The following is a 57671-nucleotide window of genomic DNA, read 5'->3' as shown; positions in this document are numbered from 1 at the left end:
CGAGTGGGTCGTGCGGGCCTTCATGGACCGGCCGTGGCTGAGCCGGCTGCACACGCACACCGGATCGCAGGGCATCCCGCTGTCGCTGATGGCACGCGGCGTGGCGGAGGTCCACGCGCTCGCCGAGGAGATCAACCGGCGGATCGGGCGGCCGCAGATCGACACGATCGACATCGGCGGCGGACTGCCGGTGAACTTCGGCTCCGACGTGACGACCCCGACGTACGCGCAGTACGCGCGGCTGCTGCGCGAGACGGTGCCGGGGCTGTTCGACGGGCGGTACGGGCTGGTGACCGAGTTCGGGCGGTCGCTGCTGGCCAAGCACGGGACGGTGGTGGCGCGGGTGGAGTACGCCAAGAGCGCCGGCGGGCGCCGGGTCGCGGTCACCCACGCGGGGGTGCAGGTGGCGACCCGGACGGTGTACGCGCCGGAGTCCTGGCCGCTGCGGATCGCCGGGTACGACGCGAAGGGACGGCCCAAGCAGGGCCCCGAGGTCGTGCAGGACGTGGCAGGACCGGCCTGCTTCGCGGGCGACCTGCTGGCCCGGGGCCAGGCGCTGCCGCAACTGGAGCAGGGGGACCACGCGGCGGCGCTGGACACGGGCGCGTACTGTTTCGCGCACCACTACGCCTACAACTCGCTCGCCCGGCCGGGCATCTACGGCTTCGCCCCGGACGACCGCGGCCGGACGGCCTTCGCGACGGTGCGCGAGCCGCAGACGGTCGAGGAGATCGTCGCCGAGTCGGGAGGGGCGCACGCGTCGGCGCTCACCACCCTGCGCACCCCCGGACCCACTCACCCGTACGAGTGAATCTCCTACCGACCCCGACACCCGCACGGACAGCCGCGGAGCCGGGGCGGGCGCAGGCGTGGACCCGGCGCGGGCGCCCGACGGCGGCGTACAGACGGATACACAGGTGAGCATGCAGGTCATCCCGTAGGAAAACCTGCACAGCCGACCCACCCTAGCCACCCTCAGCATGTTCCACCGGGAAATGCCATATCCCCACCGGTCACCCGCGACGGTGCGTAGTTTCATGGTCACTCAGCCGGACCCCAAGGTGGGAGGGGAGCGACGGTGCCCGGAATCGACGAGTGCCTACTGGAAGCGATGCGGCTGCCCGGCGCCCGGGGCGCGGCACTGGTCGACTGGACCAGCGGGCTGGCCCTGGGTGTCGTCGGGGAGTCACCGGGCGGCGACCACGAGGCGGCCGCCGTCGAGGCCGCGGAGCTGGCCCGGCTGGCCGCCGAACACCGGGCGTTCGCGCCGGGCGACGGCGGCGCCGGGGCACCGGGCGGCGCCACGGCGTTGCCGGTCGAGGATCTGATCCTCAGCAACCGCGACAGCTACCACCTGCTGCGGTTCGTGCCCACGCCGTTCGACAGCAGCGTGTTCCTGCACGTGTGGCTGGCCCGCGCGGAGGGCAACCTCGCGCTGGCCCGCATCCGGCTGGGCGAGATGGCCGGACGGCTGGTGCTCGGATGACCGTGATCGGCACCACTCCGCCGCCCCGGCTGCCGGTGCGGGACCGGTCCGCGGCGCACGAGGGGGCGGGCGGCCTCTCGCCGATGCTCACCCGGCTCGCCGCCGAGCGGGCCACCGGCGTCCTCGTCCGCGAGCACGGCACGCTCCACCTCACCGAGGGCGAGGTGGTGCACGCCGAGAGCCCGCACGCGCCCGGCTTCGACGTGCTCCTGACCACCCACGGCCCGCTCGACGCCACGGCCTGGCAGGAGGCGCTGGCCCAGACCGGCAGCAGACCCGACGCGGTCCGGCTGGTGGCCGACCGCGGCCGGCTCACCGAGGGCGCGCTGGAACTGTGTCACCTGGGGGCGCTGTTCGACGCCGCCTACTTCGCCCTCGCGCCGAGCAGTACCCCGGGCCGCTTCCGTTACGGGGGTGGGCACCAGCCAGGGGCCGTGCGCCCGGTCACCGTGGACGTCGTGGAGCGCGAGACGCTCCGCAGGCGCGAGCTGCTGCGGCGCGTGTGGCCGGATCCGCTGGCCGACAGCGCACCGCTGGTCCGGGTCGCCCCGGCGGCGGCGCCCGCGGTCACCGCCCGCCAGACGGCCGTGCTCACCCTGGTGAACGGTGTGCGCACCGCGACCGACATCGCCCGTGAGCTGGGCAGACAGGCGTTCCACACGCTGGTGGACGTACGGCGGCTGGCGGCGGCCGGGCTGGTGACGCCCCAGCCGCCGCCCGTCCGGGTGCCCCCGCCCGTCCCCTCGGTCCTTTCCGTGTCCGATCCCGACATCACGCTGCTGAAGAGGCTCAGGGATGCGCTGGAGGCCCTTTGAGCGGCAGAGCCCGCGACAGCGACCCCGTGCCGAAAGGAGAGAGCTGATGGCGGCCGAGCCCGACATACGAGAGGAGCTGTGCCGGCTGAGGGCCCGGGTGCCCCAGCTGACCGGCGCCCTCGTGGCGAGCGCGGACGGTCACGTCCTCGCCCAGGACACCCCCGGTGTGGCGCCGGAGACGGTGGCCGCGCTCACCGCCACGGCACTCGGCGTCGTGGCGCGGCTGTCGGACGCGACCGGCCAGGGCGAGTTCCGTGAGCTGCTCGTGCGCGGGGTGTACGGCTATGTCGCCGCGTACCCGGCTGGCCGCGGCGCCGTACTGACGCTGCTCGCCCAGGACCGTGTCAACGTCGGCCGGCTGCATCTGGAGGGCCGCCGGTCGGGGATCCGGATCGGCGAGCTCGTCGACGCGGAGACGGCGTCCGCCACCGCGCCCCGGACCGTGCCCGCCCTGCCGCCCGCCGCCTCGGCCCCGGCCGCTCCCCCGCCCCCCGACAGGCCTCCGGTGGTACAGCCCATCGGAGCGCCCACCGGACCCACCGGGCCTCCGGCCGAACCGTCGACCGGGCCTCCGGCCGAAACACGGCCCGAGTCGGCGCCCAGGACACCGGCCAAGACGCCGGCCAAGACGCCGGCCAAGTCCGCCGCCCGGACCAGAACCCCTCGCGCGCCACGCACCACCAGCAACGCGCGTACCACCACCGATAGTTGAGAGAACGAGGAGACTCAGTCATGGCCAACACCGAGACCACGCTCAAAGAGGCGCTCTCGTCCATCGAGGGCGCGACCGGAGTCGCGCTCGTCGACTACACCAGCGGGATGGCGCTGGGCACGATGGGCGGCAGCAAGGGCTTCGACCTGAACGTCGCGGCCGCGGGCAACACCGACGTCGTACGCGCCAAGATGCGCACGATGGAACATCTGGGCCTCAAGGCCCAGATCGAGGACATCCTGATCACCCTGTCCGACCAGTACCACCTGATCCGGCTGATCAGCGGACGTGGGGGCAACGGTCTGTTCATGTACCTGGTGCTGGACGCCAAGCGCGCCAACCTGGCGATGGCCCGCCACCAGTTGAAGAAGATCGAGGAGGACCTCGAGGTCTGATCCCGGGCGTCCGGGACCGGACCTCCCGAGTCCGGTCCTCCCGACCCGGACGTCCGGGCCCTTGTGAACGACCGGCTACACCGGCACCGCGGTGTGGCGCCGTGCCCCGCCCGGGGCCGCGTCGCCCGCCGCGATGCCGGTGCCGCGGTAGCCCTTGACGGCCGGGCCCGCCGGGCGTCCTCCCCGCGCGTCGAGCCAGTCGACCCGTACCCACAGCAGCATGTCCTCGGCCCGTTCGCGCCGCCCGAGCCAGGCGGCCTTCAGCCGCAGCCCGACACCTGCGCCGACCAGCAGCAGCCCGCCGGCGGCGGGCACCGCGAGGGAGCTGCCCAGCGCGGCCACGAAGGCCAGCAGCAGCCACCAGCGGTGGGCGCGGCGCCAGTTCCGCACGGTCACCGCACGGTCCTGGAGCACGTCGTGCCGGCCGGCCCGGGCGGCACCGCGGGCGAGAGCTCCGTAACGCCCGCGCCGAGCGTACGAGACCACGGCGGCCGCGACGAGGAACAGCGCCGCCCCCGCCATCACCCCGATCCGGCGGCCGGTGAAGCCCGGCACCAGAACACCGACCCCCGCCGCGAACACTCCGGCGCCGCACAGCGGCGCCGCTCCGGCCCGCACCACGACGGCCACCCGGGCCAGCCCCTGGCCTCCGCGCCCCTGACTTCCGCGTGCCACGTCAACGCCTCCTCGCCACCGGCACAGTTCTGCAAGTGCGGACACGCTAGCGAGCGAACGTGAGACGAGTCTGAGAGCACCGGCCGGCGGCCCCGGGCCGTGGCTCACTCGACGAACAGCCCCCGTGCCGCCGCCCGCGCGTCGAACTCCTCCAGGCGGGTCTGCGCGTCGGGCAGGTCGTCGCACATGGCCTCCAGCAGCACCCGGCCGAGCAGCATCGGCGCGCACGCGGTGTCGAAGGCCAGCCCGGTGCCGACCGCGGCGGGCAGCAGCAGGTCGGAGACCTTGGCCACGGGTGCGAACGCGGAGTCGGCGACGGTCACGACGGTCAGCCCGGCCTCCCTCGCATAGGCGAGGGTGTCCAGGACCTCACGGGGGTGCCGCGGCAGCGCGAAGCAGAGCAGGGTCGTGGCCCCGGCCCGTACGGCGGCGTCGATCCGGTCGTGGATCATCGTGCCGCCCTCGTGGACCAGCCGTACGTCCGGGTGGACCTTGGCGGCGAAGTACGCGAAGCCGTAGGCCTGGGACGCGGCGGCCCGCAGCCCGAGCACCGGCAGCGGGCGGCTGGCGGCGAGCAGCCGGCCCGCCTTCTGCACCGGCCGCGGGTCCGCGAGCACCTCCGCGAGGTGCCGCAGGTTCTCGATCTCCGCCTCGACGGCCTGCTGGTACTCGTTGTACGCCCGGGAGCCCGCCGGCTGTTCCGCCGGCGCGACCTCGCGCAGATGGCGGCGCAGGGCGGGGTAGCCGTCGAAGCCGAGGGCGACGGCGAAGCGGGTGACGGAGGGCTGGCTGACCCCGGCCAGCTCGGCGAGCTCCACGCTGGACAGGAACGGCACGTCGGCGGCCCGCCGCACCATGCTGTGCGCGATGCGCCGCTGGGTCGGCGTCAGCCGGTGCCCCTCGAAGAGCGCCTGCAGCCGTGCGGCGGGGCTGTCGGGTCCGCCGGTGTCCCTGTCCGCGCTCGTGTCCGCAGTCATCGCTCGCTCTCCCTCCAGATCTGCGTGAACCGGTCGAGCAGCCGGGCCGCGACCGTCACGTCCCGGGTGAGCGGCCGGTCGGCCATGTCCTCGTCGAGCACCGACTCGGCGATCGCCAGCGCCCGGCCCACCGGGAGCCCCGGTTCGGGCCGCAGGTCGCGCAGCCGCAACGCCCGTACGGCGGCGACGAGTTCGCAGCCCACGACGAGACGGTACGCGTCGCAGGCACGCAGTGTCTGGCGGGCGGCGAGCGAGGCGAAGCTCGCCTGCTCCTCGACGCCCCGGGAGAGCACGGCGTGGCCGAGCGAGGCGGGCGCCGAGCAGGCGCGCAGCTCACCGAGGGCGGCCCCGGCCGCGTACTCCAGGATCATCACCCCGGACGAGGCGGGTTCCTGGTCGGCGAGGAAGGGCTTGAGCCGGGTGAAGGCGGGCTCGTTGAGGCTGGACAGCCGGGACGTCGACAGCCGGGCCACCTGGGTCACCGCCAGCCGGAAGTGGTCGAGCGCGAGGACGAGCTGGGCCATGTAGAAGCCGCCGTGGTGGTAGGCGGCCATGCCGTCGGGGGAGACGAGGGGGTTCTCCGCGGCCGCGTTGAGCTCGATCGCGAGCACCTCCTCCAGCGCGTCCGCCGCGTCCTGCGCGGGGCCGTGGATCTGCGGCAGGCAGCGGAAGCCGTACGGGTCCTGGATCCGGCCGAGCGGAGGCGCCGGCCGGTCCGCGGCGCCGATCAGCTCCCGCATCCGGCGGGCGACCTCGCCCGAACCCCGGTGCGGGCGGGCCGCGTGCACGGGGGCGGCGTACGCCTCGTGGGAGCCGTCGACCGCGAGCAGGGACAGCCCGGCGACCACCTGGGTGGCCTCGATCAGCCCGCGCAGCTCGTGCAGGGCGAGCGCCGACTGGCCGAGGGTGAGGGCGTTGCTGCTGATCAGAGCCAGCGCGTCGTTGTTGTCGAGGGGCAGGGGGGCGGGCGCGCCCGTCCCGCGCCAGGGGTGTTCCCCGGCGAGGGCGAGGCCGAGCTGGGCCAGCGGCGCGATGTCACCGGTGCCGACCGAGCCGAACTCGTTGACGACCGGGTGGGCGCCGCTCTCCAGCGCCTCGCACAGCGCCGTGACGACGCCGGGGCGCAGTCCGGCGCCGCCCGCCAGCAGCTGGTTGGCCCGTACGGCGAGCATCGCCCGTACCTGCCGGGCCGGCAGTTCCTCGCCTATGGCGCCGGCGTGGCTGCGCAGCAGGCGCATGCCGTGACCGGCGGCGGCCTCGGTGGGCACCGTCTCGTTCCGGTTCGCGCCGACGCCGGTGGAGCGGCCGTACACCCGGCCGGTCGCCGCGAGCTGCCGGGCGGCGGTCCAGGACTCCTCGGCCCGCCGCATCGCCGCGCCCGCCGGGACCGGCCGCGCGCTCCCGTCGGCGAGGCGGACGACGTCGTCGACGCCGAGGCCGGTCCCGTCGAGGACCACGAGGTCCGGGGACCCGGGGTGCACCGCATGCGCGTCCGGCACGTCCGGCACGTCCGGCGCCTCCACGGTCCGAGACGACATAAGGACCCGAGCTCCCCTCAACCCTCGATCCGGACTTCAACCTATTCAGACACCATGAACTCTGCATGACGATATACAGCCGGGCAAGGCGCGTCTCATGATCCGGCTCGCCGGGCCGCCGCGGACCCGGATCCGGGCGCGGCTCCCGGCCCCGGACCCGGGTGCGGACCCGGCCCAGGCTCCGGGTGCGGACCCGGGCGGAAGACGGGGGCTACCCCCAGTGCGCAGGGGCCGCCCGCTGCCTAGCGTGAATCCCATGACGGGAATGGAGACGATCATGGACGCGCGGGACGCCGACCTCAAGAAGGAACTCGACGCCACCCTGCACGCCCGCAGGGAACTGGGCGAGGAGTACGAGTCCGCACTGGTCGACTCCTTCCTGGAGAAGGTGGACCAGCGCATCGACGGCGCGGTCGAACGGCGGGTGCGCCGTCATCTGGCCGAGGCGCAGATGACCATGGCCCGCAACTCCCGTTCCCCGAGGCCCACGGACTCGTGGGGCGAGCGCTTCGGCTTCGGCATCGTCTCGCTGGTGTTGGCGGTCCCGCTGTCCGCGATCGGCGCGGGCACCGCGCATCTGCCCGGCCTGATCGTGTCCTGGGTCGGCATCGTCGGCGTCAACGCGGTCCAGGCCGTCCGCTCCAACCCGGGCCTCTTCGGCCGCCGCCGGCCGTCCGGGGACAGCGACTGGGAGGACTGACCGGACCGCGAGCGCCCCACGGAAGGACGGCATCGGCCGGAAAAGGCTGTGCGCGGGGACCGCCGCACCCCCGTTGCCGGGGGGCGGGACGACGGCGGTCCCCGCGAGGGACGCGTGCCGGGTCAGGCCGGGATCGCGTCCTGGGCGTCGGTGGAGGTCCGGGAGCCGCTCCGAAAATCCGTGACGCCGTTTTGGTGCCGGCCGGGGCGGGGAGCCGCTCCCGCCCTGCCGACACCCCCTAATGTGCCGGACTCGTGTTAAGCGTGTGCTGCGTGTACGTGACACGCTCGTACCACTTCCGCGAAGTCCGTCTTCTCGGCGAGCGGCCGAAGGTCCGCCGCGCATCCCGCCTGTTCACCGCAGGTCCGCTAGTTTCCGCCCTTGGCGAGGAAGGACAGCAGGTCCTGACGGCTGACCACACCGGTCGGCTTGCCCTCGACGAGGACGATCGCCGCGTCCGCGCCGCCCAGGACGGACATCAGGTCGCCGACCGGCTCGCCGGAGCCGACCTGCGGCAGCGGGGCGGACATGTGCTTCTCCAGCGGGTCCTCCAGCGAGGCGCGCTGGGTGAACAGCGCGTCGAGCAGTTCCCGCTCCACCACGGACCCCACGACCTCGGCGGCCATGACGTCCGGGTGACCGGCGCCCGGCTTCACGATCGGCATCTGCGAGACGCCGTACTCGCGCAGCACTTCGATGGCCTCGCCCACGGTCTCGTCGGGGTGCATGTGGACGAGGGAGGGGATGGTGCCGCCCGCCTTGTGGCTGAGCACGTCGGCGACCCGGGCGCTCGGGCCGGTGTCCTCCAGGAAGCCGTAGTCGGCCATCCACTCGTCGTTGAAGATCTTGCTGAGGTAGCCGCGCCCGCTGTCGGGGAGCAGGACGACCACGACGTCGTCCGGGCCGAGCCGCTCGGCGACGCGCAGCGCGGCGACCACGGCCATGCCGCAGGAACCGCCCACCAGCAGGCCCTCCTCCTTGGCCAGCCGACGGGTCATCTGGAAGGAGTCCTTGTCGGACACGGCGACGATCTCGTCGGCGACGCTCCGGTCGTAGGCGGTCGGCCAGAAGTCCTCACCGACGCCCTCGACGAGGTACGGACGCCCGGAGCCGCCGGAGTACACGGACCCCTCGGGGTCGGCGCCGATCACCTGGACCCGGCCGTCACTGGCGTCCTTGAGGTAGCGCCCGGTGCCGGAGATGGTGCCGCCGGTGCCCACGCCCGCCACGAAGTGGGTGATCCGCCCCTCCGTCTGCTCCCACAGCTCGGGGCCGGTCGAGTGATAGTGGGAGAGCGGGTTGTTGGGGTTGGAGTACTGGTCGGGCTTCCAGGCGCCCGGCGTCTCGCGCACCAGACGGTCGGAGACGTTGTAGTACGAGTCGGGGTGCTCGGGGTCCACGGCGGTCGGGCACACGACCACCTCGGCGCCGTACGCGCGCAGCACGTTGATCTTGTCCGTGGACACCTTGTCGGGGCACACGAAGATGCACTTGTACCCCTTCTGCTGCGCCACGATCGCGAGCCCCACACCGGTGTTGCCGCTGGTGGGCTCGACGATGGTGCCGCCGGGCTTGAGCTCGCCGCTCTTCTCCGCCGCCTCGATCATGCGCAGGGCGATGCGGTCCTTCACGGATCCGCCCGGGTTGAAGTACTCAACCTTGGCCAGGACGGTCGCCTGGATGCCCTCGGTCACGTTGTTGAGCCTCACCAGCGGGGTGTTGCCGACGAGGCTGATCATCGAGTCGTGGAATTGCACCGTTGTCTCCGGTCGCTTGCAACAGATGTGGTCGAAGTGGTTCCGCCAGCCTACGGCGCGGCGCGGACGTTCACGCCTGGTTGCGATTGGCCGACGGTCCGTACGGGGCAAGGAGTGGTTGTACGGCTACGAGGAGGTGGCGGCGACACATGACGAACATGTCGAGGGCGCGGGTGGCCCGCCGTATCGCGGCCGGGGCCGCGTACGGCGGTGGCGGCATCGGCCTGGCCGGTGCCGCCACCGTCGGTCTGCTGCTGGCGGAGGTCCAGCTGGCCCGGCGCCAGGTGGGCAACGGCGTGCGCCCCCGCGTCCCGAGCGCGGAGGGCCGCTACGGCCATGTCTACGACATCCCCGGCGAGGCGCCCCTGTTCCTGACCATGCTGGGCGACTCCACGGCCGCGGGCCAGGGGGTCCACCGGGCCGGCCAGACACCGGGCGCGCTGCTCGCCGCGGGGCTGTCGGCGGTGGCGGAACGCCCGGTGGTGCTGCGCAACGTGGCGCAGCCCGGCGCCCAGTCGGACGATCTGGACCGCCAGGTCGGGCTGGTCCTCACGGGGCCGGACCAGGTCCCCGACGTCTGTGTGGTCATGATCGGCGCGAACGACGTGACCCACCGGATGCCACCGACCCGATCGGTACGTCATCTCTCCTCCGCGGTACGGCGGCTGCGCACGGCCGGCGCGGAGGTGGTCGTCGGCACCTGCCCCGACCTGGGCACGATCGAGCCGGTGCAGCAGCCGCTGCGCTGGCTGGCCCGGCGGGCCTCCCGCCAGCTCGCGGCGGCGCAGACGATCGGGACGGTCGAGCAGGGGGGCCGGACGGTGTCGCTGGGCGACCTGCTGGGCCCCGAGTTCGCGGCGAACCCGCGCGAGCTCTTCGGCCCCGACAACTACCACCCCTCCGCGGAGGGGTACGCCACGGCCGCGATGGCGCTGCTGCCGACGGTCTGCGCCGCGCTGGGTCTGTGGCCCGCGGAGGAGGAGCGCCCCGACGCCTCCCGCCGCGAGGGCTTCCTGCCGGTGGCCCGCGCCGCGGCCGAGGCCGCGTCCGAGGCCGGTACGGAGGTCACGGCCGCGATGCCGACGGGTCCGCGGGGCCCCTGGGCCCTGCTCAAGCGCCGCAGGCGCCGGCGCGTCCCGGAGACGGCCCCGGCACCCGTCGACACCCCCGACCGCCCCCGGACACCCCTCGGCGATCCGGGCTGACCACCACCGGTCCCGCCGCCCCGGACCGGCCCCGGCGGTCCCACCCGCCGCCACCCGCCGCCACCCGCCCGCCACCGGGCCACCGCCTGTCGCCGTCGGGCGGACCCGGTGACTTCGGCAAACCCGGGACCCCCGGGGCCTCGGACGACCCCGTCCGACCTCGGATGACCCCAAACAGAAAAGCAAGCGCTTGGAAACTGCGGTCAGGGTCACATCGCAACTCTCGTGACCTGGACCATACGTACGGGTAACTTCCCAGACAGTCCGCCTTGCCGTACCCGTCTCTGGAGCCGTGATGCCCGAAGCCGTCATCGTCTCGACCGCCCGCTCCCCCATCGGCCGCGCTTTCAAGGGCTCGCTGAAGGACCTGCGCCCGGACGACCTCACCGCCACGATCATCCAGGCGGCCCTCGCCAAGGTCCCGGAGCTGGACCCCCGGGACATCGACGACCTGATGCTCGGCTGCGGTCTGCCCGGCGGCGAGCAGGGCAACAACCTCGGCCGTATCGTCGCCGTCCAGATGGGCATGGACCACCTGCCCGGCTGCACGATCACCCGCTACTGCTCCTCGTCCCTCCAGACGAGCCGCATGGCGCTGCACGCGATCAAGGCCGGCGAGGGCGACGTCTTCATCTCGGCCGGTGTCGAGATGGTCTCCCGGTTCGCGAAGGGCAACTCCGACAGCCTGCCGGACACGCACAACCCCTTCTTCGCCGAGGCCGAGGCCCGCACCGTGGCCGTCGCCCAGCAGGAGGGCACGACCTGGCACGACCCGCGCGAGGACGGCATCGTCCCGGACGCCTACATCGCGATGGGCCAGACCGCGGAGAACCTCGCCCGCTGGAAGGGCGTCACCCGCCAGGACATGGACGAGTTCGGCGTCCGCTCGCAGAACCTCGCCGAGGAAGCCATCAAGAACGGCTTCTGGGAGCGCGAGATCACCCCGGTGACGCTGCCCGACGGCACGGTCGTCAGCAAGGACGACGGCCCGCGCGCGGGCGTCACCCTGGAGGCCGTCCAGGGCCTCAAGCCGGTCTTCCGCCCCGACGGCCTGGTCACCGCCGGCAACTGCTGCCCGCTCAACGACGGCGCCGCCGCGCTCGTCATCATGTCCGACACCAAGGCCCGCGAGCTCGGTCTGACCCCGCTCGCCCGCATCGTCTCCACCGGCGTCTCCGGCCTGTCCCCCGAGATCATGGGCCTGGGCCCGGTCGAGGCCTCCAACCAGGCGCTGCGCCGGGCCGGGCTGACCGCCGCCGACATCGACCTGGTCGAGATCAACGAGGCGTTCGCCGCCCAGGTGATCCCCTCCTACCGCGACCTCGGCTTCGACCTCGACAAGGTGAACGTCAACGGCGGCGCCATCGCCGTGGGCCACCCCTTCGGCATGACCGGCGCCCGGATCACCGGCACGCTGATCAACTCCCTCCAGTTCCACGACAAGCAGTTCGGCCTGGAGACCATGTGCGTCGGCGGCGGCCAGGGCATGGCCATGGTCATCGAGCGCCTCAGCTGACACGACACCCGGCGCACGCCCGGCCGACGACCGGCACGCGCCGGATCGTGCGCCGGAACACGCGCCACAGGAGGCTCTCGGCAAGCTGTCGGTAGCCGCCGTCGGACCCTGCGTCACGCATCGGCCCGGAACCCGGAAACCGCCCGGGTTCCGGGCCGTTTTGTGATCCAATCTCACCCAGGATGTGACCTGTCTCGCTCGGGCGAGGCATCTCCGCAGGTCAGGCACGTTTCGCCAGGAAACCTCAGGGGTAGATTCCTGCCCGTTTCGTGACGTTACGCACTGACAGCTGGATGGTCCACCCTTCAAGCTGATGTAGGAAGTCGGGGGTCGACTTTGAACCGGGAGTACGTCAGTGAGCGCCATGCCGATCGCCCTGCTGCTCACCACGGTCGCCACTGGCGCCGTGGGCGTCGCCGTCCTGCGCACCCTCATGGTGCTGCGCCGGCAGGTGGCGGCCCTGCACACCGAGATCGCGCGGGGCAACGCGGCCGCCGCGCGGGGTCTGGTCCCCGCCGCCCGTCACGCCGCCGACGCCGATGAGATACGCGCGGCCGTCGCCGAGGCGCTCGCCGAGGAACGGGAGCGCGAACTGGCCGAGGCGCGCGCCTTCTGGGCCGCCCAGGAGGCCCGGGACGGCTCCGACGCCCCCTCCCTGCTGGGCCTGCCGGACAGCGAGCTGTTCCTGCCCCGGCAGAGCGACTTCGCGGGCCTGGAGTCGCTCGAACCGGTGGCCGAACCTGGCGCCGACGCGGACGAGTTCGCCGGGGAGTCCCCCGAACTGGCCGCGGCCCGCCGCCGGCACCCCTCGCACCCCGACTTCGTACCGGTCCAGTCCCCGGTCGTGAACGACCACGAGCGCACGGTCGCCGCCCTGGAGGAACTGGCCTCCTCCGGCGTCGAGCTGACGGACGTCCGCCCGGGTCCGCTGGGCACCCTCGACGTCTACGTGTTCGCCGACGGCACGACTCTCTGCATGACCCCGGGGCACCGCGAGACCGCGGAACGCCTGGCCGCCGCGCTGCGCGCGGGCGAGGTCCCGGTCCTGCTCGGCGGCTCGGGCATCTCGGGCGCCTACACCCTGACCTTCGCCTGCGGCGAGGAGACCGTCTACATCCTGGCGGACCGTGTCATAGCGTCCCTCTGAGGAAACCACTCCGAGGGACCGTCACACCCCCGCCCGGCTCTGCGCCTCCTCCACCAGCCCCACCGCTTCGGCGACTTCGGCCTCGCTGCGCAGCACGACCGCCAGATCGTGCCCGGCGACGGTGATCTGATCGGCGACGGCGAACATCCCGGCGTCCGGCATCTCCCGCGGTTCGGTGCCCGGTTCCTCCACGCTCTGGGTGCGCCGCGCGAACTCGCGGGCCAGTTCCAGTGCCGCGGCGGCGGCGCTGCGCTGCAACCGGCTCTGGGGCGCGGCCCGCAGAAGGTCGGCGAAGTGATCCACGGCACGGGTCAGGGGCGTCGTATCAACCACGTCGCGAGACTACGCGCCGTACCGGCACTGTTGCCAACACGCCAACGCTCAGGCACGGTGACGTGAAGGACCGGCTCACACCCCATTGCGTCCGGAGGCGCCGATGTCCCACGTCCTCTCCGAGGAGACCCATCGCAACATGCTCGCCCGCATCCCCCACTGCACCGGTCGTGAAGTCTCCGACTGGCTGCGCACCGTCGACGAAGGCCCGTCCCTCTTCCGCTTCGAGGAGAAGGTCAGCTGGCTGCGTCACGAGTACGACCTGGCGTACGGGCACGCCAAGGCGATCATCCACGAGTACGACCTGAGGAGGGCCGCGCGCAAGCTGCTCTAGGGACGCGAACGACAGGCCCTGGAGCAGGTCCCGGCCGCGCAATCACGCAGGACACGACGAAGGGCCCCGGGCGAACCCGGGGCCCTTCCACGCCCGGCCGCGACATCGCGTCGCGGCCGGGCGGCTGCTAGTCGTTGCTGTTGAGGATCGCGATGAGCCGCAGGAACTCCATGTAGATCCACACCAGCGTCATCGTCAGGCCGAAGGCGGCCAGCCAGGACTCCTCGCGCGGGGCGCCGTAGGTGATGCCGTCCTCGACCTGCTTGAAGTCGATGGCGAGGAAGCAGGCACCGAGGATGACGCCGATGATGCCGAACATGATGCCGAGGCCGCCGCTGCGGAAGCCGAGGCCGTCACCGCCGCCGAAGACCGCGAACAGCAGGTTCACCGTCATCAGCAGGATGAAGCCGAGCGCGGCCGCCATCACGAAGCCATAGAAGCGGCGGTTGACGCGGATCCAGCCCGCCTTGTAGGCGACCAGCACACCGGCGAAGACCGCCATCGTGCCGAGCACGGCCTGCATGGCCGCACCGCTGGCGATGCGGTTGTCGACGATGCTGGAGACGACTCCGAGGAAGACACCCTCGAGACCCGCGTAGGTCAGGATGAGGGCCGGCGACGGCCTGCGCTTGAAGGACTGCACGAACGCCAGCACCATCGCCACCAGCGCGGCGACGATCCCGATGCCGTACGAGCGGTTGATGTTGGCGTTGTCGACCGGCAGCAGCGCCCAGGAGAGCGCGGCCGTCACGACCAGCAGGCCGAGGGTGCTCGCGGTACGCAGGACGACGTCGTCCATCGTCATCCGGCCAGTGGTGACCGGGGCCTGCGGCGCGCCGTACTGAAGGTCCTGCTGCGCGTACGGGTTCTGCGCGTAGGGGTTGCCGGACGGCTGGGCGTAAGGATTGCCCTGCGCGTACGGGTTCGCCTGCGTGCCGACTGCGGGTCCCCCGGCCTGCGGCGCGGTGTTGAAGCCCGCGTAGCCGTTGTCGCGGCTGAACCCCCGTCGCGAGAAGACCGGGTTTCTGCTCCTCATTTCACTCCTCCATGGCCACTCTGCGTGGGCCTTGGCTCCAAGAGTAATGGGTAGGCAAAGGATTGACCCTACTGCCTGAGAAGGATCTTTCCCTCGTCGTGCTGCGCAACACGCTACGCGGGTCCTTGATTCCCAGGGGTGGAGGGCCGCATTCATGACCAAGCTGCGACACGCCCGGAACCGGTCGGAGATCAGCCGTTCTCCCGGCGGGCGTTCACCCGAACGGGAAACCGGTGTAGCCCTCGGCGAGGTCGGTCTCCGCCGCGCGCGACCCGGCGATCCGCTCCAGCCGGGCCAGTTGGAGGCGGTCCTCGAAGGGAGTGGCGCCGGGGACGCGGTGCAGCATCGTGGTCATGTCGTAGGAGAACCGCTCGGCCTGCCAGACCCGGCGCAGACAGGTGGCGGAGTAGGCGTCGAGGAGTTCCTCCGAGCCGGTCTCCTGCCGGTGGGTCAGGGCCCGCGCGAAGGTGACCACGTCGCCGACGGCGAGGTTCAGCCCCTTGGCCCCGGTCGGCGGCACGATGTGGGCGGCGTCCCCGGCGAGGAAGAGCCGGCCGTGCCGCATGGGCTCGTGGACGTAGGAGCGCATGGGGGTGACGGACTTCTGGGTGATCGGGCCGCGTTCCAGGCGCCAGCCGTCCGCCGTCTCGAAGCGCCGCTCCAGCTCGTCCCAGATCTCCTCGTCGCCCCACTCCTCGGTGTCGGTGCCGGCCGGGACCTGGAGGTAGAGCCGGGAGACGGACGGGGAGCGCATGGACAGCAGGGCGAAGCCGCGGTCGTGGCGGGCGTAGACGAGCTCGTCGTGGGAGGGGGCGACGTCGGCGAGGATGCCGAGCCAGCCGAAGGGGTACGTCCGCTCGAACACCTGGGTAAGCTCGGCCGGGATCGCCTTCCTGGCGACCCCCCAGAAGCCGTCGCAGCCGACGACGTAGTCGCACTCCAGGACGTCCTCGGCGCCCTCGTGCCGGAAGCGGACGCGCGGGCTGTCGGTGTCGGCGCCCTCGACCGCGAGGGCCTCCGCCTCGAACAGCAGCGGGCCGCCGTCCCGGAGCCGGAGGGCGATGAGGTCCTTGCAGACCTCGGTCTGGGCGTAGACCGTCACCGAGCGGCCGCCGGTGAGAGCGGGGAAGTCCACCCGGTGCCGCCGCCCGGCGAACCGCAGTTCGATGCCGTCGTGCGGCAGGCCCTCGCGGTCCATGCGTTCCCCGGCCCCGGCCGCGCGCAGCACGTCCACCGTCCCCTGTTCCAGGATCCCGGCCCGCTGCCGCTGTTCGACGTAGGCCCGGTCGCGGCTCTCCAGGACGACCGAGTCGATGCCGGCGTTGTGCAGCAGCCGGGCGAGGAGGAGGCCGGCCGGCCCGGCGCCGATGATCCCGACGGTGGTGCGCATCGGACGTTCCCTTCGGTCTGTTCCGCGCCGTTTCCGCGCTTGTTCGTCTGGTGAAATTTTCTTCACCGTGTTCGCCTGTGAGTCTGCGCGCGCGGACAGCCGCTGTCAACGGTCGTATGGGGAGACGGTCGACGTCGGAGATGCCCGGAACCGGACTCGAACCGGTACGCCCGCGAGGGGCAGCGAGGTTTAAGCTCGCCGTGTCTGCGTTCCACCATCCGGGCAGGCCATGGCTCCGCGTCGAGACCCCGAGCCTATCGGGGCACACACCTCGAACAGCCGCTGGGCGAACCGATGTTGTCTTATTTTATTGATGGCTGAGGGATCATCAGCCTAGGGAATTGGCCGTCCGCACTTGCCAGTAGCCTCGCGTGCGCAGCCCGGGCGTGTACGCGGAATGACGGAATTTCACCGCCCGAACAAGGGTGCCCCACCCGTTATCCAGGTCAGCGCCGTCAGGGTCGGCCGTCATCCCCAGGTATGACACCGCGCGGTGCGGTCCGCCGGAAGTCTGCCCCCGGAACCGGAACAGCGGCTGACTCCACCGCGCCCGGCGGCCAGGACGATGGTGTACATCCCCAGAACCCGGATCCGGATCCCCGGAACCCGGCACCCCGGAGCACCGTCTTCCCCGCAAGGAGCACCCTTCCCGTGACCACCACCCCCGTCGCCGGCCGGAGCACCGCCGTGGCAGCGCGCGCCACGGAGCTGTCGAAGATCTACGGACAGGGCGAGACCCAGGTGGTCGCCCTCGACCGGGTCTCCGTCGACTTCCGGCAGGCCGAGTTCACCGCGATCATGGGGCCGTCCGGCTCCGGCAAGTCCACCCTGATGCACTGCGTGGCCGGTCTGGACACCTTCAGCAGCGGCTCCGTGCGCATCGGCGAGACCGAGCTGGGTTCCCTGAAGGACAAGCAGCTCACCAAGTTGCGGCGGGACAAGATCGGCTTCATCTTCCAGGCGTTCAACCTGCTGCCGACGCTGTCGGCGCTGGAGAACATCACGCTCCCGATGGACATCGCGGGCCGCAAGCCGGACAAGGAGTGGCTGGACTCGGTGATCCGGATGGTGGGGCTCTCCGACCGGCTCGGCCACCGGCCCTCCCAGCTCTCCGGCGGACAGCAGCAGCGGGTCGCCGTCGCCCGCGCGCTGGCCTCCCGGCCGGACATCGTCTTCGGCGACGAGCCGACCGGCAACCTCGACTCGCGCTCCGGCGCCGAGGTGCTGGGCTTCCTGCGCAACTCGGTGCGGGAGATGGGGCAGACGGTGGTGATGGTGACCCACGACCCGGTGGCGGCGGCGTACGCGGACCGGGTGGTGTTCCTGGCGGACGGACGGATCGTCGACGAGGTGTACGAGCCCACCGCGGACTCGGTGCTCGACCTCATGCGGAATCTCCCCGGCAAGAGCCGCCGGAGCGCCGGCTCCGACACCGAGGGCCGGGCGAGCTGACTCCGGCCACGGCCTCCCGACGCTCCCCGACCCTCGTACCCCTGGACTGAGACAACCCATGTTCCGTACCGCCTTGCGCAACGTACTCGCGCACAAGGCCCGGCTCCTGATGACCGTGCTCGCCGTGATGCTCGGCGTGGCGTTCGTGTCGGGGACCCTGGTCTTCACCAACACCCTCTCCAACGCCTTGCAGAAGAGCTCCGCCAAGGGCTTCGACCGGGTCGACGTGGCCGTGCAGCCCAAGCGGCAGAAGGGCGACGGCGACACGGTCGGCAGGACGCCCGAGCTGACCCAGGCGCTGCTCGACACCAGCGCGCGGGTGCCCGGCGCCGCGTCCGCGGTCGGCGTCGTCAACGGCTTCACCGCGATCGCCGACAAGGACGGCAAGCTCATCGGCGGCGGCTTCCAGTCGCAGGGCGGGAACTACTGGGGGACGAAGGACCCCCGGTACCCGCTCGTCGACGGCCGCGTCCCGAGCGGCGAGGGCGAGGTCCTCATCGACTCCGCGACCGCGGAGCGGGCCGGCTACCGGGTCGGTGACACCGTCCGCATCTCGGTCGACGGCCCGGTGCTGACCCCGAAGATCACCGGCGTCTTCACCACCGACGACGGCAACGTCGCGGCCGGCGGCAGCCTCGCCCTGTTCGACACGGCGACCGCCCAGCGGCTGTTCGGCAAGCCCGGCACGTACGACGAGATCGACGTGAGCGCGAAGACCGGCATCAGCCAGTCGGCGCTGGCGGCCGAGCTGGACAAGGCGCTGCCCGCGGACCGCGCCGAGACCGTCACCGGCGAGAAGCTCGCCGCCGACCAGGCCGAGATGATCACCGCGTCGATGAGCGGGCTGAAGCAGGGGCTGCTGGTGTTCGCCGGCATCGCGCTGTTCGTCGGCACCTTCATCATCGCCAACACCTTCACCATGCTGGTCGCCCAGCGCACCAAGGAACTGGCCCTGCTGCGCGCCGTCGGCGCCTCCCGCCGCCAGGTCACCCGGTCGGTGCTGATCGAGGCGTTCGTGGTCGGCGCGGTGGCCGGGGCGACCGGGCTGGTCGCGGGCATCGGCATCGGGGCGGGGCTGCGTTCGCTGCTGGGCGCGCTCGGCGCGACCGTCCCCGACGGTCCGCTGGTCGTCTCCCCGGACACCGTCGTCGCGGCCCTCGTGGTCGGCGTGGTCATCACCATGCTCGCCGCCTGGCTGCCGGGCCGCCGGGCCGCGAAGATCCCGCCGGTCGCCGCGATGAGCAGCCTGCACGCGAAGGCGACGACCCGGTCGCTGGTGCTGCGCAACACGATCGGCGCGCTGTTCTCGGCCGCGGGCGTGGCGGTGGTCCTGGCGGCCACCACGATGAACGGCTCGGACGGCCAGGCCCCGATGGGGCTGGGCGCGGTGCTCCTGATCATCGGCGTGTTCGTGCTGACGCCGCTGCTGTCGCGGCCACTGATCGCGGCCACTGCCCCGGCGCTGCGCGCGTTCGGCGTGGCGGGCAAGCTGGCCCGCCAGAACTCGGTGCGCAACCCGCGCCGTACGGCGGCCACGGCCTCCGCGCTGATGATCGGGCTGACCCTCATCACCGGTATGACGGTCGTGGCGGGCAGCCTCCAGCACTCGATCGACAGGATGGCGGCGGCCGCGATCAAGGCCGACTACGTGGTGTCGATGGCCAACGGCAACTTCCTGTCCACGGACGTCGACAAGAAGCTGAAGGCGACCGCGGGGGTGACCGCCACCAGCCCGCTGCGCAACGCGCCCTCGCGCATCGACGGCATGTCCGAGTACCTGACCGGCGTCGACGGCTCCACCATCGGCGAGCTGACCGCGCTGACGCTGGACGGCGGCGCGTTCGAGGTCGGCGGCACCCGGGTCGTCGTCGACGACCGTACGGCCAGGTCGCACCACTGGAAGGCGGGGTCGTCCTTCACCGTCAACTACGAGGACGGCAAGCCGCAGCAGCTGACCGTGGCCGGCGTCTACGAGGCCACCGAGATGATGCGCGGCATCATGCTCGACAACGCCACGCTCGCCCCGCACCAGCCGGACGTGACCGACATGCAGGTCATGGTGAAGACGTCCGGCGGCGCCTCCGACGCCACCAAGGACAGGCTGGAGAAGGCGCTCGGCTCCAACCCGGGCATCAAGGTGCAGAGCAAGCAGGACATCTCCAACAGCATCGCCAGCATGTTCACGCTGGTGCTGAACATGCTCTACGGCCTGCTCGCCATGGCGGTGATCGTCGCCGTCCTCGGTGTCGTCAACACCCTGGCCATGTCGGTCTTCGAGCGTTCCCAGGAGATCGGGATGCTGCGCGCGATCGGTCTCGACCGCCGCGACATCAAGCGGATGGTCCGTCTGGAGTCCCTGGTGATCTCCCTCTTCGGCGGGGTGCTCGGCATCGGTCTGGGCGTGTTCTTCGGCTGGGCGGCCGGTGAGCTGCTGGGCTCGAGGATGACGACGTACGAGCTGGTCCTGCCGTGGGCGCGGATGGCGCTGTTCCTGCTGCTGGCCGCGACGGTCGGCGTCCTGGCGGCGCTGTGGCCGGCCCGGCGGGCGGCCCGGCTGAACATGCTGACGGCCATCAAGTCCGAGTAGCCGTCCCGGCACGGCAGAGGGGCCCCGTCCGGTTCGGACGGGGCCCCTCTGCCGTGTCCGGAGCGCGACGGAGCCCCTGGCGGATCCGGCTCAGTTCCAGGTGCGGGCCCTGGCCGGCATCCCGGAGGCGCCGGACTCGGGGGTGCGTACCGCCAGGACCTGGTTGACGCCGATGTGGTTGCGTTCGAAGGACACCGCGGAGGCGGCCATGTAGAGGCGCCAGACGCGGGCGCGGCCCGCACCGGTGAGCTGTACGGCCCGGGTCCAGTCGGCCTCCAGGTTGGCGACCCACTCGCGCAGGGTGAGGGCGTAGTGCTCGCGGATCGACTCGACGTCACGCACCTCGAAACCGGCCCGTTCGAGCTGGGTGACGGTGGTGCCGATCGGGGCGAGCTCGCCGTCCGGGAAGACGTAGGCGTCGATGAACTCGTCGATCTCGTAGGCCGATTCGTCGCGGTGCGGGCGCCGGGCGATCTGGTGGTTGAGGAGCCGCCCGCCGGGCCGGAGCAGGGCGTGCAGGCTCTCGGCGTACTCCAGATAGCGTTCGGCGCCGACGTGTTCGGCCATGCCGATGGAGGAGATCGCGTCGTAGGGGCCGTCGCGGACGTCCCGGTAGTCCTGGACCCGGATCTCCACCCGGTCCGTCAGCCCCTCGTCGGCGACGCGCTTGCGGGCGTACGTGGCCTGCTCCTGGGAGAGGGTGACGCCGACGACCCGCACCCCGTGCTCGCGGGCCGCGTGCACGGCCATGGAGCCCCAGCCGCAGCCGACGTCGAGCAGGCGCATCCCCGGCTTCAGGCCGAGCTTGCGGCAGACGAGTTCGAGCTTGTCGCGCTGGGCGTCCTGGAGCGTGCCGCCGGCGTCGTCCCAGTAGGCGCACGAGTAGACCATCGACGGACCGAGGACCAGTCCGTAGAAGTCGTTGCCGACGTCGTAGTGGTGGCTGACGGCGCGGCGGTCGGTGCGCCGGGTGTGCAGATGGCCGCGGGGCCTGCGGATCTCCTCGCGGGGCGGGGCGGGCGGCAGCGGGGGTCCGGCGAGCCTGAGCAGGCCGCGGACGGCGGCGCGCACGTCCGGGTCGCGCAGGGCCTGGGCGAGGGTCCTGGCGTCGTCGCCGCGCTCCCAGAACAGGCCCGAGACCAGCACCAGCGCGGTGTAGAGGTCGCCCTCGACGTCCAGGTCCCCCGCGACCCAGGCGCGGGCCAGGCCCAACTCGCCGGGCTTCCACAGCAGTCGGCGCAGTGCGCGCCGGTTGCGCACGATCAGTGTCGGCGTGCCCGGCGGGCCCGCCTGCGAACCGTCCCAGGCGCGAACGCGCACCGGAAGCGGTACTCCCAGCAACTGTCCGAAGAGGCTCTCCAGCCGCAACGCGGCGTCAGCCATGGCGCACACCTCCATGAAGGAATCGGCCCACCGGTTCGCTCAGAGCAACGATCGTGCACCATCGCGTCATTCCCGGGCCGTCACCATGCCGGTCCCCACGGATGGCGGTACGGGAACGTCCGCACCGGATCCGGACATGCCGAAGGGGCCGCCCGCACCACGGATGGCGGACGGCCCCTTCGGGGTGGATCAGTGACCGGAGGTCAGGCCTTCGCCTCGGTCTTCTCGGACTTCGGCGCGGCGGCCACGGGGGCCGGCTTGGCGGCCTCGTAGAACTCCTCGCGCGGGGTCTCCAGCGCGCCGAGCGCGACGACCTCGCGCTTGAGGAACATCGCGAGCGTCCAGTCGGCGAAGACACGGATCTTGCGGTTCCAGGTCGGCATGGCCATGCCGTGGTAGCCACGGTGCATGTACCAGGCGAGACGGCCCTTGAGCTTGATCTTCATCTTGCCCATGACGATCATCGCGACGCCCTTGTGGAGGCCGAGGCCCGCCACCGCGCCCTTGTTGGAGTGGGCGTACTCCTTCTGCGGGAAGCCGCGCATACCGGCCACCACGTTGTCGCCGAGGACCTTCGCCTGACGCAGCGCGTGCTGGGCGTTCGGCGGGCACCAGGCGTTCTCCACGCCGGCCTTGCGGGCGGCCATGTCCGGCACCTGGGCGTTGTCGCCCGCGGCCCAGATGTAGTCGGTGCCCTGGACCTGGAGGGTCGGGGCGGTGTCGACGTGACCGCGGGGGCCGAGCGGGAGACCGTAGCGGGCGAGGACCGGGTTCGGCTTGACGCCGGCCGTCCACACGATCGTGTTGGAGTCGACCTCGAGGCCGTTCTTCAGCACCACGTGGCCGTCGACGCAGGAGTCCATGGAGGTGGAGAGGTAGATCTCGACCCCGCGGCCCTCCAGGTGCTCCTTGCCGTACTGGCCGAGCTTGGGGCCGACCTCGGGAAGGATCTTGTCGGCGGCGTCGACGAGGATGAAGCGCATGTCCTCGCGGGACACCGTCTTGTAGTACTTGGCCGCGTCGCGGGCCATGTCCTCGACCTCACCGATGGTCTCCGCGCCGGCGAAGCCGCCGCCGATGAAGACGAAGGTGAGCGCCTTGCGGCGGATCTCCTCGTCGGTGGTGGAGTCGGCCTTGTCGAGCTGCTCGAGGACGTGGTTGCGCAGGCCGATGGCCTCCTCGACGCCCTTCATACCGATGCCCTGTTCGGCCAGGCCGGGGATCGGGAAGGTGCGGGAGACCGCGCCGAGGGCGACGACCAGGTAGTCGAAGGGCAGCTCGTACGCCTCGCCGACCAGCGGGGCGATCGTGGCGACCTTGCGGTCCTGGTCGATGGTGGTGACCCGGCCGGTGAGGACCTCCGCCTTGGGCAGCACGCGTCGCAGCGGGACGACGACGTGGCGCGGGGAGATGCTGCCGGCGGCGGTTTCGGGGAGGAAGGGCTGGTAGGTCATGTACGACCGGGGGTCGACGACCGTGACGGTCGCCTCGCCGTAGCGCATCTTCTTCTGGATACGCCGAGCTGCGTACAGGCCTACGTACCCACCGCCTACTACGAGGATCCTGGGACGCTCCGTGGTGCTCATGGCATCGAGTATCCACCCGCCCCCAGGGGGTCGCTCGTGCGCCCCTTCACAAGCTCCGACAGGGGGTGTGTTATCCTCCGCGACCCGAGTGATCCACATCATGGCGCGGAGCGGGAACCCGTGTATCCCAAAGGGCGTTGTCAATGCCGCGTGAGCTGCTCCTCCTGGCCGGAAGAGGGTCCTTGAGGACCCCGGAGGACGCGCGCCCGACATCTCCGCGAAACGTCCCCGCGCGCCTCTTTTGAACATGTTCACACACGCGTCGGGACCCCGGAAGGGCCAACCGACCCCATTCCGTACCCCGACAGGATCGAATTCCTTGTGAAGAACTTCACGAAGGTTTCCGACAGCGTGTCGCGGAGGGGCCCGCGAGGGCCCCTCCGTCGCGCTCAAACGCGCTTCCTGCCTGCTCAGCAGAGTGCGAACCGGGCCCCGCGAGCGGCTCCGTGAGCGGCTAGGCGATCGACCAGGCGATGCCGTCGAGGATGTCGTGCTCGCTCACCACGACCTCCTCGGCCCCGATCCGCTCCATGATCGAGAGCAGTACGAGGGCGCCCGCCCCGATCACGTCGACCCGGCCCGGGTGCATCGAGGGGATCGCCGCGCGCTCGGCGTGGGCGGAGCGCAGCAGCCGGTCGGTGATCTCGCGGACCCGGTCGCGGGAGACCCGGGAGTGGTGGATGGCCGCCGAGTCGTACGCGGGCAGGTCCTGCGCGATCGCCGACACGGTGGTGACGGAACCGGCCAGACCGACCAGGGTGTGCGCCCGGCGCAGCGGGACGGTCCGCTCGGCGAGGTCGAGGGCCGCCTCGATGTCGGCCCGCATCGCCGCGATCTGACCGGCCGTCGGCGGGTCGGTGACCTCCCCGTCCACGACGAGATGCCGCTCGGTCATCCGTACGCAGCCGACGTCGACCGAGCGCGCGGCGCCCACGTGCTCGTCGCCGACGACGAACTCGGTCGAGCCGCCGCCGATGTCCACCACCAGATAGGGCCGGGCCAGGTCCTCACGGCCCATCAGCTCCTTGGTGGCACCGGTGAAGGAGAACTCGGCCTCCTGGTCGCCGGAGATGACCTCGGGCTCGACACCGAGGATGTCCAGCACCCCGCGGACGAACTCGTCCCGGTTCTCGGCGTCCCGGGAGGCGGAGGTGGCGACGAAACGGAGCCGCTCGGCGCCGAACTCCTTGATGACGTCCGCGTATTCACGGCAGGCGGCGAAGGTGCGCGCCAGCGCCTCGGGGGCGAGCCGGCCGGTGCGGTCCACGCCCTGGCCGAGCCGGACGATGGTCATCCGCCGGTCCAAGTCGACGAGTTCGCCCGTCTCGGGGTCGGCGTCGGCCACCAGCAGCCGGATGGAGTTCGTGCCGCAGTCGATCGCGGCCACCCGGGTCACTGGTCGCCCTCCCCGGACTCCCCGGACTCCACGCCCTCCGCGGGCTTCCCGCACTCCCCGGCCGGGACGACGCAGGCGCCCTTGCGCCACCACTCCGGCAGCATCGCGAGCGCCTCGTCGCCGAGCGGGTTCACCCCCGGGCCGGCCGCCAGCGAGTGCGCGACCAGGACGTGCAGGCACTTCACCCGGTCCGGCATGCCGCCCGCGCTCGGGAAGCCCGTCAGCTCCTCGATCTCGTCCCGGCGGCGGATGTAGTCCTCGTGCGCGGCGCGGTAGGCGGCGGCCAGCTCGGGGTCGGTCGCCAGCCGGTCGGTCATCTCCTTCATCACGCCGTTCGCCTCCAGCGTGCCGATCGCGGAGTTCGCCTTCGGGCACGTCAGGTAGTAGAGCGTCGGGAAGGGCGTGCCGTCGGGCAGCCGGGGGGCCGTCTCCACGACGTCCGGCTGCCCGCAGGGGCACCGGTGCGCGATGGCGCGCAGCCCGCGCGGCGGCCGCCCGAGCTGCTGCTTGAAGGCCTCGACGTCCGCGTCGGTGGGCTCGGTGCGCTCAGTGCGCGGCGGGGGCGTTTGCATGCGTGTCTTTCTGTCCGTTCACTGGTCGGAGGCGTCGGACTTGTCGACTCCGTCCCAGACGTTCGAGTACCAGGGGCGGCGCGCCGCCCCGCGGGCGGCCCGCGACTGCTTGACCGCGTCCGGGTCGATCACCACGTAGCCGGTCTCGCCGGGCATCACGTAGTGCAGCCGCTGCCGGATCTGCTGCTCGGCGTACGCGTCGTCCTGCCAGCGGGCCTTGAGGTCGCGCAGTTCCTCCACGCGTTCCCTGGCCTGCTGCTTCTGCCGCTCCATGTCGGCGATCTCGGCGCGCTGCGAGACGTACTGCCTTATGGGGTAGGCGAGGGCCACGACCAGCGAGCACAGCACGAGGGCGAGCAGCGCGGCCCGTCCGGTGAGCCGGGAGCGGCGGGCCTGCCGTCTGGTCTGGGAGCGGTAGACCCGGGCCGCGGTCTGCTCGCCGAGCACCCGCAGCCTGGTCGCGGTGGAGAAACGGTCCCGGTCCTTCACGGCCATCTGGCTCTTCGCCTCCCCTTCGCACCCGCCGTCACACGCGTCGTCACACGCGCCGTCACACGCGTACGTCCCCGGACACGGTACGGGACCGGGTACGGGGACGTACGTACGACTGGCTCAGGCTTGACCCTGTACGGCTCAGCCCTTGCCGTGCCTACTGGTTCGCGGAGCGAAACCGCGGGAAGGCGCTGCGGCCGGCGTACACCGCGGCGTCGTCGAGGATCTCCTCGATGCGCAGGAGCTGGTTGTACTTGGCGACGCGGTCCGAGCGGGCCGGGGCGCCGGTCTTGATCTGGCCGCAGTTCACGGCGACCGCGAGGTCGGCGATGGTGACGTCCTCGGTCTCGCCGGAGCGGTGGGACATCATGCACTTGAAGCCGTTGCGCTGGGCGAGCTCGACGGCGTCCAGGGTCTCGGTCAGCGAACCGATCTGGTTGACCTTGACCAGCAGGGCGTTGGCGGAGCCCTCCTCGATGCCGCGGGCCAGACGCTCGGGGTTGGTGACGAAGAGGTCGTCGCCGACGATCTGGACCTTGTCGCCCAGCTTCTCGGTGATGACCTTCCAGCCGGCCCAGTCGTCCTCGAACAGCGGGTCCTCGATGGAGACCAGCGGGTACGCCGCCACGAGCTCGGCGTAGTACTCGGTCATCTCGGCGGCGGAGCGCTCCTTGCCCTCGAAGGTGTAGACGCCGTCCTTGTAGAACTCGGAGGCGGCGACGTCGAGGGCGAGGGCGATCTGCTCGCCGGGGGTGTAACCGGCCTCCTTGATGGCCTCGACGATGAGGTCGAGGGCGGCGCGGTTGGACTCCAGGTTCGGGGCGAAGCCGCCCTCGTCGCCGAGACCGGTGGACAGGCCCTTGGTCTTCAGCACCTTCTTGAGGGTGTGGTAGACCTCGGCGCCCCAGCGCAGGGCCTCGGAGAAGGTCTCCGCGCCGATCGGGGCGATCATGAACTCCTGGATGTCCACGTTGGAGTCGGCGTGCGAGCCGCCGTTCAGGATGTTCATCATCGGAACGGGCAGCAGGTGCGCGTTCGGGCCGCCCAGGTAGCGGAAGAGCGGGAGGTCGGAGGCCTCGGACGCGGCGTGCGCGACGGCGAGGGAGACGCCGAGGATGGCGTTCGCGCCGAGCGAGCCCTTGTTGTCGGTGGCGTCCAGGTCGAACATCGCCTGGTCGATCAGGCGCTGCTCGGTGGCGTCGTAGCCGACGAGCTCCGGGCCGATCTGCTCGATGACGGCGAGGACGGCCTTCTCGACACCCTTGCCCTGGTACCGGTTGGGGTCACCGTCACGGAGCTCGATGGCCTCGAAGGCACCGGTGGAGGCGCCGGACGGGACGGCGGCACGACCCGTGCTGCCGTCGTCGAGGCCGACCTCGACCTCGACCGTGGGGTTGCCTCGGGAGTCCAGGATTTCCCGGGCTACGACGACGTCGATGGACGGCACGAGCATCTCCTTCTGGGATGTGACGCAAGCTGTGCCGGGCCGGAAGGCCCGGTGATGCGCAGGCCTGTGGTGGCCGCGCGTGACTGAGCCTAACCGCCCCGAGGCGATCAGCCGGTCGTTGACCGCGTCATGGACGGAACCGAGAGTAAATTGTTTCCGAACGGAACAAAGCCGGTTCGACAAAAAAACCCCGTCCCGGTGCGTACGGGGGAAGAACGCACCGGGACGGGGAGCCCGTGGGGACGGGGGGACGGCCCTCACGTGGCCTCCACAATGAAGGACACGGCTGGGAGGCCGCCGTGGTTCAGCTACGAGCCCGCTGTCACTTCAGGTGCAGCTGCTGGCCCGGGTAGATGACGTCGGCGTCGGCGACGACGCCCTTGTTCAGCTTGAACAGCGCCTGCCAGCCGCCCTCGACGTTGTGCTTCTGGGCGATGGTGCTGAGCGTGTCGCCCTTGACGACCTTGTACTCGCCGTCACCCTTGGCGACCGTCTGGCCGGCCGGGGTGGTGACGGTCTTCGCGGCGGCCGGGCGCTCGGCGGAGCGGGTGGCGGCCTGCGTGTCGGTCGAGCGGGTGGTGGTGCTCGGCGCGGCGGCGGCAGCGGCGTAGGGGGTGCGGGACAGGCCCTTGCCGCAGACCGGCCAGGCGCCCTTGCCCTGGGAGGCGAGGACCTTCTCGGCGATGGTGATCTGCTGGGCCTTGGTGGCCAGGTTGGCCTGCGAGGCGTACTGCGTGCCGCCGTACGCGGCCCAGGTGGAGGCGGAGAACTGGACGCCGCCGTAGTAGCCGTTGCCGGTGTTGATGGCCCAGTTGCCGCCGGACTCGCACTGGGCGACGACGTCCCACTCGGCGGCGGTGGCGGCGGAGGCGTTGCCGGCCGCGAACAGCGGGGCGGCGACGGCGACACCGGCGACACCGGCGAGCGCGGCGATGCGGGTGGCCTTGGACGGGCGGCGGTGCGTGCCCTTACCGGAAAACAGCATGGTTGATCCCCTCACCGACGCCTGCGAGGTGAGCTGTCGGGTTCGGGCCGGTTGAGTTGCCCGGCCACGTCCCTCACGGGACGCGGCTTCACCCCGAGCCGGCACCAGCTTCAACCGCTGGGCCAGGCGCTTACCTTGGGTCCCCCGCTCCTGCCCACGGCGCTTGACGCGACGAATGTTCCCGGGCAGCCGCTGGCAGGACTCGGCGTTGCGGCAGCCGGTGCCCGCTGTGGCGAGCGATCTCGACCGTAAACAGGCGATCCGGGGAATTCCAAAGACGATCAGGGCTTCTGAGACTCATCCCACAGTTTCACCAAAACGGACATTTACCGGCGAAACGGGGCGTCAACTCTCGCCGTCTTACGCCCGTTTAGGCAGCTGCCTCCCAGGCCTGACCGGGAAGGACACGGGCCCCGACGGCACCACCCGCCCCCTGCTCATCCTGCGGAGCGGGGGCCGTCCGTCGCGGAGGCCCGGAGGGTCGGCCGGGGGTGGCGGACCACCCCGGCGCGGACGGGTTACGAGCCGTACGCGGTCGAGGCGTGCCGGCCGACGAAGGAGAGGTCGGCGTCGACGGAGGCCGTGTCCTCGTCGGCGCTGGCGCCGCGGTGGCGGCCGGTGCCCAGGTCGCCCGTGTCGACCAGACCCGAAGCGCCGACGGCCTGACGGGAATTGACCGAATCATCCACCTTCGCACTACTTGCGGCAGACTCATCGTCCTGCGCGTCACTCGTGGCAGCGTCGGAGGTTTTGTCCGTCTTGTCCGTCGTGGCCGCGGAAGAAGTGTCGGGGGACGCCGTGCCGGAAGGCGGGGCGGACGGGTCGGCGGACGCGGTGCCGGTGGCGGGCGTCGCGGACGGGTCGGCGGCGGAGTCGGCGGCGGAGTCGGACAGACCGAGCGGGTCCGTCACCGAGGGCGCCCCGGTCGCGCCGGACGTGCCGCTCGCGGTGTCGCCCGCCACACCCGTGTCGACGGCGGCCGTCGCGGAGTCCTTGGCGAGCCCGGAGGTCAGTCCGCACGTGGACCAGGCACCGGCCCCCTGGGCGGCGAGGATCTTCTCGGCGACGGCTATCTGCTGCGACCTGCTGGCCAGATCGGCCCTGGAGGCGTAGTCGAGACCGCCGTACTGCTCCCAGTCCGCCTGGGTCAGGTGCAGGCCCCCGAAGTGCCCGTCGCCGCTGTCCGCGCTCCACGAGCCACCGGTCTCGCACTGCGCAACCTGGTCCCAGGTGCTGCCCTCGGCCGCGCTCGCGCCACCGGCGCCCAGAAGCGGGATGGCGATGGCGGAACCTGCCACGCCGGCCGCGACGAGCAGGGCCGGGGCCTGGCGGGGACGACGGTGACGACCGTTTCCGGAGAGCATGCGGAAACCTTTCGTGCGACAGCAGTGACCGACACGGCGTGACGCTGGCGCCGTGTTGATGGTTGAACGTATCGGCACACGATCACTTGTCACAAGTTCATGCCACGGAGATCACGCGCAGATCACAATGTTGACGGTGCGTCACCCGGGGCCGGAACCCTCACGACTGCCGCCAATCGGTCAGACCGCCGTGAACTCCACAGGCAGGGCACGCAGTCCGCGCATGATGAGTCCGCCACGCCATCTCAAGTCCGCCGGTTCCACTGCGAGTTGCAGGTCGGGGAGTCGGGTGAGGAGCGTGGTCAGCGCGGTCCGTCCCTCCAGCCGGGCCAGCGGTGCACCCAGGCAGTAGTGGATTCCATGGCCGTAACCGAGGTGTTGGTTGTCACTGCGAGTGAGGTCGAGCACATTCGGCTCGGTGAACCGCTCCGGGTCCCGGTCGGCGGCCGCGAGGACGACGAGAACGGGGTCCCCGGGGGCGATGTCCTGTCCGCCGATGGTCAGCGGCCTGGTCGCGAACCGCCAGGTCGCCAGCTCCACCGGCCCGTCGTAGCGCAGGAGTTCCTCGATGCCGGTCTCCATCAGCCCGGACTCGCCGGCGGCCAGGGACGACTGGAGCCGGTCACGCTGAACGGGATGGGTCAGCAGGGCGTACATACCGTTGCCGATGAGGTTGACCGTGGTCTCGAAACCCGCGAACAGCAGGATGAACGCCATCGCGGCGGCCTCGTTCTCGGTGAGGTGCTCGCCGTGGTCGGAGGCGCGGATGAGACCGGAGATGAGGTCCTCGCCGGGTGCGGCCGTCTCGGGCAGCGCCTCCCGCTTGCGGTGGATGAGCTCGGCGAGATAGCCGCGCATCTTCTTCACCGACCGCGCGACCCCGCCCCGCGGCCCTCCGCCGTGCCGGATCATCATGCCCGCCCAGTCCCGGAAGTCGTCCTGGTCCTCACGGGGTACGCCGAGCAGGTCGCAGATGGCGTAGATGGGCAGCGGGAAGGCGAACTCGTGGATGAGGTCGGCGGAGCCCCGGGCGGCGAAGCCGTCGATCAGCCGGTCGGTCAGCTCCTGCACGCGCGGCGCGAACTCCGCGACGCGGCGCGGGGTGAACGCCGTGCTGACCAGCCGGCGGAGCCTGGTGTGGTCCGGCGGGTCGATGTTGAGCAGATGGGTCATCAGCTCGGCCTTGCGCTCACCGGGGATGCCGGTCTTGCCCTTGGCGTGCGCGGGCTCGTCGTGGTGCGCGGGGTTCTTGCTCAGCCGCGGGTCGGCGAGGGCCTGCCGGGCGTCGGCGTACCGGGTGACCAGCCAGGCCTCGACCCCGCTGGGCAGCCGGGTGCGGTGCACGGGGGCGTGCTCGCGCAGCCAGGCGTAGGCCGGGTACGGGTCGGCGGCGAACTCCCAGGTGAAAAGGTCGGGGGCGGGGCTGTCGGGCGCTGGCTGGTTGGTCACGTCTTGACGTTAGCCGGGTTCCCGGCGGGGGCCTTTCCCGGCACGGAGTACGCCGGTCCGGCGGATGTCTATCCGAGGCCCGAGAAGTCAAAGCTCTGCTCGCCGGGGTCCGGCTTCCGCGACGCGTCCGATGCGGGTCCCGACGGTGGAGCCGGTCGGGCCGCCTGGGGGTCCCCCATCCGCATCCTCAGCCAGTCCGCCGCCTTCCCGTCCCCGCGGTCCGCCGCCATCTGCAGCCAGTACCCGGCCAGCCACAGATGGGCCTCGCCGAGCAGGCGTGCCTCGCGCGCCCCGGGCTCGTGCTCGACCGCCGCCTGCAGATACGGCAGGGCCTCCTCGGCACAGCCTTGCTTGAGGAGCTCTTCCCCGACCCGTGCCGCCAGGTCCGTGCGCCCGGCGTCGGCCGCCTTGCGGAACCACTCCAGCGCGGTGCCCTCGTCCTCGACGTCCTCACCCAGCACGCCCATGAGGTGCATGGCCTCGGCGTCACCCGCTTCGGCTCTGGGCGCGAAGACGGCGTGGGCGGTTCTGCGGACGTTGTGGTGCACGTCGGCGTCGCGGCGCGTCCCCTCCAGCGCGCGACGCCAGAGGTCCGTCCGCACCGGCACCGACGTCCGCCGCGCGTGCGCGACCAGCGATCCGTACGGCCGCCACGCCACCGCCTCGCCCGCTGCGTCGCCCGGCCCGTGGACGGGGACCAGCAGCCCGGCCACTCCGTGCCGCGGTGCGGCCGCCCAGGCCATCGCCTCCTCGAAGGACTCCCGGTCCGGCTGCGCGCCGCCGTCCCGCAAGGCCTCCTCGCGCAACAGGCGGAACGGAATGCCCCCGGTGACTCCGCAGCGGGCCAGGTCGACGGCCGCCGCGACCAACCGGAATCCGTACGGATGGCGGCTGCTGGTCCGTCCGGCGCTGTGCCAGAGGTCGTGCAGCTCGGGGCCGAGCGCCAGGAACTGGGTGACGCCCTCGTCGGACCACTCCGACGCGTCGGCGAGCCGGTCGTCGCCGCGGTACTCGGCCAGCCGGGCGAGTTCGTCCGCGCTCCACCGTGAGCCCACGCGCGCCACCCTGGCCCGGCCCAGCAGCCGGGACGCCGGTCCGTCGCCGAAGCGGTGTTCCTCGTAGACCTCGTCGCGCATGGTGGCCACGACGGGGACGCGCAGCGCGGAGAGCCGGCCCAGCAACCCCAGGTTCAGACCGTGTTCGCCGAGGTGGTCCTCCAACTGGTCGAGCCACAGGACATGGGTGCCGTCGCGGCCGTGCAGTACTTCCGGAAGACCGCGCAGATCCGTGCCGGGAGCGGGCGCGAAGACCCGGCCGGAGGGCCCGGCGGCCCGGCCCCCGGCGGACCAGGCCGTCCGTGACTTGCCGGACAGCGGGCCGCCGGTGACGACCAGGAGGTCGTCCTGCTCGAACCAGCCGTGCAGCGTGGCGTCGATGTCCCGCTCCACATACGCCGGGAGCCGCGCGAGGTCCGCGCCGTCCGGTCGTCGCGTCGGGCGCACGCCCAGGGTGACCGGGTCGATCTCGTCCCGCACCGGCCAGCGGCCGGGATCGGGGAGCGCGGCGCCGAGCTGATTGACGTAGGTGTGCTGGGTCCCCACGACGGGGCCGTGGAAGGAGCCCTGCCGGAAGTCGACGTGGTCACCCGCGACCCCCGGCCGGTCGACCGGCCCTCCGGGCTTCTCCGCGGGAGGCGGGGAGGGCGTGTCACGCTTGAGGATGCCGTCGGCGACGGCGGTCGTGAGGGCCCTGGGCTGGACGGAGCGTCGGCGCTCCACGGGTTCCGCGAACCTGGCGATCAGGGTCGCGAGCCTGCCCGCCGGGTCCAGGGCGGGCGAATTCGCCAGCGCATCGAGAAAAGCGTCCCTCCACTGCGTAAGGGAGTACGACGGCCTGCTCGCCGGACCCCGCAGCAGATCGGCTTCCCGGGCCCACCCCGCCCACTCGAACCACGTCGCGAACGCCTCGCGCACCAGCGCCGCCTCGCTCCACCGCTGCAACCCGGCGACCAGCGTCCCTGCCCCCCTGGCCGCCAGGTCCTCCAACTCCCGTTCCACCGCTGCCCCCTGGCCCCTCGACCGTCCCTGGGCAAACCGTACTGACCCGGAGGGCCGTCATCGCACGGCTCGGCCGAAGGTCAGTCCTCGGCGGCCCGGATCGCGTCCCGGTACGCCCGCGCCGCCGCTCTCAGCGCCGCCTCCGGGTCGACGCCCCCCGACTCGGCCCGTACCGCCAGGGCCAGCAGTTCGTAGCCGATGCCCTCGCCCTGCGGGAGCGGGACGTCCAGGCCGGCCGTGCGGGCACGGGAGGCCAGCTTGGCGGCGAGGGCCAGACCGGGCTGGTGCACGGGGATGCCCTCGGTGACGGAGGTGCGCCGCTTCTCCTCGGCCTTGGTCCGCAGCCAGTGCTCCTTGACCTCCTCGGGAGTGGTGGCGGTCTCGTCGCCGAAGACGTGCGGGTGGCGGTGGACGAGCTTGGTGACGATGCCCGCGGCCACGTCGTCGACGGAGAAGGGGGCCTGGGGGTCCTCCTCGGCGATACGGGCGTGGAAGACGACCTGGAGGAGGACGTCGCCCAGCTCCTCGCGCAGCTCGTCCCGGTCGCCGTCCTCGATCGCCTCGACGAGCTCGTACGCCTCCTCGATGCCGTACTTGGCCAGGCCCTGGTGGGTCTGCCGGGACGACCACGGGCAGGCGACGCGGATGCGGTCCATGACCTGGACGAGGTCGAGGAGACGGGCGCCGGGGAGGTCGTAGGAGGCGGGGAGCAGCTCCAGTTCCGGCATCGCGACGCGGCCGGAACCGGCCAGCCGGGCGAGGCCGTCGGTCAGCGCCGGTTCGCCCTCGGCGGTGGCCACGACCACCACCGTGTGGCCGCCCGCGCAGAGGTCGACCAGGTCCTCCGCGGCCGGGGAGGCCTCGTCGACGGTTATCCCCGCCTCGCGCAGATACGGCAGCTGCGGGTGGGCCGCGTCCGCGCACAGCACGCGGTCGGCCGTGCGCAGCGCCTGCCAGGCGGGCCAGGACAGCAGGCCCGGGGCGACCCGGTGGCTGGTGGTGAGCAGGACGACGCGGCCGGTGGCGGCCGCCGCTTCGGGGCTGGCTGTGTTCACCCCTCGAACGTAACGCACGCCACGGACAGTCCCGGGAGTCGTCCCCCGGGCCCGGTGGCACCGCCGCGAGCGGTACCGCCGCGCCCGGCCGCGGGACGCCCTGCACCCGTCCCACGGCCCACCCGGTCTGCCGCGTACCCGTCAGGCCGGCTGCTGCGACCCCGCGGCCGCGACCTCCCGTACCCACGGGGTCTTCGCGTCGACGCGGCTGACCTTCTGGGCGTCCCAGCCGCCGTAGCGCGGATTGAGGTCGACGTGGAGTTCACCGGACGCCGTGGAGAGGGCCTTCCAGAAGGCCGGCTGGTTGGTGTCGGTGCCGAGGTGGGCGGCGAGCTTCTGCGCCTGGAGCTGGAGGCGGAGGTTGTCGTCCAGGCGCTGCGGCGGGACGGAGTACTGCTGGAGCCAGGCCGTCTCCAGTCCCGCGGCGCCGCCCGCCTGCTGCTCCAGGCTCGCGCGCATCCGCTGGATCTCGTTGCGGGTGACGGTGACGCCCGCGTCCTGGGCGGCCCGCTGGAGGACCCGGTCCAGGACCATGCCGTGCAGGGTGTCGCGGGTAAGGCTGCCGGTGCCGGCGACGACGCGCGCGTACTGCGCGTCGTCCGACACCGCCGCGCGCTGTGCGTCGCGCACCTCCTGCACCCTGCTCTCCAGCTGTGACACGGTGATCCGCTGGTCGCCGACGACGGCCGCGGCACCGGGATGCGCGTCGTTTCCGCAGGCGGCGAGGAGCGGGGCCGCGGCGACGAGCGCGGCGGAGAGGACGAGCGCGGTGCGACGGCGGCGGTGCAAGGGAACCTCCCGAGGAGATTGTGCGACGGTGCACAAGGTCTTGCGGTGATCGATGTTAGGCAGTGGGCAGGCTCTGGCCAACCCATTCGACCAACGATTCACCGGGACTTCGGGCACCGCCGCCGCCCGGCGGTCACTCAGCCGGTGATGGCCACCGGGCCGTCCCAGGCGTCCCGGTCCACGGTGATCGTGACGCCGCCGATGGTCTCCTTGCTGTTGACCATGTACTGGTGGCCCCGGCTGTGGTCCGTCCACTGGGTCTTGGCGAACGGCCAGTCGCTGGTCGTGGTGTTCGTCTTGTCCCACAGGGCGTACCACATGTTGCCCGGCAGGTCCGTCTTGTCGGTGGCGTTCGCGATCGCCTTCGCGCTGGAGCTGGTGAAGCCGTAGTAGCCGGAGCGGTACGTCTTGGCGCGCAGGGCCTTGTCGAAGGCGCGTACGTACGTCAGGACGGCGTCGTTGCACGCCTTGTTCGTGATGTCGTACGACTCCATGTCGAGGTAGACCGGGCTGCCGGCCTTCATCCCGAGGGCGGAGGCCTTGGCGACCGCGTCGGCGGCGTCGCTCGCGCCGAGCGAGGCGGCGGTGGCGGCACTGATCTTCTCGGGGCTGGACCCGGTCTGGCAGGGCGGCTGGGCGCCCACGTAGAGCGGGATGAGCTTCCAGCCGAGGGTGCTGACCGACTTCACCCAGGACGCGGTGAGGTTGGCCTGGGCGCAGCCGCGGTTCTTGCCTCCGATGTACACGGCGGCGGCACCGTAGAAGCCGGTGTGCCAGGCCTTCATCGCGGACAGGGAGGGCGCGGCGCAGGTGTCGAAGGCGCGGCCGGTGAAGGTCTTCTGCGCGGGCCAGGTGGTGGCGGCCATCGAGGTCTGCGCGGCGATGCCGGCCCCGGCGACGACGGCGACGCCCGCCACCCCCCAGGTGACGTACCTGCGCTTGCGGGACTGCCGATGGCTGGACATGTGTGACCCCACCCCTGGTTGTGCCGGCGGTGCCGGCGAGTTGTGCGACGACCGCGCACGCGGCGCGGTGCGAAAGCGCGTGTAGCGTGAAACGGATCGCAACCTAGCCGGTGCGCATCCCTGTTCGGGAATGTACGCCCCTAGGAACTCACAATATTCCTTCAGGGCACAGCAAAATCTGTCCGGCCCATCCGGCCCATCCGGCCCATCCGGCCCGCCCGACCCGGCCGTTTCTATCCGTGCATCTGCCCCAACCACTGCAACGTCCGCCGGATCTCGGCCGCCAGCGGATGTCCGGGGCCGCGCTGCCGCTCCACGTCGTGCAGCAGTCTGGCCAGGGTGTCGTGGGCGGCGGCGCGGTCGCCGAGGGCCAGCAGCAGGTGCCCGATGCGGCGGCGGACGTCGAAGGCCGACTCCGGGTCGCCGGCGACGTACTGGTTCTCGTAGTACGGCAGCAGGGCGCGGTACTCGGCGAGCGCCGCCGCCGGTTCGCCCAGTTGCTCCAGGCACTGCGCGGACTCGTGGCGGTAGCGCAGCGACTGGGGGTCGGCGTGACCGGCCTCGGCGGCGCGTTCGTCCGCGAGGCGGCGCAGTTCGGGCAGTGCGCGCCGGTACTGGCCGTCGTCCATGAGCGTGGCCGCGTACTGCTTGCGCAGGGTGCGCACGACCGGGGAGTGCTCGCCGTGCTGCTGGGCGGCGGCGGGCAGGATCGAGCCGAGGATGTCGACGGCCTGGGTGATGCGGCCCTCGCCCAGCAGCCGCTTGACCTCGTCGACGGCACCGGCGACGTCGGGCTTCTCGGTGACCGGCGCGACGGGGGCGGGCTGCGGCGCGGGGGTGCGGGCCCGGTCCGGCCAGGGCGCGTGCGGGCGCAGGAACGGGCGCGTGGGGTCGAGCGGCGCCCCGGTGGGCGTCCCGCGCGCGGGCAGCAGCAGCGCCAGGTGCTCGTACACCTCCTGCGCGGAGGCGGGACGGTGCTGCGGGTCCTTCGCGAGCAGGCGCAGGACCAGGCTCTCCAGCGCCTCCGGCACCTCCGGGCGCAGCCTGCGTACCGGCAGCGGCGGCTCGTACAGGTGCCGGTGCAGCACCCCGAGGGCCGTCGAGCCCGCGAACGGGACCTGGCCGCTGAGCAGTTCGTGCATCAGCACACCGAGTGCGTACAGGTCGGTGTACGGGCCGACCGCGCCGCCCATCGCCTGCTCGGGCGCCATGTACGCGGGCGAGCCGATGGGCGAACCGGTGTGCGTGAGGCGGGTGGTGTCGGTGTCCATGACGGAGGCGACACCGAGGTCCAGGACGGTGACCGTGCCGTCCTGCTTCACCATCACGTTCCGCGGCTTGAGGTCGCGGTGGATGATCGGCACCGCGTGGACGGCGCTCAGCACCGCGCACAGCTGCGCGGCGACCGCGACCGTCCACTGCCACGGGTACGGGTCGTGCTCGGCGAGGTGGTCGGAGAGGTCGGCCCCGTCGACGTACTGCATGACGAGGAACAGCTCCTCGCCCTCGCTGCCCGCGTCGTGCACGGTGACCAGGCCGGGGTGGTCCACCTGGGCGGTCACCCGGCACTCGCGCACGAAGCGGCGGCGCAGTTCGTCCGCCTCCTGGCCCGCGACCTTGTCGGGGCGCAGCAGCTTCACCGCGACCCGCCGGTCCAGCCGCCGGTCGTAGGCCGTCCAGACCTGGCCCATGCCGCCCTGTCCGATGAGCGTGGCCAGTTCGTACCGGTCGGCGACGAGGCGGCCCGTCGTCGCGGTCACCGGCCGCCCTCGGGCCGGCCGTCCCGGGGATCCTCGTGCTTGCGCAGATAGTCGCTGAGTTCGTCGAGCTCCGCGCGCACCTGGTCGATACGGGCGGGTGCGGGCCGCTGCGGCGGCGGGGTCTGCGACAGGGGCGGCTGCGGCACGGGCGTCTGGGGCATGGACGGCTGCGGCACGGGCGGCTGCGGCACGGGCGGCTGCGGTATGTACGCCTGGGCCACGGGGGGCCCGGGCGGGACGGGGGTGCTCGTGTACGGCGAGACGGTCGGCGCCGGATGCGGGTAGCCGTACGGCACCTGGACGGTCTGCGCGTGCGGCGGCGCGTAGCCGCCGAAGCGGCGCGTGGCCTGGCTCGTCCGGATGTCGGTCACCAGGTAGTAGGCGGCGCTGCCGGCGCCGAGGATCAGCACCGCGGCCAGCGCGACATCGCTCCTGGTGTCGGTCTCCGGCACACTGCCGACGACCGCCAGGGCCGCGATGGACAGCGGCAGGGACACCCAGGCCGCCGTCCAGTCGAACCACCGCCCGCGCAGGATCGCCACCCGGAACAGCGGGACGCAGGCGAGCAGACCGCAGGACAGGATCCCGGCGGCCGCGAACAGCACGCGCAGGACGATGACGGTACCCGTGCTGCGGGTGGGCGGCGGCGCCGCGCCGTGGCCGTACATGACTGCTCCCGGGCCTGGTTCGATATCGGAGTTCGAGCGTATAGGCCCGCGGGGACAACAGGTCCCGGGATGTGCCGAACCGTTGTCATGCTGATCACTTCGCACGACGTCGCAGGTGGCCCGTACGACGCCACAAGTGGCACGCACGACGTCACGGGCGCCCCCCGGGAGCTCAGCCCGGGGCCACCGTGCCGTCCGTCAGCCCGTCGTACATGCCGCGTACGAGTTCGTCCCCCAGCCGGCCCGCGTACCTCAGCGCCCGCTCGAACTCGTCGAGCGCGCGGAACCTCGCGCCGTAGCGCCGCTGTTCGTCCAGCGGGAGCCGGGGCAGGTGCAGCCGGCGCACGTCGAGCCGGGTGGCGGTGGACGCGTAGCTGCTGGCCTGGCGGTTGTTGGCGGTGCCGCGCAGGAACCCGGCGAGGAACCACGGATCGAGCGCCGTGGGATCGGGGCGCAGCAGCACGAGGTTGCGCCCCAGCGCCGCGCCCGCCGTCCCGGCGTCGATCACCCGGGCCACCGAGCCGCCGCCGAGCACGGGCACGACCACGTCGCCGGCCTCCGTCAGGACGGCTTCCTCCTCGCTCTCGGGCAGCGTCCCCGAGGGGCCGGTCCCGGCGAGCACGTCGTGGTCGGTGAGGACGGGCAGGCGTGCGGGGCCGCCGGTGCCGCCCGTGCGCAGCACCAGGGCGCCCCCGCGGGCGAGTTCGCCGACGGTGGTGAGCGGCCAGCGGGCGGGCGGTGCGGTCACGGCGGGCGGCGGGGTGAGACCGGTGGTCAGTCGCAGGGTCTCGCCGAGCCGCTCGCGCACGGCCGTGAGCTGCTCACCGCCGTCGGCCGCCGTCGGGGGCGGGAGGTGGCGGGCGGGGGCGAGGTCGACGTCGTCGTCGAGGAGTTCGATGACGGGCACGGAACGCGCAAGACCGGGCCGTTCCGGGAGGGTGCCGTCCCGGTCGTGGGCCCGCCAGGCGTCGAGCACGGCGTCCTTGACGGCCTGCCAGTCGGGGCCGCCGCGCCCCTCGCCGGCGAACTGCCCTGCGTCGGCGAGCAGCACCTCGGGCTGACCGGGCGCCTTCTCGGGCCGGCGCAGCACCCACAGGTGCAGCGCGATGTTGTACGGAGGGGCCGCGCCGACCGGCAGGGCGACGACGGCCCGCAGCGCGCCCCGGCGCAGCAGGTCGGCGCGGATGCGGCGGCCCGAGCGGCGGGAGGCGGCGGCGGGCGGCATGAGCAGTACGGCGGTGCCGCCGTCCCGCAGCCGGGCGAGCGCGTGCTGCACCCACGCCAGCTCGGACTCGGCGCGGGCCGGGAAGCCGTACTCCCAGCGGGCGTCGTAGGCGAGTTCGTCGTGGCCCCAGTTGCGTTCGTTGAACGGGGGGTGGCACAGGACCGTGTCGGCGCGCAGGTGCGGCCAGGCGTCGGCGCGCAGGGTGTCGCCGACGGCCGCGCGCACGGTGGCCCGGCCGTGCAGGGCGAGCCGGAGCGCGGTGAGCGCGGCGAGTTCGGGTGCGCCGTCCTGGCCGTAGAGCTCCTGGCCGGGGCGGGGGTCGAGGGCGCGCAGCAGGGCGCCGGTGCCGCAGGCCGGGTCCAGGACGACGCGGGCGGGGCCCGCGAGGTCGGCCATGAGGCGGGCCAGCTCGGTGGGGGTGAGCGTGTACTGGCGCGGGTTGGCGTCCAGGTGCCGCCCGAACAGGAACTCGAAGGTCTGGCGGGCGCCCAGGTCGGCGGCGAGCTCGGCCACACCGCGCAGGAGCGGGACGGAGGGGAGGAGCTGAGGGCTGGTCGGGATGTGGACCGCGGGGGTGGTGGGGGCTGTGGGGGTTGCGGAGGTGATGGGGGTGTGGACCGGAGGGGTGACGGGGGTGTGCGGGGCGGACCAGTCCCCCGATACCGGTTCCGGAGTGTTCACAGCGGCCGGTCGGTTCACAGTCGCCGAATTCGCCACGTCCGCGCGAGCGTGAACACCACGCCCGCCGCGCCCGCTCCCGGCGGGAGGACCGAAACGCGGGGTGATCACCTGCTCCAGCGCGGTCGGCAGCAGCGCGGCGAGGCGCTCGTCGGAGCCCGCGCCCACCTCCAGCCAGACCGTCGGCCGGTCGTGGATGAGCAGCAGCACGCAGCCGGCGTGGGCGAGCGCGGCGACGGGGCCCTCGGGGTGTCCGGCCAGCTGCTGCCAGACCCGTTCCCGCAGCGGCACTTCGGCGAGTTTTCCCTGGTGACGCAGCCAGGCCTCGACGTCCGCCAGCGCGAACGACGGGCTGGTCTCCGTGCCGCCGACGGGCTTGGGGAAGTCGGCGTGCCGACGGCGCCAGTTGCTCACGGCCGCGCGGCCGACGCCGGCGAGCCGTGCGATCCCGGCGGCGGTCACCTCAGTCGCGTTGTCCTGCACCCGCGTCGCTCCCCTCGTCCCGCTCGCTCCTGCGTGGCGTCGAGCATACCGACGTAGGCAAGATCTACCCATTCACGGCGTGTACATAAGAGCTTTTGTTAACCGTGTTGACTCGGTTCACAAGCTCTGGTCTTATTGACCCAGCGAACGAGCGGCCCCATCGAGGCGGTCGCCACGTCAGGGGGAGGGGACAGCCATGGGCATGAAGGGCAAGGTCGCGCTGGGCGCCGTGGTGGGGATCGTCGTCATCGGTGCCGTCTCGGCGAACGCCGACGGCAACGGCGCCGACGGCGCGGGCAACACCGCCGACAAGGGCTCTTCGACGTCCGCGGCTCCGCAGGCCGGTGCCGAGAAGGACAGCGGCGGCAAGGCCGAGGCGTCCGGGAAGAAGAAGGCCGCGTTCGAGGGGGACGGCGAGTTCCGGGTCGGCTCGGACATCAAGCCCGGCACCTACCGCACCACCGGCAACGACGACGGCATGTGTTACTGGGAGCGCGCCAAGAACGCGTCGGGCGAGATGGACTCGATCCTGGCCAACGACAACGTCACCGGCACCAGTTACGTCACCGTCAAGGCCACCGACAAGCTCTTCAAGTCCACCGGCTGCGAGGACTGGGAGGCCGTCGCCGACGGCGGGGCCAAGAGATCCTCCGCCACCGGCATGGACGGCGACGGCGGCATGTTCGCGGTCGGCCCGGACATCGCGCCCGGCACCTACCGCTCCACCGGCAACGCCGACGCCTCCTGCTACTGGGAGCGCACCAAGGACGCCGACCACGGCCTCGACTCGATCATCGCGAACAACAACGTCACCGGCTCGGCCGTCGTCACGATCGGCGCCAAGGACGCCTACTTCAAGACGTCCGGCTGCGGGGACTGGAAGAAGACCGGCTGACCGGGCCGGTCACGTCCGGGGCGCGGCACCACCGTCCGGCGCCCGCCCCGCCGTCCCCCACCGCGCCACCTCCCCTCCCCCCACCTCACCCCCGCCATCACCACCACCCCCATCACCATCTTCTTCATCTTCTTCATCGAGGAATCGTCATGCGTCGTACCGCACTTGCCGCCCTCTGTCTCGCCACCGCGGCCGCCGCGGGCCTCACCGGCTGTCTGTCCGGCGAGGACAAGGCGGACGACAAGACGGGCACGTCCCACACCTCCGCCTCCGCCAAGCCGAAGGAGCCGTTCGCCGGTCTGACCGGCGGGGAGATCGCCGACCGGGCCATGAAGGCCACCACCGGCGCCTCCTCGCTCCGGATGAAGGGCGACATCGCCGACGACGAGAGCGACGGCACGATCCGGATCGACATGGCCCTGAACCGGCAGGGAGAGTGCGCCGGCACCCTGGGCATGGGCGGCCAGGGCAAGGCCGACCTGATCAAGACCGGCGACATCGTCTACATGAAGTACGACGAGGCGTTCCTGCGCGCCCAGAGCGAGGGCGAGTCGAAGTCGGACACCGACGCGGCCGTGGCGATGCTCGCCGGCAAGTGGACCAAGATGGCCGCGAAGGGCCAGGACGCCAAGGACATCGCGGGCTTCTGCGACCTGGACCAGGTGCTCGGCGGCGCGGAGGACGGGAACTCGGACGCCGCCCGCGGGCAGACGACCACGGTCGACGGCACGCCCGCGATCGTGCTGCACGAGAAGGACGGCAAGGACCGGTACACGCTGTACGTCGCCACCGAGGGCAAGCCGTACCTGCTGCGGATCGACAGCACGACCGGCAAGGAGCCCGGCACGCTCACCTTCGGCGACTACGACAAGCCGGTCCCGGCGCAGAAGCCCGCGGGCAACATCCTGGACCTGGACGCGCTCGGCTGACGGACCGCGGACGCCCGCACGCCCCGGCGGGGGGCCGAAGCGTGCGGGGGACGGGGGAAGAGGGGGACGGGGGAAGAGGGGGACGGGGGAAGAGGGGGACGGGGGCGGACCCGGCCGGGGATCAGCGGGCGCGGAAACGCGCCGGCGCCTCGGTCGGGTTGCCGCCGGTGGGGAGCTTCTGGCTCGGGCAGCCGGAGAGGACCTTCACCATCGCGTCCTTCTCGGCGGCGGTCACCCATAGCTCGTACTTCTTCTTCACGGCGACCTGTCCGGCGACATAGGCGCACCGGTAGCTCGCGTTGGGCGGCAGCCAGGTCGCCGTGTCGCCGTCGCCCTTGCCGCGGTTGGTGCTCGCGTCGACGGCTATGAGGTTGAGCGGGTCGTTTATGTCGGCACCCGTAACTGTCTCATCGATCTCTCCGTTATGTGCGCGTACGGCTTGTCTCACACGGGGAGGGCGACTTGCACGTGACGGAGTCAGAAGAAGCGGATGCCAATTCCGAAACGCCGGTACTGCTGCACCGGACCGCGCTCGGGACGTCACCCGTCGATTCACTTCCCTTCGACGGGGACTCGGTCCTCCAGCGGGCCGGCGCCGACGAAGGCAGACCCTTCGTCCTCGGGCCGGACGGCGGCTACGACCACCACTTGAACCGCTTCCTGCGCGACCTGGAGAACTGGGGTGTGCGGTCGGAGAACAGCCGCATCGCCTACAGCACCGACGTCATGCTCTACTGCCGCTTCCTCCGAGAGTCCCGGGGCGGCAAGTCCATCTGGGACACGGACGGTGCCGACCTCCGCGCCTACAAAGCCGTACGCCTGCGCGGGGACGGACCGAGCAGCATCTCGGTGGCGACCTGGAACCGCTCCATCGCCGCACTCGACAAGTGGGTGCAGTGGTCGCTGTACGAGGAACTGCTGCCCACCGAGCCGTTCCGCTACGTCGACAAGACCGTGGTGTCACCTCAGGGGCCGAAGCGCGTCAGGGTCAACGCCGACGCCGAGCCCGAGGTACCCCGGCAGCCGATCCGGTTTCTCTCGCACGAGGACTTCATGCTGTGGCGGGACGTCGGTCTACGCGGACTGCTGCCGGACGGCTCCCCTGACGCACGTTGGCGTGGACGCAACGGCGAACGCAACGCTCTCTTCGCCGACCTCCTGGTCTGCACCGGTATGCGGCTGGGCGAAGCCGCAAGCCTGCTGATGACGGAACTGCCGCCGGTGACCGGAAGACGCTTGACCGGCGACATCACCGTCTCGGCAGCCGTGGCCAAGCGGGGCAAGGCGCGCACGGTGTACGTCCGTCCGCGGGTGGCCCGCGACCTGCACCACTACGTCGGCATGGAGCGCGACGAACTGGTGCAGCGGCGTCGCGCCCAAGGCGCGTACGAAGCCCCTGCAAACGGGCTGCCGGTACGACGGGCGAACCGGCACGCGCTGGTGATCGAGAACGGAACCAGCTGGTCGTACTCACGCATTGGCGCGGCAGACCGGACACGGCTCGTCCAGGTCGACGGCCGAGGGGCCATGGTCGGCCCGCTCTGTCTGTGGCTCGGTGAAAACGGACTGCCGTTGCGGCGCAGTACCTGGCAGTCGGTCTTCCATCGGGCGAACGAGCGGTGTGCCGCCTTCGGGCTCGACTTCGACGTCCACCCGCACACCCTGCGGCACACGTTCGCGGTGCACATGCTTGGCCTGTTGCTGCGGCAGACCGTCCGGGCGCTAGGCATGCGCGAGGACCGCCGGTTCACCCACGCGGAAGTGAAGCGCCTGCTCATCGGCAACCCTCTGCGCAAGCTCCAGCTCCTTCTCGGCCATCGCCACGAGGCGACCGTCTACACGTACCTCGATGTCCTGGACGAGGCCCAGGAGATCGTGCTCGCCGCGCTCGGCGACTGGGACGAGCAGGCCGCCGCCTTCGAACGGATCCACTTGGACACGGAGGAGGATCGGTGAGCCCGCGCCGCGTCCGCTTCCCTGCCGCTGTCAAGCCTCCTGCCGCAGCCGAGCCTGTGCCGACGATCGGCCCCGTGATCTTCACCGTGGATCTGCACGGAAGTCCCGAGAACATCGACATGTCGGGACTTCCCTGTCCGCGCCTCGTCCGAGCCCTGGCCAACGCTCTCGTCGACGTCATCAGCAGCCCCGGCACCCTGCGTGACCGCAGCGGCGTCCGCTACGTCGTCAAACGCATTCGGGAGTTCGTCGAGTTCACGGCCACCGTTCTCCCGGGCTCCGCTGCCGACCTGCGTCTGAGCGACCTGGAGCCCGATCTCCTGGACGCCTTCGAGGCGCGTCTGATCGCTCGGTACGGAGAGACCAGCAGGGAGCCGTACCTCACCATGACGTACCTCGTGCGGCTGCTGAAGCTGGTGCACGAGGCACACCCCGACTCCTTCGGAGCCGCCTTTCACGCCCGCCTTGGATTCACGTCGATGTCGGCGCACCGGGCGTCGAAGCCGCTCGACGCCTATCCGTTCCCGGTGCTCGACGCGCTGGAGACCGCCGCCCGGGACGACGTCGCCCGCATCCGCGACCGGATCCTGCAGGGCGAGAAGCTGGCGGCCACAGGCCGAGACCCGCACCAACACGGCTGGGACACGCTGGCGAACGTCCTCTGGTACGTCGCGCACCACGGCCCGCTGACGGCAGATGACGCCTCGTACAAGCTCCTGCGTCCCTGGGGTGGAAGGGAGGAGGTCAACGGCCGTCTGCACCTCACCGCGCGGGACCTGGTGCCCTTCCTTCTCCTGCTCGCCTGCCAGACGGGCATGGAGCCCGAGTGCATCCGGCAGCTGCGCTCCGACTGCCTGGCGAGCCCGGCACGCGGCTACGTCGGCGTCGCCTACGTCAAGAAGCGCGCCCCGGGTGCCTCGCACAAGACGGTCAGGGTCACCGACGGAGGCTCGCCGCGCTTCCCCGGCGGCGTGATCCGGCTGGCCCTGCGTCTGACGAAGCGCACCCGTGAACTGATCGGCAGTGATGCGCTGTGGTGCGACGTCGGTGGTCATGGACGAGCCCGTGCGCCCTTCGACGACGGTCCTCACGGCTGGTCGGCCGTGACCCGGCAGTGGATGTCCGAGCGTGGTCTCGACCGCCTCACCGATCGCGACGGCGGGCCTGTCGCACTCGACCTGCGGCGGGTGCGCAAGACCGTCAAGTCCCGTCAGTACCTGCGAGCCGGCGGGGTCCTTGAGGACTTCGCCTCCGGTCACACCCGGCCGGTCGCCGCGAAGCACTACGCAGACATCGGCGCCCATGAAGAAACCCACGAACAGGCGGTGGAGGCGGGCCTTGAGCAGGCACTGCACGCGGCATTGGCCCCACCGATGGTGCTGTCGGACGACGGCGCCCGACTCGACGACGGCCAAGCCTCGTTGACCGCGCGGGAGATCGGGTCAGCTCTCTCCGGTGAGCAGGACGTATGGCTCGCCTCCTGCCGCGACTTCTTCGCCTCGCCGTTCGCACGCAAGCCCGGCACGGCCTGCCCCGTCCCGGCCTGGGGGTGCCTGGAATGCCCGAACGCGGTCTTCACCGGCCGCCACCTGCCGAGCCTGCTGTCCTTTCTGGACTTCATGGAGCGACAGCGCGACGAGTATTCCGCCGCCGAGTGGACCGCGCGGTTCGGTCTCGCGTGGGACCGCCTCGTCCACGGTGTCCGCGCCCGCTTCAGCACCCGCCAGATCACCACCGCGCAAGCCATCGCCGAAGCCGACGGCGATCGCCTGCTGCTGCCCCGATCCTTCCTGGAGGTCATCTCATGACTGCCCTCCCCACACCGCTGACCGGGAATCACAAGACGTCCACGGCATCGGAGTACGTGCTCCCTGAGCGGCTCACGCGAGGCATGCCGAGCCGGGGTCCGCTCCTGTCCGAGGACATCTGGGATCTGCGGTGCGTGCTGCCCCGCACTTGGCGGACATGGCGGCTCGACTTCACGCAGATCGGCGATCCCGTGACACGGCGCACCGCGAAGGAGTACGTCGCCTCCCGCCTCCACCGGGGCTCCCTCGGTCTCGGCTCGATGAAGGCCACGGCGGCAGCGGCAGAGCTGCGCGTCTTCATCACCGTGATGAAGGACCTGCGGGACGCAGGTGCCCCGCGGCTGTCCTCAGTCGGCCGCGGGCACCTCAACCTTGCTCTGTCGCGGTGGAAGCCCGTGCCAGGCAAGGCTGTCCGCAACATCACGCTTCTCAAGCACCTCGCGGCGCATGGGCCGTTCCTGTCCCAGGACAGGCTGGACATCCTCCCCTGGAACGGCCGCAGTGCCTACAGCATCGCCGGGATGCGGCGGACCAAGGACGAGAACGCCACGCCGCGCATCCCCGAGGAGACCCTCGCGCCGTTGCTGCGGGCTGCGGTCTTCTACGTGGAGACGGCCAGCGGCGACATCCTCGCCGCCCAGCGGGAGGTCGCCGTACTCGAAGCCGCACGCAAGGGCCAGAGCCTCGGTGCCGGGAAGGCGCGCGAACGAGTCACGGCCTTCATCGCCGAACGCCGCACGGCCAGCCGAGGTATCCCCGCACTCCCCCGCGAGACCATGCACACCGTGCCCGACGCCGTCATCCTCGACGGCGTACCGCAAAGCCCTAACCACAGCCTCATCTCCCTCCTGACCGGCTGCGGCAACGCCGCACATCTACGGCCGCTGATGGCCGAAGCCGGCGCGGACATCGGCTATGAGGAAGGCGGTCTGGACACCCCGATGTCCGAGTGGTCGGCCTCCGGCAGGCCGTGGCGCACGCGGCTCAGTCCCCACGCTTTGGCCAACGAGCTGTCATTCCTGCGAACAGCATGCTGGATCGTCATCGCCTATCTGTCGGGGATGCGGGACGTGGAGGTGCGTGAACTGGGCCGCGACTGTGCCGCCACCGAGACCGGGGCCGACGGACGTCCCCGGTACAAACTGCGTGGCCGGGTCTACAAGGGCAAGGACCGCGAGCTCGGCGGGGACGAGGCCGAGTGGGTGGTCCTCCACGTCGTACACCGGGCGGTCGCCGTTCTCAGGGATATCAACGACGACCCCGGCCACCTCTTCGGCTACGACGGCAGCGGCCGCAACGGATACGTGCTCCTCAGCAATATGCCCCGGCGTATCCGCGCCTTCCACGACCACCTCAACGCGCTCTTCAGTACGGCGGACGAGCTCTACATCCCGCTGACGACGACGTCCTCGAACGGGCCTTCTCTGGACGAGAAAGCCGAGGAAGATGCCTCGGCGCCCACGACGCTTCCCTGGGCCTTCGACACCAGGCAGTTCCGACGTACCCTCGCCTGGCACATCGCCCATCAGCCCTTCGGGGTGGTAACGGGCGCCCGCCAGTACAAGCATGCCGCGATCACCATGTTCGAGGGATATGCGGGCACCTCGGCCTCCGGCTTCGCCGACGAGGTCGCCGCCGAGGAAGCAGTCGCCAAGCTCGACTACGTCGAGGACCTCTACCACGACTGGAACGACGGCGGGCGCTCCGCCGGCGGCGCCGCCCAGCGCATCGAGGCCGAGTTCGACCGCATCCGCAGCGAACTCGGCGACCTGCCCGGGGCTGTGGCCAGTCCCTCCCGGCTCCGGACGCTGCTGCACCACCTGACGAAAACCCTGCACCCAGGCGTACTCAACGACTGCTTCTACCAGGCGGAGACGGCCGTGTGCCGCAAGCGCGCCAAGCCTCTGGGCCGTCCTGTTCCCATGCTCGACATGTGCTTGCGCTGCCCCAACTCGCGCCGTTCCGCCGTCCACGTGCCCCGCCTGGAGCGCGCACACGACATGGCCCAATCCGAACTCGGCGAGGCCGCCGGCCTTCCGCGACTCCAGCAACTCGCCATCACCGAACACCTGGCCACACTCACCCGCCTGATCGCCGAGATCGACGCCACCGACAGCAAGGGCACCTGACGATGACCGACTCCATGGACGTGAGCCTTCAGGCCGTCCGTACCGCCTTCGCCCGCCTGACACGGGAAAACACCGGGCTGACCGACACCGACCAAAGGATCATGCGCGCCTTCGAGCAGCTCATGCTCGGCCGTCCCGAGATCACTGACGGCCGTACCTCGGCGGTGAACATCGCCGCCGAGGCCGGCGTCTCCCGAGCCTCGTACTACCGCTCTCCCGTGGCGGCAGTAATCAAAGGAATTCTTGGCTCTCCCGAGACCAGGCGCCCGGAGTCCGACGAACTCAGGCAGGAAATCGCCCGACTGAAACAGTCCGAGCGGGAACTCCGCCGGGAGAAGGGGGCCGAGGTCCGGGAGTTGCGCGCCACCGTCGCGGCGTACGCGAACCAGATCCAGGTGCTCGCCCTGCGGAACGCCGAGTTGGAAGCGGACGCCCGCCGACTACAGGCGCAGGCCGCAGTGGGCCGGGAGCGGGTTGTCAGGCAGCTGAAAGAAGTCCGGACACCCAATGAGGCGGCCTCGGAACAGCCATGACCTCGCGGAGCACTGCGGTGGACGGCCGCCCACCCCCGTTCCGTCCACTCATCGCTGCACCGCACGCAGCCGATCCAGCTCGTCCCCGATCGTCTCGCGCAGCGGTTCGTGCTGAGGACCGAGTGCGAACTGCTCGTCCGTCCATCTGCCACGGGCGTACAGCCAGACCGGCTTCGTGACCAAGTCGGCGGGCTCCCAATCGAATCGTGGCCATACGTGCGCGTGCAGAAAGCCGTCGGCATTTCCCAAGATCTCCAGGTTGACCCGGCGGAACTCCGTGTCCAGACGTCTGCAGGCACGCTCGACTGCCTCTCCGAGCTGATCCATGTCGGACAAGAACGACAACCGCTTGGCTCTGGGCAGCTCCGACAGTCTCTCGACCTCCGGATCATCCACGAGAAGCACTGAGTAGCCCGGCAGGAACTGCACATCGCCGATCGCCGCGAATCCTGCGGTCAAGCGCCTCAGCACGGCGGGATTCTCACCCCGCAGAGCACTCCCGATCCGGTCCATTCGCCAGTCACCAGCCATGGTCCGAACCCGTCACGATTGCCGACCCTCAGTCGGCGTCTCGGCCCCGTTCAGCCCCCGCACTGCCGCAGCATCATGCTCTTGTCCGGAGTCGTCACCGACAGCTTGTACTTCTCCGCGACCTGCGCGAACCGGACCGCGTACGAGCAACGGATCGCCTGGTTCGGCGGCAGCCAGGACGCGGGCCCTGAGTCGCTCTTGGAAGCGTTGAGGGAGCCCGAGACCGGCAGCAGGTTCAGCACGTCGTTGGCCAGCTGCTCCCGCTTGTCCTTGCTCCAGCCAGAAGCTCCCATCTGCCAGGCGTACGACAACGGCACCACGTGGTCTATCTGGACCTCGGTGGCCTTCGCCTTCTTCCAGACGATGTCCTTGCCGGTGTACGGGTCGTACAGGGTCATCGAGACGACCACACAGTCCGAACCGGACCGGAAGGTGACCTTCTGGCCATCGCGTTTCAGCAAATCGTTCCGGGTGTCACACCCGTTGTGCGCCAGGGGCACGCCGTCCGCCGTGTCCATCCACGCGTAGCCGAACTTCTCACGCTCGTAGCCCGTCTTCGGGCCGCGCCCCTTGGTGGCAAGCTTGGAGATCAGTTTGCGCGCCGCTTCCTTGTCCTCCTGGGAGGAGATCGCGGCCAGCCCCGGCTTCGTCCCGTCAGGATCTGCGAGAGGACTGGTCCCGTGCTTGTCCGCCGACGCTGACGTCGCCGCGCCTCCGCTCGCCGAGTTCGCAGCCTCCGGCAGATCGCTCGGCTTGCACCCCGCCAGCCCTGTACCGAGCACCAGCACCACACCGCCGGCAACCGCCAGACGACCGACCCGGATCGCGCGCCCTGTCATTTCCCCACCCTTCCACCGGCCCGTGAGACCACCGGATTGAAACCCACCGTCGGTGAGACACAGCTCGGCGGACCGCATGCCCCGCCCCTGAGACACATCACTGCGAGACATCTACGCCGCCAACATAAGGTCGTTGGCCAGCGCGATGCGCTTGCTCGGGTCCCAGTACTTGGCGCCCTTCTGCCAGGCGTCCGACAGCGCGACGACGTGGTCTATGTCGACCAGGCTGCGGCCGCGCCGGTAGGTCACGTTCTTGCCGGAGTAGGGATCGGGTTCGAGGACGCCGTAGGACACCTTGCACTTGCCGTCGGTGAACTTGAGCTCCTTCAGGTCCCGCTTGAGGATGTCGTCGCGGGTGTCGCAGCTGTTGGAGTCGGTGTCGGCCCAGGCGGTGCCGAACCGGTCGCGGTCGTAGCCGGTCTTCGGCGCCCGGCCCTTGACGGTCAGCGACCGGGCCGCGGTGAGCGCGGCGCCTCCGCCCGCGGTCCGTCCCGGGCCGGCCGTCTCCGCGGATCCAGCGGATCCGGTGCTCTGCGGTGTGCATCCCGCGACGGCGAACACCGTCATGACGGCGATCGCCGTCCCTCCCCTCAGACGCGTCACGCTGCGCCCCTCCCCTTCGTTTCCCGGTTCCGCCCCCGCACGGAGAGGGTTCCCCGCGTCGGTCCTCGCACACCGTAGTCGTTCGCGGGTACGGACCACGCGGTGCCCGGCGGCACCTGCCGCGCAGGTCAGGCGTGCCGCCGACCGGAGGCGCCCCCGACGGGGACGGTCCGTCGGGGGCACCCTGCGTGAGGACGGCCGCTACGATCCCAGGACCGTAGCCAGGAACTCCCCCACCCATCCGAGGAGTTCGCGGCCGACCAGCGGCTTGCCGCCGACCTTCGCGGTCTTCGGGCGGGGCACCAGGATCTGGTGGACGGCCGGCTTGATGACCGTCCCGGGGTACAGCCGCTTCAGGCGCAGCTCCTGCGACTCGCGCAACTCCACCGGCGCGAAACGGATGTTGGTGCCCTGGAGCACGATCTCGCCGACCTCGCAGGCCCGCGCGAGCATCCGCAGCCCCGCCACCAGCAGCAGGTTCTCCACCGGTTCGGGCAACTTGCCGTAGCGGTCGACTAGTTCCTCGCGGACGGCCTTGATGTCCGCCTCGGAGTTGGCGGAGGCGATCGCGCGGTACGCCTGGAGGCGCAGCCGCTCGCCCGGCGCGTAGTCGTGCGGGACGTGCGCGTCGACCGGCAGCTCGATCTTGACCTCCAGCGGCGGCTCCTCCTCGACCCCGCCCGTCTCCAGCTGACGCCGGTAGTCGGCGACCGCCTCGCCCACCATCCGCACGTACAGGTCGAAGCCGACGCCCGCGATATGGCCGGACTGCTCGCCGCCGAGCAGGTTGCCCGCGCCGCGGATCTCCAGGTCCTTCATCGCCACGTACATGCCCGCGCCCATCTCGGTGTGCTGGGCGATGGTGGCGAGGCGCTCGTGGGCCGTCTCCGTCAGCGGCTTCTCCGGCGGGTAGAGGAAGTAGGCGTAGCCGCGCTCGCGGCCGCGGCCCACCCGGCCGCGCAGCTGGTGCAGCTGAGACAGGCCGAAGGTGTCGCCGCGCTCCACGATCAGCGTGTTGGCGTTGGAGATGTCGATGCCGGACTCGACGATCGTCGTCGAGACGAGCACGTCGAACTTCTTCTCCCAGAAGTCGACGACGACCTGCTCCAGCGCCTGCTCCGACATCTGGCCGTGGGCGGTGGCGATCCGCGCCTCGGGGACGATGTCGCGCAGCCGCGCCGCCGCCCGGTCGATCGACTCGACCCGGTTGTGGATGTAGAAGACCTGGCCCTCGCGCAGCAGTTCACGGCGGATCGCGGCGCCGATCTGCTTCTCCTCGTACGGGCCGACGAAGGTGAGCACCGGGTGGCGCTCCTCCGGCGGGGTGGTGATCGTCGACATCTCGCGGATGCCGGTGACGGCCATCTCCAGGGTGCGCGGGATCGGGGTGGCGGACATCGTGAGCACGTCGACGTTGGCCCGCAGCTTCTTCAGCTGCTCCTTGTGCTCGACGCCGAAGCGCTGCTCCTCGTCGACGATGACCAGTCCGAGGTCCTTGAACTTCGTCTCCGAGGAGAACAGCCGGTGGGTGCCGATGACCACGTCTACCGCGCCCTCGCGCAGGCCCTCCAGGACGCCCTTGGCCTCGGTGTCGGTCTGGAAGCGGGACAGGGCGCGCACATTCACCGGGAACTGCGAGTACCGCTCGCTGAACGTGCCGAAGTGCTGCTGCACCAGCAGCGTCGTCGGCACCAGCACGGCCACCTGCTTGCCGTCCTGTACGGCCTTGAAGGCGGCGCGGACCGCGATCTCCGTCTTGCCGTAGCCGACGTCGCCGCAGATCAGGCGGTCCATCGGGACCGTCTTCTCCATGTCGTCCTTGACCTCGGCGATGGTGGTGAGCTGGTCGGGGGTCTCCGCGTACGGGAAGGCGTCCTCCAGCTCGCGCTGCCAGGGGGTGTCAGTGCCGAAGGCGTGCCCGGGGGCCGCCATCCGCGCGCTGTACAGCTTGATCAGGTCGGCCGCGATCTCCTTGACGGCCTTCTTCGCGCGCGCCTTGGTCTTGGTCCAGTCGGCGCCGCCGAGCCGGTGCAGCGTGGGGGCCTCGCCGCCGACGTACTTGGTGATCTGCTCCAGCTGGTCGGTGGGGATGTAGAGGCGGTCGCCGGGCTGGCCACGCTTGGCGGGGGCGTACTCCACCACCAGGTACTCGCGGGTCGCGCCCTGCACGGTGCGCTGCACCATCTCGATGTAGCGGCCGACGCCGTGCTGCTCGTGGACGATGTAGTCGCCCGCCTCCAGGGTCAGCGGGTCGATGGTCTTCCTGCGGCGCGCGGGCATCCGGGCGCCGTCCTTGCCGGCCGCCTTCTGGCCGGAGAGGTCGGTCTCCGTCAGGACGGCCAGTTTCAGCGCCGGGTCGACGAAGCCGTAGTCGATCGAACCGCAGGCCACGTGCACGACGGACGGGGCGAGGTCCGCGAGGTCGATGTCCAGGCGGGCCGCGATGCCCTCGCCGCCGAGCACCTCGACCGTACGGGCGGCCGGGCCGTGGGCCTCGGTGACGAAGACCGTGCGCCAGCCGTCGGCGAGCCAGCCCTTGGTGTCGGCCAGCGCCTTCGCGGTGTCGCCGCGGTAGGTCTCGGTGGCGCGCATGCCGAGCTGGAGGGTGTCGGCCTCCAGCTCCAGGTCGGCGGCGAACGGCGACACCGACCACCACATCATGTCCAGCTCGCGGGCCCGGTCGCGGACGTCCGCGATGGACCATAGGGAGGCCGCGCCGACGTCGATGGGCGCCTCGCCGCCGCCCGCGGTGGCCGCCCAGGACGCCTGGAGGAACTCCTGGGAGGTCGCCACCAGGTCCGAGGCACGGGTGCGGACCCGTTCCGGATCGCAGACGACCGTCATCGCGCCCTTCGGCAGGACGTCGATCAGCAGCTCCATGTCGTCGACCAGGACCGGGGCGAGGGACTCCATGCCCTCCACGGCGATGCCCTCGGCGATCCGGCCGAGCAGCTCGCCCAGCTCCGGGTGCTGCTCGGCGAGGGCCTGCGCGCGGGCGCGCACCTCGTCGGTGAGCAGCAGTTCCCGGCAGGGCGGTGCCCACAGGCCGTGTTCGGCGACCTCGAGGGAGCGCTGGTCGGCGACCTTGAAGTAGCGGATCTCCTCGACGTCGTCGCCCCAGAACTCCACGCGCAGGGGGTGTTCCTCGGTGGGCGGGAAGACGTCCAGGATGCCGCCGCGCACGGCGAACTCGCCGCGCTTCTCGACCAGCTCGACCCGGGAGTACGCGGCGGCGGCGAGGGCTTCCACCACCTCGTTCAGGTCGGCGTTGCGGCCGGTGCGCAGCGCCACGGGCTCCAGGTCGCCCAGGCCCTTGACCTGCGGCTGGAGCACGGACCGCACGGGGGCCACGACGACGGAGACCGGGCCGGTCTCGGGGTCGTCGGTGCGGGGGTGGGCGAGCCGGCGCAGTACGGCGAGGCGCCGGCCGACGGTGTCGCTGCGGGGGCTGAGCCGTTCGTGCGGCAGGGTCTCCCAGGACGGGTACTCCGCCACCCCGTCCGGCGGCAGCAGCGAGCGCAGGGCCGCCGCCAGGTCCTCCGCCTCGCGACCGGTGGCCGTCACCGCCAGTACCGTGCGGCCGGTCTCGCGGGCGAGCGCGGCGATCGCGAGGGGGCGCGCGGCGGGCGGGCCGACGAGGTCGACGTGCATCCGGTTGCCGTCGGAGGCCGCCTTGGCCGCTTCCGCGAGGGCGGTGTCCTTGACTACGGCGTCGAGCAGACCGTGCAGGCTCATGGAGGGCTTTCCGTCCGGGGGCCCGCGGTACACCGGGGGCCGGGTGGGCAACGCGAAGGGCCCGACGCGTGTCACGGGCCGGGGGTGTCCAGAGTACGACGGCGCGCCGCCCGACGCCGGGGCTGTGGACAACGCCCGGGGATCACGAGGACCGCGTCCCCGCGCCCCCGGCCCGCCGGGGCTCCCGACCCCGACTTCCCGACCCCGACTTCCCGATCCCGGCCTCCGGGCCTGCCGGCCTCCGGGCCTCAGCCCCCGGCTCCCGGCTTCGAGCTCCGGGCCTGCCGACCTCCAGGCTCCGGCCTCAGGGCCTCGTACCTCCCGGCTCCCCGCTCCGGGCTCCCGGCCTCCGAGCCTCGTGCCTCGTGCCTCCCGGCTTCCGGCTTCCGGCTTCCGGCTTCCGGCTTCCGGCTTCCGGCTTCCGGCTTCCGGCTTCCGGCTTCCGGCTTCCGGCTTCCGAGCCTCGTACCTCCCGGCTCCCGGCTTCGAGCTCCGGGCCTGCCAACCTCCAGGCTCCGGCCTCAGGGCCTCGTACCTCCCGGCTCCCGGTCGAGCGCGGCGCCCGGCCCCGGTGGGCCGGGCGGCCGGCAGAACGCGGCCGGCGCCGGAGAGTCCCCGCAGGGCTCTCCGGCGCCGGCCGCTCCTCCGCAACCCCCGTATGCGGTGGCCGCTCCCGGATCAGTCCGTGGCGATCGCGTTCAGGACGTTCATCCGGCCCGCCCGGAACGCCGGGACGAGAGCGGCGAACAGGCCCACGAAGGCCGAGCCGATGAACACGCCGATGATCGTCGGCCAGGGGATGTCGAGGACCTTCAGGCCCTCCAGGGCGAGCAGCTGCTGGGCGGTCGCGCCCCAGCCCATGCCCAGACCGAGGCCGAGCAGCGCGCCGAAGAGGGCGATGACCACCGACTCCATCCGGATCATGCGGCGCAGCTGGCGGCGGGAGAGGCCGATGGCCCGCATCAGACCGATCTCCCGGGTGCGCTCGACCACGGACAGGGCGAGCGTGTTCACCACACCGAGGATCGCGACGATGATCGCCAGCGCCAGCAGGCCGTAGATCAGGTTCAGCATCTGCCCGATCTGGTCCTTCAGCGCCTGCTTGTAGTCGGTCTGGTCGCGGACGGTGTACTGCGGCCAGTCGTGCAGCGCGGCCTTCAGCGACTTGTACGCGGCCGCCTGCTGTCCGTCCTTCGCCGAGGCGAAGACCATCTGGTCCAGGGGCATCTTGGCCGCGGGCACGTACTTGGCGAGCGTGGCGGTGGAGATGTACTTCGCGCCGGAGTCGATGACGACGTCGCTGCTGGTGATGGCGCGGACCGTCAGTTCGGCGGTGGCGCCGTCCTTGAAGGCGACCTTGATCTTCGAGCCGAGGTGGATGCCGTGCGCCTTGGCGAACTTCTCGTGCACGGACATCGAGTCGGGCAGGTAGGCGTCCTTCAGGTCGCCGGCGACCGTCTTGGTGCGCAGGTCGGTGGCGTACGTCGGGTCGGCGGCCGTGATGTCCGTGTCCTTGAGCGTCTTGCCGTCGGGGGTGGTGTAGTCGGCCGAGGTGACCTTGTACTCGGTGACCCGGGCCAGCCCCGGCGTCGACTTCACGGCCCGGACCGCCTGTGCCACGACGGGCTGCCCTCGGTCGTTCTGGATGATGAAGTCCGTGCCGACGGTCTTGTCGAGCTGGTCGGTGGCGGAGGCGACCATGGAGGAGCCGACCACCGACAGGCAGGCGACCAGCGCGAGGCCGATCATCAGGGCGGCGCCGGTGGCGCCGGTGCGGCGCGGGTTGCGCAGGGCGTTGCGTTCGGCCATGCGCCCCACCGGGCCGAAGGCCCGCAGCAGGACCGCGCCGAGGACGCGCACCACACCGCCGGCGAGCAGCGGGCCGATCACCACGAACCCGAGCAGGCTCAGCACCACGCCGAGGCCGAGCCACATCGAGCCCTCGGTCGCCTTGGCCGCGGTGGAGGCGAGGTAGAGGCCGGTGCCGCCGGCGCCGGTGAGGACCAGACCGAGCACGGCCCGTACGACACCGGCCCTGGCGTCGGCGGGGGCGCCCGCGTCGCGCAGGGCGGCCATCGGGGAGACCTTGCCGGCCCGGCGGGCGGGCAGGTAGGCGGCCAGGACCGTGACGACGACGCCCAGGACCATGCCGATCACCGGGGTCGTCCAGGCCACCGTCAGGTCGTCGGTGGAGAGGTTCATGCCGGTCATGCCCATGAGCTTCATCAGGCCGACGGCGATGCCGACGCCCGCGCCGACACCCAGGACCGAGCCGGTCACGCCGAGCAGCAGCGCCTCGGCCAGCACCGAGCGGTTGACCTGCTTGCGGCTGGAGCCGATGGCCCGCATCAGACCGATCTCGCGGGTGCGCTGGGCGACCAGCATCGAGAAGGTGTTGATGATCAGGAAGATGCCGACCAGGAAGGCGATCCCGGCGAAGCCGAGCATCGCGTACTTCATGACGTCCAGGAAGCTGCCCACGTCCTTGCGGTTGGCGTCGGCGGTCTCCTTGGCGGTCTGCACCTTGTAGGCGGCGCCGATGCCGGCCGTGACGTTCTTCTTCAGCTGCTCGTCGCTGGTCCCCGCGGCCGCGGTGACGTTGACGTTGGTGTAGACGCCGGTCTGTCCGACGAGCGCCTGCTGGGCGGTCGCGGTGTCCAGGTAGAAGATCGCCGCGCCGGGGTTGGTGACGGTGAAGGCGGCGATGCCGGAGATCTTCGCGGTGTGCGTGCCGACCGCGCTGATCACGCCGATCTCGTCACCGAGCTTCAGGTCGTGCTTGTCGGCGGTGTCCTCGTCGACCATCACCTGGTCGGCGCCCTTCGGCGCCGCACCGGAGGTGATCTTCATGGTGCGGGCCTCGTTGGCGTTCCAGCCGCCGACGATGGTGGGCGCGCCGCTGGACGGCGACAGGTTGTCCTTGTCGGCGTCGACGACGGTCACGGCGCTGGAGAAGACGGACCCCTCCGCGGACTTCACGCCGGGCAGCCCGCGGACCTCGTCCAGCACGGAGGCCGGCATGACCGGCGGCTTGCCGTTGCCGGACGTGGTCTCACCGGTGTCCGAGGCGCTCTTCGCGCTCACCGTCACATCGGAGGAGGTGGCCGCGAACAGCTTGTCGAACGTCGTGTTCATCGTGTCGGTGAACACCAGCGTGCCGCACACGAACGCCACCGACAGCAGGACGGCGACGGCCGACAGGGCCATGCGTCCCTTGTGCGCGAAGAAGTTGCGCATCGAGGTCTTCAGGACGGTCATGACGTACGCCCCCGGGCGTCGAAGTCCTTCATGCGGTCGAGGACGG

The 57671-nt window shown here is 71.5% G+C and carries 46 protein-coding genes, 1 tRNA gene, 2 pseudogenes and 1 riboswitch (2 of these 50 only partly in view); of the genes and pseudogenes, 18 read left to right on the top strand and 31 right to left on the bottom strand.

Features of this window, described 5'->3' with window-relative positions; genetic code table 11:
• The 5 genes from ACWC24_RS15125 to ACWC24_RS15105 all read left to right on the top strand — a co-directional run.
• Positions 1 to 811 carry the 3' portion of a diaminopimelate decarboxylase gene (locus ACWC24_RS15125; protein WP_450663256.1) on the top strand. It extends 656 nt beyond the left edge of the window, so only the last 811 of its 1467 coding nucleotides appear in the window; its start codon lies off the left edge, out of view; its stop codon occupies positions 809 to 811.
• A 267-nt stretch (positions 812 to 1078) separates the two neighbouring features.
• Complete coding sequence (locus tag ACWC24_RS15120; protein ID WP_450663255.1) at positions 1079 to 1486, top strand: hypothetical protein; 408 nt, start codon at positions 1079 to 1081, stop codon at positions 1484 to 1486.
• Complete coding sequence (locus ACWC24_RS15115) at positions 1483 to 2301, top strand: transcriptional regulator (protein WP_450663254.1); 819 nt, start codon at positions 1483 to 1485, stop codon at positions 2299 to 2301. Before ACWC24_RS15120 ends, ACWC24_RS15115 begins: the two co-directional genes overlap by 4 nt.
• 46 nt (positions 2302 to 2347) lie before the next feature.
• On the top strand, positions 2348 to 3013 hold the full coding sequence (locus ACWC24_RS15110; protein WP_450663253.1) for a roadblock/LC7 domain-containing protein: 666 nt from the start codon (positions 2348 to 2350) through the stop codon (positions 3011 to 3013).
• Positions 3014 to 3033: 20 nt separating this feature from the next.
• A complete protein-coding gene (locus tag ACWC24_RS15105) occupies positions 3034 to 3408 on the top strand; it encodes a hypothetical protein (protein ID WP_450663252.1) in 375 nt (124 codons plus the stop codon).
• Between the two features lie 75 nt (positions 3409 to 3483).
• Here the strand turns inward: ACWC24_RS15105 and ACWC24_RS15100 are convergent, their stop codons facing one another.
• From ACWC24_RS15100 to ACWC24_RS15090, 3 genes are all read right to left on the bottom strand, one after another.
• On the bottom strand, positions 3484 to 4083 hold the full coding sequence (locus ACWC24_RS15100) for a hypothetical protein (RefSeq protein WP_450663251.1): 600 nt from the start codon (positions 4081 to 4083) through the stop codon (positions 3484 to 3486).
• Between the two features lie 104 nt (positions 4084 to 4187).
• Complete coding sequence (locus ACWC24_RS15095; protein ID WP_450663250.1) at positions 4188 to 5060, bottom strand: MurR/RpiR family transcriptional regulator; 873 nt, start codon at positions 5058 to 5060, stop codon at positions 4188 to 4190.
• On the bottom strand, positions 5057 to 6598 hold the full coding sequence (locus ACWC24_RS15090) for an aromatic amino acid ammonia-lyase (RefSeq protein WP_450663249.1): 1542 nt from the start codon (positions 6596 to 6598) through the stop codon (positions 5057 to 5059). The genes ACWC24_RS15095 and ACWC24_RS15090 overlap by 4 nt, the downstream gene beginning before the upstream one ends.
• Positions 6599 to 6875: 277 nt before the next feature.
• On the opposite strand from ACWC24_RS15090, the gene ACWC24_RS15085 reads away from it, so the two are divergent.
• Positions 6876 to 7298, top strand: coding sequence for an ATP synthase subunit C (locus ACWC24_RS15085; RefSeq protein WP_450663285.1), 423 nt, complete (start codon positions 6876 to 6878; stop codon positions 7296 to 7298).
• Positions 7299 to 7666: 368 nt separating this feature from the next.
• Here the strand turns inward: ACWC24_RS15085 and ACWC24_RS15080 are convergent, their stop codons facing one another.
• Positions 7667 to 9055, bottom strand: a complete 1389-nt coding sequence (locus ACWC24_RS15080; protein ID WP_450663248.1) for a cystathionine beta-synthase — start codon at positions 9053 to 9055, stop codon at positions 7667 to 7669.
• Between the two features lie 149 nt (positions 9056 to 9204).
• Here ACWC24_RS15080 and ACWC24_RS15075 point away from each other — a divergent pair, with 149 nt between their 5' ends.
• The 3 genes from ACWC24_RS15075 to ACWC24_RS15065 all read left to right on the top strand — a co-directional run bounded on the left by ACWC24_RS15075 (position 9205) and on the right by ACWC24_RS15065 (position 12923).
• Positions 9205 to 10260, top strand: a complete 1056-nt coding sequence (locus ACWC24_RS15075) for an SGNH/GDSL hydrolase family protein (RefSeq protein ID WP_450663247.1) — start codon at positions 9205 to 9207, stop codon at positions 10258 to 10260.
• 295 nt (positions 10261 to 10555) lie between these two features.
• Positions 10556 to 11776: an acetyl-CoA C-acetyltransferase gene (locus ACWC24_RS15070; protein ID WP_450663246.1), complete on the top strand. Its 1221-nt coding sequence runs from the start codon at positions 10556 to 10558 to the stop codon at positions 11774 to 11776.
• A 364-nt stretch (positions 11777 to 12140) separates the two neighbouring features.
• Positions 12141 to 12923, top strand: coding sequence for a hypothetical protein (locus ACWC24_RS15065; RefSeq protein ID WP_450663284.1), 783 nt, complete (start codon positions 12141 to 12143; stop codon positions 12921 to 12923).
• 21 nt (positions 12924 to 12944) lie between these two features.
• Here the strand turns inward: ACWC24_RS15065 and ACWC24_RS15060 are convergent, their stop codons facing one another.
• On the bottom strand, positions 12945 to 13256 hold the full coding sequence (locus tag ACWC24_RS15060; protein ID WP_450663245.1) for a hypothetical protein: 312 nt from the start codon (positions 13254 to 13256) through the stop codon (positions 12945 to 12947).
• Between the two features lie 103 nt (positions 13257 to 13359).
• Here ACWC24_RS15060 and ACWC24_RS15055 point away from each other — a divergent pair, with 103 nt between their 5' ends.
• Positions 13360 to 13590 carry a DUF4287 domain-containing protein gene (locus ACWC24_RS15055; protein WP_450663244.1) on the top strand — a complete coding sequence of 77 codons (231 nt, stop codon included), beginning with the start codon at positions 13360 to 13362 and terminating at the stop codon, positions 13588 to 13590.
• Positions 13591 to 13717: 127 nt separating this feature from the next.
• Here ACWC24_RS15055 and ACWC24_RS15050 read toward each other — a convergent pair whose 3' ends face one another.
• From ACWC24_RS15050 to ACWC24_RS15040, 3 genes are all read right to left on the bottom strand, one after another.
• Entirely contained in the window at positions 13718 to 14626 is a 909-nt protein-coding gene (locus ACWC24_RS15050; protein ID WP_450663243.1) for a Bax inhibitor-1/YccA family protein, read from the bottom strand.
• Between the two features lie 214 nt (positions 14627 to 14840).
• Complete coding sequence (locus ACWC24_RS15045; protein ID WP_450663242.1) at positions 14841 to 16016, bottom strand: 4-hydroxybenzoate 3-monooxygenase; 1176 nt, start codon at positions 16014 to 16016, stop codon at positions 14841 to 14843.
• Positions 16017 to 16157: 141 nt separating this feature from the next.
• A tRNA-Leu gene (locus tag ACWC24_RS15040) sits at positions 16158 to 16240 on the bottom strand.
• 427 nt (positions 16241 to 16667) lie between these two features.
• Here ACWC24_RS15040 and ACWC24_RS15035 point away from each other — a divergent pair.
• Together ACWC24_RS15035 and ACWC24_RS15030 are read left to right on the top strand one after the other, a co-directional pair.
• Positions 16668 to 17468, top strand: a complete 801-nt coding sequence (locus tag ACWC24_RS15035; RefSeq protein ID WP_450663241.1) for an ABC transporter ATP-binding protein — start codon at positions 16668 to 16670, stop codon at positions 17466 to 17468.
• Between the two features lie 58 nt (positions 17469 to 17526).
• Positions 17527 to 20055 carry an ABC transporter permease gene (locus tag ACWC24_RS15030; RefSeq protein ID WP_450663240.1) on the top strand — a complete coding sequence of 843 codons (2529 nt, stop codon included), beginning with the start codon at positions 17527 to 17529 and terminating at the stop codon, positions 20053 to 20055.
• Positions 20056 to 20145: 90 nt separating this feature from the next.
• On the opposite strand, the gene ACWC24_RS15025 is transcribed toward ACWC24_RS15030, so the two are convergent.
• The 16 genes from ACWC24_RS15025 to ACWC24_RS14950 all read right to left on the bottom strand — a co-directional run bounded on the left by ACWC24_RS15025 (position 20146) and on the right by ACWC24_RS14950 (position 40409).
• Complete coding sequence (locus tag ACWC24_RS15025) at positions 20146 to 21438, bottom strand: class I SAM-dependent methyltransferase (protein WP_450663239.1); 1293 nt, start codon at positions 21436 to 21438, stop codon at positions 20146 to 20148.
• Between the two features lie 203 nt (positions 21439 to 21641).
• Positions 21642 to 23024 carry an NAD(P)/FAD-dependent oxidoreductase gene (locus tag ACWC24_RS15020; RefSeq protein ID WP_450663238.1) on the bottom strand — a complete coding sequence of 461 codons (1383 nt, stop codon included), beginning with the start codon at positions 23022 to 23024 and terminating at the stop codon, positions 21642 to 21644.
• A 454-nt stretch (positions 23025 to 23478) separates the two neighbouring features.
• A complete protein-coding gene (locus tag ACWC24_RS15015) occupies positions 23479 to 24420 on the bottom strand; it encodes a Ppx/GppA phosphatase family protein (RefSeq protein ID WP_450663237.1) in 942 nt (313 codons plus the stop codon).
• On the bottom strand, positions 24417 to 24992 hold the full coding sequence (locus tag ACWC24_RS15010) for a DUF501 domain-containing protein (RefSeq protein ID WP_450663236.1): 576 nt from the start codon (positions 24990 to 24992) through the stop codon (positions 24417 to 24419). The genes ACWC24_RS15015 and ACWC24_RS15010 overlap by 4 nt, the downstream gene beginning before the upstream one ends.
• A gap of 18 nt (positions 24993 to 25010) precedes the next feature.
• Positions 25011 to 25487, bottom strand: coding sequence for an FtsB family cell division protein (locus ACWC24_RS15005; RefSeq protein WP_450663235.1), 477 nt, complete (start codon positions 25485 to 25487; stop codon positions 25011 to 25013).
• Between the two features lie 154 nt (positions 25488 to 25641).
• Complete coding sequence (gene eno / locus ACWC24_RS15000) at positions 25642 to 26937, bottom strand: phosphopyruvate hydratase (protein ID WP_450663234.1); 1296 nt, start codon at positions 26935 to 26937, stop codon at positions 25642 to 25644.
• A 316-nt stretch (positions 26938 to 27253) separates the two neighbouring features.
• Entirely contained in the window at positions 27254 to 27916 is a 663-nt protein-coding gene (locus tag ACWC24_RS14995) for a transglycosylase family protein (protein WP_450663233.1), read from the bottom strand.
• Between the two features lie 3 nt (positions 27917 to 27919).
• A riboswitch (cyclic di-AMP (ydaO/yuaA leader) is annotated at positions 27920 to 28088 on the bottom strand.
• A 346-nt stretch (positions 28089 to 28434) separates the two neighbouring features.
• Positions 28435 to 29280: a transglycosylase family protein gene (locus ACWC24_RS14990; protein ID WP_450663232.1), complete on the bottom strand. Its 846-nt coding sequence runs from the start codon at positions 29278 to 29280 to the stop codon at positions 28435 to 28437.
• 180 nt (positions 29281 to 29460) lie between these two features.
• Complete coding sequence (locus tag ACWC24_RS14985) at positions 29461 to 30729, bottom strand: cytochrome P450 family protein (protein WP_450663231.1); 1269 nt, start codon at positions 30727 to 30729, stop codon at positions 29461 to 29463.
• Between the two features lie 68 nt (positions 30730 to 30797).
• A complete protein-coding gene (locus ACWC24_RS14980) occupies positions 30798 to 32786 on the bottom strand; it encodes a hypothetical protein (RefSeq protein ID WP_450663230.1) in 1989 nt (662 codons plus the stop codon).
• 80 nt (positions 32787 to 32866) lie between these two features.
• The gene (locus ACWC24_RS14975; protein ID WP_450663229.1) at positions 32867 to 33841 is read right to left on the bottom strand and encodes a nucleoside triphosphate pyrophosphohydrolase; all 975 of its coding nucleotides are present in this window, start codon (positions 33839 to 33841) and stop codon (positions 32867 to 32869) included.
• Positions 33842 to 33982: 141 nt separating this feature from the next.
• Positions 33983 to 34630 (bottom strand): SurA N-terminal domain-containing protein, encoded by a 648-nt coding sequence (locus ACWC24_RS14970; protein ID WP_450663228.1) that lies wholly within the window; start codon positions 34628 to 34630, stop codon positions 33983 to 33985.
• Positions 34631 to 34767: 137 nt separating this feature from the next.
• Positions 34768 to 35595 (bottom strand): glycoside hydrolase domain-containing protein, encoded by an 828-nt coding sequence (locus ACWC24_RS14965; protein WP_450663227.1) that lies wholly within the window; start codon positions 35593 to 35595, stop codon positions 34768 to 34770.
• A 233-nt stretch (positions 35596 to 35828) separates the two neighbouring features.
• The gene (locus ACWC24_RS14960; protein WP_450663283.1) at positions 35829 to 37313 is read right to left on the bottom strand and encodes a protein kinase domain-containing protein; all 1485 of its coding nucleotides are present in this window, start codon (positions 37311 to 37313) and stop codon (positions 35829 to 35831) included.
• Between the two features lie 38 nt (positions 37314 to 37351).
• Positions 37352 to 38023 carry a hypothetical protein gene (locus ACWC24_RS14955; RefSeq protein WP_450663226.1) on the bottom strand — a complete coding sequence of 224 codons (672 nt, stop codon included), beginning with the start codon at positions 38021 to 38023 and terminating at the stop codon, positions 37352 to 37354.
• 172 nt (positions 38024 to 38195) lie between these two features.
• Positions 38196 to 40409 carry an N-6 DNA methylase gene (locus ACWC24_RS14950; RefSeq protein WP_450663225.1) on the bottom strand — a complete coding sequence of 738 codons (2214 nt, stop codon included), beginning with the start codon at positions 40407 to 40409 and terminating at the stop codon, positions 38196 to 38198.
• A 196-nt stretch (positions 40410 to 40605) separates the two neighbouring features.
• On the opposite strand from ACWC24_RS14950, the gene ACWC24_RS14945 reads away from it, so the two are divergent.
• Both ACWC24_RS14945 and ACWC24_RS14940 read left to right on the top strand, forming a co-directional pair.
• A complete protein-coding gene (locus tag ACWC24_RS14945; protein WP_450663224.1) occupies positions 40606 to 41304 on the top strand; it encodes a hypothetical protein in 699 nt (232 codons plus the stop codon).
• A 149-nt stretch (positions 41305 to 41453) separates the two neighbouring features.
• Entirely contained in the window at positions 41454 to 42233 is a 780-nt protein-coding gene (locus ACWC24_RS14940; protein WP_450663223.1) for a hypothetical protein, read from the top strand.
• A 121-nt stretch (positions 42234 to 42354) separates the two neighbouring features.
• On the opposite strand, the pseudogene ACWC24_RS14935 reads toward ACWC24_RS14940, so the two are convergent.
• Positions 42355 to 42618 (bottom strand): annotated as a pseudogene (locus ACWC24_RS14935) (HNH endonuclease family protein); the annotation flags it as partial.
• Positions 42619 to 42701: 83 nt separating this feature from the next.
• On the opposite strand from ACWC24_RS14935, the gene ACWC24_RS14930 reads away from it, so the two are divergent.
• The 4 genes from ACWC24_RS14930 to ACWC24_RS14915 all read left to right on the top strand — a co-directional run bounded on the left by ACWC24_RS14930 (position 42702) and on the right by ACWC24_RS14915 (position 48659).
• On the top strand, positions 42702 to 44189 hold the full coding sequence (locus ACWC24_RS14930; RefSeq protein WP_450663222.1) for a tyrosine-type recombinase/integrase: 1488 nt from the start codon (positions 42702 to 42704) through the stop codon (positions 44187 to 44189).
• Positions 44190 to 44263: 74 nt separating this feature from the next.
• A complete protein-coding gene (locus ACWC24_RS14925) occupies positions 44264 to 45997 on the top strand; it encodes a hypothetical protein (protein ID WP_450663221.1) in 1734 nt (577 codons plus the stop codon).
• Positions 45994 to 48126: a hypothetical protein gene (locus tag ACWC24_RS14920; RefSeq protein ID WP_450663220.1), complete on the top strand. Its 2133-nt coding sequence runs from the start codon at positions 45994 to 45996 to the stop codon at positions 48124 to 48126. Before ACWC24_RS14925 ends, ACWC24_RS14920 begins: the two co-directional genes overlap by 4 nt.
• Before the next feature lie 2 nt (positions 48127 to 48128).
• Complete coding sequence (locus tag ACWC24_RS14915; RefSeq protein WP_450663219.1) at positions 48129 to 48659, top strand: hypothetical protein; 531 nt, start codon at positions 48129 to 48131, stop codon at positions 48657 to 48659.
• 48 nt (positions 48660 to 48707) lie between these two features.
• Here the strand turns inward: ACWC24_RS14915 and ACWC24_RS14910 are convergent, their stop codons facing one another.
• From ACWC24_RS14910 to ACWC24_RS14885, 6 genes and pseudogenes are all read right to left on the bottom strand, one after another.
• The gene (locus ACWC24_RS14910) at positions 48708 to 49190 is read right to left on the bottom strand and encodes a diadenosine tetraphosphate hydrolase (protein ID WP_450663218.1); all 483 of its coding nucleotides are present in this window, start codon (positions 49188 to 49190) and stop codon (positions 48708 to 48710) included.
• Positions 49191 to 49240: 50 nt separating this feature from the next.
• The gene (locus ACWC24_RS14905; protein WP_450663282.1) at positions 49241 to 50029 is read right to left on the bottom strand and encodes an HNH endonuclease family protein; all 789 of its coding nucleotides are present in this window, start codon (positions 50027 to 50029) and stop codon (positions 49241 to 49243) included.
• Between the two features lie 129 nt (positions 50030 to 50158).
• Positions 50159 to 50632: pseudogene (locus tag ACWC24_RS14900) on the bottom strand (HNH endonuclease family protein); the annotation flags it as partial.
• Positions 50633 to 50833: 201 nt separating this feature from the next.
• The gene (mfd, locus tag ACWC24_RS14895; RefSeq protein ID WP_450663217.1) at positions 50834 to 54367 is read right to left on the bottom strand and encodes a transcription-repair coupling factor; all 3534 of its coding nucleotides are present in this window, start codon (positions 54365 to 54367) and stop codon (positions 50834 to 50836) included.
• Positions 54368 to 55045: 678 nt separating this feature from the next.
• Complete coding sequence (locus ACWC24_RS14890) at positions 55046 to 57625, bottom strand: ABC transporter permease (protein WP_450663216.1); 2580 nt, start codon at positions 57623 to 57625, stop codon at positions 55046 to 55048.
• Positions 57622 to 57671 carry the final stretch of an ABC transporter ATP-binding protein gene (locus tag ACWC24_RS14885; RefSeq protein WP_450663215.1) on the bottom strand. It continues 739 nt past the right edge of the window, so 50 of the gene's 789 nt are visible here — the last part of the coding sequence; its start codon lies beyond the right edge, outside the window; the stop codon is at positions 57622 to 57624. Before ACWC24_RS14885 ends, ACWC24_RS14890 begins: the two co-directional genes overlap by 4 nt.

Source organism: Streptomyces sp. NPDC001443, from assembly GCF_053597355.1.
The sequence above is the reverse complement of the archived record's forward strand: the minus strand, read 5'-3'. Positions and strand labels throughout refer to the sequence as shown.

Coding starts and splice junctions, on each gene's coding strand:
- ACWC24_RS14915 (WP_450663219.1), top strand. CDS start 48,129: ATGACCGACTCCATGGACGTGAGCCTTCAGGCCGTCCGTACCGCCTTC.
- ACWC24_RS14940 (WP_450663223.1), top strand. CDS start 41,454: ATGCGTCGTACCGCACTTGCCGCCCTCTGTCTCGCCACCGCGGCCGCC.
- ACWC24_RS15095 (WP_450663250.1), bottom strand. CDS start 5,060: ATGACTGCGGACACGAGCGCGGACAGGGACACCGGCGGACCCGACAGC.
- ACWC24_RS15070 (WP_450663246.1), top strand. CDS start 10,556: ATGCCCGAAGCCGTCATCGTCTCGACCGCCCGCTCCCCCATCGGCCGC.
- ACWC24_RS15030 (WP_450663240.1), top strand. CDS start 17,527: ATGTTCCGTACCGCCTTGCGCAACGTACTCGCGCACAAGGCCCGGCTC.
- ACWC24_RS15005 (WP_450663235.1), bottom strand. CDS start 25,487: ATGGCCGTGAAGGACCGGGACCGTTTCTCCACCGCGACCAGGCTGCGG.
- ACWC24_RS14920 (WP_450663220.1), top strand. CDS start 45,994: ATGACTGCCCTCCCCACACCGCTGACCGGGAATCACAAGACGTCCACG.
- ACWC24_RS15075 (WP_450663247.1), top strand. CDS start 9,205: ATGACGAACATGTCGAGGGCGCGGGTGGCCCGCCGTATCGCGGCCGGG.
- ACWC24_RS15055 (WP_450663244.1), top strand. CDS start 13,360: ATGTCCCACGTCCTCTCCGAGGAGACCCATCGCAACATGCTCGCCCGC.
- ACWC24_RS14890 (WP_450663216.1), bottom strand. CDS start 57,625: ATGACCGTCCTGAAGACCTCGATGCGCAACTTCTTCGCGCACAAGGGA.
- ACWC24_RS14995 (WP_450663233.1), bottom strand. CDS start 27,916: ATGCTGTTTTCCGGTAAGGGCACGCACCGCCGCCCGTCCAAGGCCACC.
- ACWC24_RS15025 (WP_450663239.1), bottom strand. CDS start 21,438: ATGGCTGACGCCGCGTTGCGGCTGGAGAGCCTCTTCGGACAGTTGCTG.
- ACWC24_RS15010 (WP_450663236.1), bottom strand. CDS start 24,992: ATGCAAACGCCCCCGCCGCGCACTGAGCGCACCGAGCCCACCGACGCG.
- ACWC24_RS15065 (WP_450663284.1), top strand. CDS start 12,141: ATGCCGATCGCCCTGCTGCTCACCACGGTCGCCACTGGCGCCGTGGGC.
- ACWC24_RS15105 (WP_450663252.1), top strand. CDS start 3,034: ATGGCCAACACCGAGACCACGCTCAAAGAGGCGCTCTCGTCCATCGAG.
- ACWC24_RS15110 (WP_450663253.1), top strand. CDS start 2,348: ATGGCGGCCGAGCCCGACATACGAGAGGAGCTGTGCCGGCTGAGGGCC.
- ACWC24_RS15020 (WP_450663238.1), bottom strand. CDS start 23,024: ATGAGCACCACGGAGCGTCCCAGGATCCTCGTAGTAGGCGGTGGGTAC.
- ACWC24_RS15045 (WP_450663242.1), bottom strand. CDS start 16,016: ATGCGCACCACCGTCGGGATCATCGGCGCCGGGCCGGCCGGCCTCCTC.
- ACWC24_RS15050 (WP_450663243.1), bottom strand. CDS start 14,626: ATGAGGAGCAGAAACCCGGTCTTCTCGCGACGGGGGTTCAGCCGCGAC.
- ACWC24_RS14910 (WP_450663218.1), bottom strand. CDS start 49,190: ATGGCTGGTGACTGGCGAATGGACCGGATCGGGAGTGCTCTGCGGGGT.
- ACWC24_RS14905 (WP_450663282.1), bottom strand. CDS start 50,029: ATGACAGGGCGCGCGATCCGGGTCGGTCGTCTGGCGGTTGCCGGCGGT.
- ACWC24_RS14945 (WP_450663224.1), top strand. CDS start 40,606: ATGGGCATGAAGGGCAAGGTCGCGCTGGGCGCCGTGGTGGGGATCGTC.
- ACWC24_RS14990 (WP_450663232.1), bottom strand. CDS start 29,280: ATGCTCTCCGGAAACGGTCGTCACCGTCGTCCCCGCCAGGCCCCGGCC.
- ACWC24_RS15115 (WP_450663254.1), top strand. CDS start 1,483: ATGACCGTGATCGGCACCACTCCGCCGCCCCGGCTGCCGGTGCGGGAC.
- ACWC24_RS14955 (WP_450663226.1), bottom strand. CDS start 38,023: ATGTACGGCCACGGCGCGGCGCCGCCGCCCACCCGCAGCACGGGTACC.
- ACWC24_RS14965 (WP_450663227.1), bottom strand. CDS start 35,595: ATGTCCAGCCATCGGCAGTCCCGCAAGCGCAGGTACGTCACCTGGGGG.
- mfd (WP_450663217.1), bottom strand. CDS start 54,367: ATGAGCCTGCACGGTCTGCTCGACGCCGTAGTCAAGGACACCGCCCTC.
- ACWC24_RS15085 (WP_450663285.1), top strand. CDS start 6,876: ATGGACGCGCGGGACGCCGACCTCAAGAAGGAACTCGACGCCACCCTG.
- ACWC24_RS15090 (WP_450663249.1), bottom strand. CDS start 6,598: ATGTCGTCTCGGACCGTGGAGGCGCCGGACGTGCCGGACGTGCCGGAC.
- eno (WP_450663234.1), bottom strand. CDS start 26,937: ATGCTCGTGCCGTCCATCGACGTCGTCGTAGCCCGGGAAATCCTGGAC.